The organism is Pseudomonas sp. RA_15y_Pfl2_54, from assembly GCF_963971015.1.
Classification (GTDB): domain Bacteria; phylum Pseudomonadota; class Gammaproteobacteria; order Pseudomonadales; family Pseudomonadaceae; genus Aquipseudomonas; species Aquipseudomonas baetica_A.
On sequence record NZ_CAXAPN010000001.1, the window covers coordinates 1 to 52700 of the forward strand.

69 protein-coding genes and 2 pseudogenes are annotated in these 52700 nt (G+C 58.8%); 49 read left to right on the plus strand and 22 right to left on the minus strand.

The genetic code is table 11. The annotated features are described in order from the left end of the window. The 31 genes and pseudogenes from AACY50_RS00005 to bfr form a co-directional block, all read left to right on the plus strand. Nucleotides 1-155: pseudogene (locus tag AACY50_RS00005) on the plus strand (hypothetical protein); the annotation flags it as partial. 158 nt (nucleotides 156-313) lie between these two features. After that, nucleotides 314-625 carry a 30S ribosomal protein S10 gene (gene rpsJ / locus AACY50_RS00010; RefSeq protein ID WP_003186070.1) on the plus strand — a complete coding sequence of 104 codons (312 nt, stop codon included), beginning with the start codon at nucleotides 314-316 and terminating at the stop codon, nucleotides 623-625. Between the two features lie 80 nt (nucleotides 626-705). Next, a complete protein-coding gene (gene rplC, locus AACY50_RS00015; protein WP_003228738.1) occupies nucleotides 706-1341 on the plus strand; it encodes a 50S ribosomal protein L3 in 636 nt (211 codons plus the stop codon). Nucleotides 1342-1353: 12 nt separating this feature from the next. Further along, nucleotides 1354-1956 carry a 50S ribosomal protein L4 gene (gene rplD, locus AACY50_RS00020; protein WP_003228735.1) on the plus strand — a complete coding sequence of 201 codons (603 nt, stop codon included), beginning with the start codon at nucleotides 1354-1356 and terminating at the stop codon, nucleotides 1954-1956. Continuing rightward, nucleotides 1953-2252 carry a 50S ribosomal protein L23 gene (gene rplW, locus AACY50_RS00025; protein WP_002555488.1) on the plus strand — a complete coding sequence of 100 codons (300 nt, stop codon included), beginning with the start codon at nucleotides 1953-1955 and terminating at the stop codon, nucleotides 2250-2252. Before rplD ends, rplW begins: the two co-directional genes overlap by 4 nt. A 14-nt stretch (nucleotides 2253-2266) precedes the next feature. Further along, complete coding sequence (gene rplB / locus AACY50_RS00030; protein ID WP_042561342.1) at nucleotides 2267-3091, plus strand: 50S ribosomal protein L2; 825 nt, start codon at nucleotides 2267-2269, stop codon at nucleotides 3089-3091. A 16-nt stretch (nucleotides 3092-3107) separates the two neighbouring features. Next, a complete protein-coding gene (gene rpsS, locus AACY50_RS00035) occupies nucleotides 3108-3383 on the plus strand; it encodes a 30S ribosomal protein S19 (RefSeq protein WP_003228731.1) in 276 nt (91 codons plus the stop codon). A gap of 11 nt (nucleotides 3384-3394) precedes the next feature. Continuing rightward, the gene (gene rplV / locus AACY50_RS00040) at nucleotides 3395-3727 is read left to right on the plus strand and encodes a 50S ribosomal protein L22 (protein WP_003103908.1); all 333 of its coding nucleotides are present in this window, start codon (nucleotides 3395-3397) and stop codon (nucleotides 3725-3727) included. A 13-nt stretch (nucleotides 3728-3740) separates the two neighbouring features. Continuing rightward, nucleotides 3741-4427, plus strand: coding sequence for a 30S ribosomal protein S3 (gene rpsC / locus AACY50_RS00045; protein ID WP_003176422.1), 687 nt, complete (start codon nucleotides 3741-3743; stop codon nucleotides 4425-4427). A gap of 12 nt (nucleotides 4428-4439) precedes the next feature. Further along, complete coding sequence (gene rplP, locus AACY50_RS00050) at nucleotides 4440-4853, plus strand: 50S ribosomal protein L16 (RefSeq protein WP_003232424.1); 414 nt, start codon at nucleotides 4440-4442, stop codon at nucleotides 4851-4853. Then, a complete protein-coding gene (gene rpmC / locus AACY50_RS00055; RefSeq protein WP_002555481.1) occupies nucleotides 4853-5044 on the plus strand; it encodes a 50S ribosomal protein L29 in 192 nt (63 codons plus the stop codon). Before rplP ends, rpmC begins: the two co-directional genes overlap by 1 nt. A gap of 2 nt (nucleotides 5045-5046) precedes the next feature. After that, the gene (rpsQ, locus tag AACY50_RS00060) at nucleotides 5047-5313 is read left to right on the plus strand and encodes a 30S ribosomal protein S17 (RefSeq protein WP_003194644.1); all 267 of its coding nucleotides are present in this window, start codon (nucleotides 5047-5049) and stop codon (nucleotides 5311-5313) included. Nucleotides 5314-5336: 23 nt separating this feature from the next. Next, entirely contained in the window at nucleotides 5337-5705 is a 369-nt protein-coding gene (gene rplN, locus AACY50_RS00065) for a 50S ribosomal protein L14 (RefSeq protein WP_002555479.1), read from the plus strand. An 11-nt stretch (nucleotides 5706-5716) separates the two neighbouring features. Then, nucleotides 5717-6031 carry a 50S ribosomal protein L24 gene (rplX, locus tag AACY50_RS00070; protein WP_003186046.1) on the plus strand — a complete coding sequence of 105 codons (315 nt, stop codon included), beginning with the start codon at nucleotides 5717-5719 and terminating at the stop codon, nucleotides 6029-6031. Between the two features lie 20 nt (nucleotides 6032-6051). Next, nucleotides 6052-6591 (plus strand): 50S ribosomal protein L5, encoded by a 540-nt coding sequence (gene rplE / locus AACY50_RS00075; protein ID WP_003210069.1) that lies wholly within the window; start codon nucleotides 6052-6054, stop codon nucleotides 6589-6591. Between the two features lie 13 nt (nucleotides 6592-6604). Next, a complete protein-coding gene (gene rpsN, locus AACY50_RS00080; RefSeq protein ID WP_003228726.1) occupies nucleotides 6605-6910 on the plus strand; it encodes a 30S ribosomal protein S14 in 306 nt (101 codons plus the stop codon). Between the two features lie 209 nt (nucleotides 6911-7119). Continuing rightward, nucleotides 7120-7512 (plus strand): 30S ribosomal protein S8, encoded by a 393-nt coding sequence (gene rpsH / locus AACY50_RS00085; RefSeq protein ID WP_007966178.1) that lies wholly within the window; start codon nucleotides 7120-7122, stop codon nucleotides 7510-7512. 12 nt (nucleotides 7513-7524) lie between these two features. Continuing rightward, the gene (gene rplF / locus AACY50_RS00090; RefSeq protein WP_003176412.1) at nucleotides 7525-8058 is read left to right on the plus strand and encodes a 50S ribosomal protein L6; all 534 of its coding nucleotides are present in this window, start codon (nucleotides 7525-7527) and stop codon (nucleotides 8056-8058) included. Nucleotides 8059-8068: 10 nt separating this feature from the next. Next, complete coding sequence (rplR, locus tag AACY50_RS00095) at nucleotides 8069-8419, plus strand: 50S ribosomal protein L18 (protein ID WP_003186037.1); 351 nt, start codon at nucleotides 8069-8071, stop codon at nucleotides 8417-8419. Between the two features lie 3 nt (nucleotides 8420-8422). Continuing rightward, complete coding sequence (gene rpsE / locus AACY50_RS00100) at nucleotides 8423-8923, plus strand: 30S ribosomal protein S5 (RefSeq protein WP_003176409.1); 501 nt, start codon at nucleotides 8423-8425, stop codon at nucleotides 8921-8923. Between the two features lie 2 nt (nucleotides 8924-8925). Beyond that, on the plus strand, nucleotides 8926-9102 hold the full coding sequence (gene rpmD / locus AACY50_RS00105) for a 50S ribosomal protein L30 (protein ID WP_003176408.1): 177 nt from the start codon (nucleotides 8926-8928) through the stop codon (nucleotides 9100-9102). A 3-nt stretch (nucleotides 9103-9105) separates the two neighbouring features. Continuing rightward, nucleotides 9106-9543: a 50S ribosomal protein L15 gene (rplO, locus tag AACY50_RS00110; RefSeq protein ID WP_042561340.1), complete on the plus strand. Its 438-nt coding sequence runs from the start codon at nucleotides 9106-9108 to the stop codon at nucleotides 9541-9543. Beyond that, nucleotides 9544-10872 (plus strand): preprotein translocase subunit SecY, encoded by a 1329-nt coding sequence (gene secY, locus AACY50_RS00115; protein ID WP_003228718.1) that lies wholly within the window; start codon nucleotides 9544-9546, stop codon nucleotides 10870-10872. Nucleotides 10873-10899: 27 nt separating this feature from the next. Next, entirely contained in the window at nucleotides 10900-11016 is a 117-nt protein-coding gene (rpmJ, locus tag AACY50_RS00120; RefSeq protein ID WP_002555468.1) for a 50S ribosomal protein L36, read from the plus strand. A 130-nt stretch (nucleotides 11017-11146) separates the two neighbouring features. Next, the gene (rpsM, locus tag AACY50_RS00125; protein ID WP_009045849.1) at nucleotides 11147-11503 is read left to right on the plus strand and encodes a 30S ribosomal protein S13; all 357 of its coding nucleotides are present in this window, start codon (nucleotides 11147-11149) and stop codon (nucleotides 11501-11503) included. Nucleotides 11504-11533: 30 nt separating this feature from the next. Beyond that, nucleotides 11534-11923 (plus strand): 30S ribosomal protein S11, encoded by a 390-nt coding sequence (rpsK, locus tag AACY50_RS00130; RefSeq protein ID WP_002555466.1) that lies wholly within the window; start codon nucleotides 11534-11536, stop codon nucleotides 11921-11923. A gap of 18 nt (nucleotides 11924-11941) precedes the next feature. Next, entirely contained in the window at nucleotides 11942-12562 is a 621-nt protein-coding gene (rpsD, locus tag AACY50_RS00135) for a 30S ribosomal protein S4 (protein WP_003176404.1), read from the plus strand. Nucleotides 12563-12584: 22 nt separating this feature from the next. Beyond that, nucleotides 12585-13586: a DNA-directed RNA polymerase subunit alpha gene (locus tag AACY50_RS00140; protein WP_003186012.1), complete on the plus strand. Its 1002-nt coding sequence runs from the start codon at nucleotides 12585-12587 to the stop codon at nucleotides 13584-13586. A gap of 42 nt (nucleotides 13587-13628) precedes the next feature. Beyond that, nucleotides 13629-14015, plus strand: coding sequence for a 50S ribosomal protein L17 (rplQ, locus tag AACY50_RS00145; RefSeq protein ID WP_003176402.1), 387 nt, complete (start codon nucleotides 13629-13631; stop codon nucleotides 14013-14015). A gap of 239 nt (nucleotides 14016-14254) precedes the next feature. Continuing rightward, the gene (locus AACY50_RS00150) at nucleotides 14255-15709 is read left to right on the plus strand and encodes a catalase (RefSeq protein WP_339495768.1); all 1455 of its coding nucleotides are present in this window, start codon (nucleotides 14255-14257) and stop codon (nucleotides 15707-15709) included. 149 nt (nucleotides 15710-15858) lie between these two features. Next, nucleotides 15859-16323, plus strand: coding sequence for a bacterioferritin (bfr, locus tag AACY50_RS00155; protein ID WP_339431279.1), 465 nt, complete (start codon nucleotides 15859-15861; stop codon nucleotides 16321-16323). A 62-nt stretch (nucleotides 16324-16385) separates the two neighbouring features. On the opposite strand, the gene uvrA is transcribed toward bfr, so the two are convergent. Next, complete coding sequence (gene uvrA, locus AACY50_RS00160; RefSeq protein WP_339495769.1) at nucleotides 16386-19220, minus strand: excinuclease ABC subunit UvrA; 2835 nt, start codon at nucleotides 19218-19220, stop codon at nucleotides 16386-16388. A 191-nt stretch (nucleotides 19221-19411) separates the two neighbouring features. Between uvrA and AACY50_RS00165 the strand changes: the two genes are divergently transcribed. Next, complete coding sequence (locus AACY50_RS00165) at nucleotides 19412-20809, plus strand: MFS transporter (RefSeq protein WP_339431281.1); 1398 nt, start codon at nucleotides 19412-19414, stop codon at nucleotides 20807-20809. A 9-nt stretch (nucleotides 20810-20818) separates the two neighbouring features. Beyond that, nucleotides 20819-21343: a single-stranded DNA-binding protein gene (locus tag AACY50_RS00170; RefSeq protein WP_007917224.1), complete on the plus strand. Its 525-nt coding sequence runs from the start codon at nucleotides 20819-20821 to the stop codon at nucleotides 21341-21343. Nucleotides 21344-21418: 75 nt separating this feature from the next. On the opposite strand, the gene AACY50_RS00175 is transcribed toward AACY50_RS00170, so the two are convergent. The 7 genes from AACY50_RS00175 to AACY50_RS00205 form a co-directional block, all read right to left on the minus strand. Then, nucleotides 21419-22576, minus strand: coding sequence for a glutathionylspermidine synthase family protein (locus AACY50_RS00175; protein WP_339538022.1), 1158 nt, complete (start codon nucleotides 22574-22576; stop codon nucleotides 21419-21421). A gap of 2 nt (nucleotides 22577-22578) precedes the next feature. Next, nucleotides 22579-23262, minus strand: coding sequence for a DUF1190 domain-containing protein (locus tag AACY50_RS00180; protein WP_339431283.1), 684 nt, complete (start codon nucleotides 23260-23262; stop codon nucleotides 22579-22581). A 17-nt stretch (nucleotides 23263-23279) separates the two neighbouring features. Continuing rightward, nucleotides 23280-23705 (minus strand): DUF350 domain-containing protein, encoded by a 426-nt coding sequence (locus AACY50_RS00185; protein ID WP_339464766.1) that lies wholly within the window; start codon nucleotides 23703-23705, stop codon nucleotides 23280-23282. A gap of 15 nt (nucleotides 23706-23720) precedes the next feature. Beyond that, a complete protein-coding gene (locus AACY50_RS00190; RefSeq protein WP_339431285.1) occupies nucleotides 23721-24371 on the minus strand; it encodes a DUF2491 family protein in 651 nt (216 codons plus the stop codon). A gap of 149 nt (nucleotides 24372-24520) precedes the next feature. Beyond that, the gene (locus AACY50_RS00195) at nucleotides 24521-25219 is read right to left on the minus strand and encodes a PspA/IM30 family protein (RefSeq protein WP_339431286.1); all 699 of its coding nucleotides are present in this window, start codon (nucleotides 25217-25219) and stop codon (nucleotides 24521-24523) included. A 17-nt stretch (nucleotides 25220-25236) separates the two neighbouring features. Next, nucleotides 25237-25818 (minus strand): YjfI family protein, encoded by a 582-nt coding sequence (locus tag AACY50_RS00200; RefSeq protein WP_238547068.1) that lies wholly within the window; start codon nucleotides 25816-25818, stop codon nucleotides 25237-25239. A 238-nt stretch (nucleotides 25819-26056) separates the two neighbouring features. Continuing rightward, nucleotides 26057-26605 carry a cysteine hydrolase family protein gene (locus AACY50_RS00205; RefSeq protein WP_339431288.1) on the minus strand — a complete coding sequence of 183 codons (549 nt, stop codon included), beginning with the start codon at nucleotides 26603-26605 and terminating at the stop codon, nucleotides 26057-26059. A 101-nt stretch (nucleotides 26606-26706) separates the two neighbouring features. On the opposite strand from AACY50_RS00205, the gene AACY50_RS00210 reads away from it, so the two are divergent. Further along, nucleotides 26707-27708 carry a GlxA family transcriptional regulator gene (locus AACY50_RS00210; RefSeq protein WP_339464764.1) on the plus strand — a complete coding sequence of 334 codons (1002 nt, stop codon included), beginning with the start codon at nucleotides 26707-26709 and terminating at the stop codon, nucleotides 27706-27708. A 42-nt stretch (nucleotides 27709-27750) separates the two neighbouring features. Here the strand turns inward: AACY50_RS00210 and AACY50_RS00215 are convergent, their stop codons facing one another. The 4 genes and pseudogenes from AACY50_RS00215 to AACY50_RS28615 form a co-directional block, all read right to left on the minus strand. Further along, a complete protein-coding gene (locus AACY50_RS00215) occupies nucleotides 27751-28737 on the minus strand; it encodes a lysylphosphatidylglycerol synthase domain-containing protein (protein WP_339495771.1) in 987 nt (328 codons plus the stop codon). Continuing rightward, nucleotides 28734-30008, minus strand: coding sequence for a cardiolipin synthase ClsB (gene clsB, locus AACY50_RS00220; RefSeq protein WP_339431291.1), 1275 nt, complete (start codon nucleotides 30006-30008; stop codon nucleotides 28734-28736). The genes AACY50_RS00215 and clsB overlap by 4 nt, the downstream gene beginning before the upstream one ends. After that, a complete protein-coding gene (locus tag AACY50_RS00225; RefSeq protein WP_339431292.1) occupies nucleotides 30005-30802 on the minus strand; it encodes an endonuclease/exonuclease/phosphatase family protein in 798 nt (265 codons plus the stop codon). Before AACY50_RS00225 ends, clsB begins: the two co-directional genes overlap by 4 nt. 2 nt (nucleotides 30803-30804) lie before the next feature. Continuing rightward, nucleotides 30805-30900, minus strand: a pseudogene (locus AACY50_RS28615) (DUF72 domain-containing protein); the annotation flags it as partial. A gap of 324 nt (nucleotides 30901-31224) precedes the next feature. Between AACY50_RS28615 and AACY50_RS00230 the strand changes: the two are divergent. Beyond that, the gene (locus tag AACY50_RS00230; protein WP_339538023.1) at nucleotides 31225-32109 is read left to right on the plus strand and encodes a sugar nucleotide-binding protein; all 885 of its coding nucleotides are present in this window, start codon (nucleotides 31225-31227) and stop codon (nucleotides 32107-32109) included. Then, nucleotides 32102-33031: an NAD-dependent epimerase/dehydratase family protein gene (locus tag AACY50_RS00235; protein WP_339431294.1), complete on the plus strand. Its 930-nt coding sequence runs from the start codon at nucleotides 32102-32104 to the stop codon at nucleotides 33029-33031. The genes AACY50_RS00230 and AACY50_RS00235 overlap by 8 nt, the downstream gene beginning before the upstream one ends. A gap of 180 nt (nucleotides 33032-33211) precedes the next feature. On the opposite strand, the gene AACY50_RS00240 is transcribed toward AACY50_RS00235, so the two are convergent. The 5 genes from AACY50_RS00240 to AACY50_RS00260 all read right to left on the minus strand — a co-directional run bounded on the left by AACY50_RS00240 (nucleotide 33212) and on the right by AACY50_RS00260 (nucleotide 37262). Next, nucleotides 33212-33910 (minus strand): OmpW/AlkL family protein, encoded by a 699-nt coding sequence (locus AACY50_RS00240; protein ID WP_221730257.1) that lies wholly within the window; start codon nucleotides 33908-33910, stop codon nucleotides 33212-33214. A 191-nt stretch (nucleotides 33911-34101) separates the two neighbouring features. After that, nucleotides 34102-34620, minus strand: coding sequence for a DUF3299 domain-containing protein (locus tag AACY50_RS00245; protein ID WP_339538024.1), 519 nt, complete (start codon nucleotides 34618-34620; stop codon nucleotides 34102-34104). Nucleotides 34621-34631: 11 nt separating this feature from the next. Continuing rightward, on the minus strand, nucleotides 34632-35897 hold the full coding sequence (locus tag AACY50_RS00250) for an ABC transporter permease (protein WP_339431296.1): 1266 nt from the start codon (nucleotides 35895-35897) through the stop codon (nucleotides 34632-34634). Between the two features lies 1 nt (nucleotide 35898). Beyond that, on the minus strand, nucleotides 35899-36609 hold the full coding sequence (locus AACY50_RS00255; protein ID WP_339538025.1) for an ABC transporter ATP-binding protein: 711 nt from the start codon (nucleotides 36607-36609) through the stop codon (nucleotides 35899-35901). Nucleotides 36610-36662: 53 nt separating this feature from the next. After that, nucleotides 36663-37262 (minus strand): DUF2796 domain-containing protein, encoded by a 600-nt coding sequence (locus AACY50_RS00260; RefSeq protein ID WP_339538026.1) that lies wholly within the window; start codon nucleotides 37260-37262, stop codon nucleotides 36663-36665. A gap of 135 nt (nucleotides 37263-37397) precedes the next feature. On the opposite strand from AACY50_RS00260, the gene AACY50_RS00265 reads away from it, so the two are divergent. After that, nucleotides 37398-37754 (plus strand): hypothetical protein, encoded by a 357-nt coding sequence (locus AACY50_RS00265; protein ID WP_339464760.1) that lies wholly within the window; start codon nucleotides 37398-37400, stop codon nucleotides 37752-37754. A 4-nt stretch (nucleotides 37755-37758) separates the two neighbouring features. Here the strand turns inward: AACY50_RS00265 and trxA are convergent, their stop codons facing one another. The 3 genes from trxA to AACY50_RS00280 all read right to left on the minus strand — a co-directional run bounded on the left by trxA (nucleotide 37759) and on the right by AACY50_RS00280 (nucleotide 39834). After that, complete coding sequence (trxA, locus tag AACY50_RS00270; protein ID WP_339538027.1) at nucleotides 37759-38631, minus strand: thioredoxin; 873 nt, start codon at nucleotides 38629-38631, stop codon at nucleotides 37759-37761. A gap of 85 nt (nucleotides 38632-38716) precedes the next feature. Beyond that, entirely contained in the window at nucleotides 38717-39373 is a 657-nt protein-coding gene (locus tag AACY50_RS00275; protein ID WP_339431300.1) for a class I SAM-dependent methyltransferase, read from the minus strand. Then, nucleotides 39370-39834: a YbaY family lipoprotein gene (locus AACY50_RS00280; protein ID WP_339431301.1), complete on the minus strand. Its 465-nt coding sequence runs from the start codon at nucleotides 39832-39834 to the stop codon at nucleotides 39370-39372. The genes AACY50_RS00275 and AACY50_RS00280 overlap by 4 nt, the downstream gene beginning before the upstream one ends. Before the next feature lie 128 nt (nucleotides 39835-39962). On the opposite strand from AACY50_RS00280, the gene nrdR reads away from it, so the two are divergent. From nrdR to AACY50_RS00340, 12 genes are all read left to right on the plus strand, one after another. Continuing rightward, on the plus strand, nucleotides 39963-40427 hold the full coding sequence (gene nrdR, locus AACY50_RS00285) for a transcriptional regulator NrdR (protein WP_007910946.1): 465 nt from the start codon (nucleotides 39963-39965) through the stop codon (nucleotides 40425-40427). Further along, the gene (ribD, locus tag AACY50_RS00290; RefSeq protein WP_339431302.1) at nucleotides 40424-41557 is read left to right on the plus strand and encodes a bifunctional diaminohydroxyphosphoribosylaminopyrimidine deaminase/5-amino-6-(5-phosphoribosylamino)uracil reductase RibD; all 1134 of its coding nucleotides are present in this window, start codon (nucleotides 40424-40426) and stop codon (nucleotides 41555-41557) included. The genes nrdR and ribD overlap by 4 nt, the downstream gene beginning before the upstream one ends. Before the next feature lie 47 nt (nucleotides 41558-41604). Next, nucleotides 41605-42270: a riboflavin synthase gene (locus AACY50_RS00295; RefSeq protein WP_339431303.1), complete on the plus strand. Its 666-nt coding sequence runs from the start codon at nucleotides 41605-41607 to the stop codon at nucleotides 42268-42270. A gap of 16 nt (nucleotides 42271-42286) precedes the next feature. Continuing rightward, nucleotides 42287-43378, plus strand: a complete 1092-nt coding sequence (gene ribBA, locus AACY50_RS00300; protein WP_095188502.1) for a bifunctional 3,4-dihydroxy-2-butanone-4-phosphate synthase/GTP cyclohydrolase II — start codon at nucleotides 42287-42289, stop codon at nucleotides 43376-43378. A gap of 91 nt (nucleotides 43379-43469) precedes the next feature. After that, entirely contained in the window at nucleotides 43470-43946 is a 477-nt protein-coding gene (gene ribH, locus AACY50_RS00305) for a 6,7-dimethyl-8-ribityllumazine synthase (RefSeq protein WP_003228649.1), read from the plus strand. After that, a complete protein-coding gene (nusB, locus tag AACY50_RS00310; protein WP_339431304.1) occupies nucleotides 43943-44443 on the plus strand; it encodes a transcription antitermination factor NusB in 501 nt (166 codons plus the stop codon). The genes ribH and nusB overlap by 4 nt, the downstream gene beginning before the upstream one ends. Before the next feature lie 18 nt (nucleotides 44444-44461). Then, entirely contained in the window at nucleotides 44462-45427 is a 966-nt protein-coding gene (gene thiL, locus AACY50_RS00315) for a thiamine-phosphate kinase (RefSeq protein ID WP_339464754.1), read from the plus strand. After that, entirely contained in the window at nucleotides 45424-45927 is a 504-nt protein-coding gene (locus AACY50_RS00320) for a phosphatidylglycerophosphatase A family protein (protein WP_221730243.1), read from the plus strand. The genes thiL and AACY50_RS00320 overlap by 4 nt, the downstream gene beginning before the upstream one ends. Nucleotides 45928-45963: 36 nt before the next feature. Further along, nucleotides 45964-46701 carry a substrate-binding periplasmic protein gene (locus tag AACY50_RS00325; RefSeq protein ID WP_339431306.1) on the plus strand — a complete coding sequence of 246 codons (738 nt, stop codon included), beginning with the start codon at nucleotides 45964-45966 and terminating at the stop codon, nucleotides 46699-46701. 162 nt (nucleotides 46702-46863) lie between these two features. Continuing rightward, nucleotides 46864-47481 (plus strand): GTP cyclohydrolase II, encoded by a 618-nt coding sequence (ribA, locus tag AACY50_RS00330; RefSeq protein ID WP_339431307.1) that lies wholly within the window; start codon nucleotides 46864-46866, stop codon nucleotides 47479-47481. Continuing rightward, a complete protein-coding gene (locus AACY50_RS00335; RefSeq protein ID WP_339431308.1) occupies nucleotides 47478-47897 on the plus strand; it encodes an MFS transporter in 420 nt (139 codons plus the stop codon). Before ribA ends, AACY50_RS00335 begins: the two co-directional genes overlap by 4 nt. Then, the gene (locus tag AACY50_RS00340) at nucleotides 47897-48697 is read left to right on the plus strand and encodes a cobalamin-binding protein (protein ID WP_339431309.1); all 801 of its coding nucleotides are present in this window, start codon (nucleotides 47897-47899) and stop codon (nucleotides 48695-48697) included. The genes AACY50_RS00335 and AACY50_RS00340 overlap by 1 nt, the downstream gene beginning before the upstream one ends. A 62-nt stretch (nucleotides 48698-48759) precedes the next feature. Here AACY50_RS00340 and AACY50_RS00345 read toward each other — a convergent pair whose 3' ends face one another. Further along, a complete protein-coding gene (locus AACY50_RS00345) occupies nucleotides 48760-50643 on the minus strand; it encodes a TonB-dependent receptor domain-containing protein (RefSeq protein WP_339464752.1) in 1884 nt (627 codons plus the stop codon). A 139-nt stretch (nucleotides 50644-50782) separates the two neighbouring features. Then, on the minus strand, nucleotides 50783-52681 hold the full coding sequence (gene dxs / locus AACY50_RS00350) for a 1-deoxy-D-xylulose-5-phosphate synthase (RefSeq protein ID WP_339538028.1): 1899 nt from the start codon (nucleotides 52679-52681) through the stop codon (nucleotides 50783-50785). Between the last annotated feature and the right edge of the window lie 19 nt (nucleotides 52682-52700).

A 52700-nucleotide genomic window follows, 5' to 3' on the forward strand; every position in this document is an offset into this window, starting at 1 on the left:
TGCCAGAAGGCGTTGAAATGGTAATGCCAGGTGACAACATTCAGATGACTGTTACCCTGATCAAAACCATCGCGATGGAAGACGGTCTGCGTTTCGCTATCCGTGAAGGCGGTCGTACCGTCGGCGCTGGCGTCGTAGCCAAAATCATCGAGTAAGTCTCTTTTGTAGAGTCAGCTTGATGGATTGAAAAAGCCCCCGCTCAGCGGGGGCTTTTTTATTGGGTTGACACCTATCTGGGGCGTCTATAGAATTGCGCCTCCTTTTAACGGGCGTATTGCGCCCGGTGGGAATAGCAGCCGGAGTCTGAAATCCAATGCAAAATCAGCAAATCCGTATCAGGTTGAAGGCTTTTGACCATCGCCTGATCGACCAATCAACCCAGGAAATCGTGGAAACCGCGAAACGTACTGGTGCTCAAGTGCGTGGTCCAATTCCACTGCCTACCCGTAAAGAGCGGTTTACCGTTCTGGTTTCCCCGCACGTCAACAAAGACGCGCGTGACCAGTACGAAATCCGCACTCATAAGCGCGTTCTGGACATCGTCCAGCCAACGGATAAAACCGTTGATGCTCTTATGAAGCTTGATCTTGCGGCCGGTGTGGAAGTGCAGATCAGCCTCGGCTAAGACTCGGTCTTAGTCGTGTAACGCTCTGAAATGGGCGGCCATAGCGGGTGAAAGCCCCGTACACTCATGAGGTTTACAACATGACTATTGGTGTAGTCGGTCGTAAATGCGGTATGACCCGTATTTTCACCGAAGAAGGTGTCTCCATTCCGGTCACGGTCATTGAGATCGAGCCGAATCGCGTCACCCAGTTCAAAACTGAAGAGACCGATGGCTATCGTGCAGTGCAAGTCACTGTCGGCGAGCGTCGTGCTTCGCGTGTAACAGCAGCTCAGGCTGGCCACTTCGCTAAAGCGAACGTTGCCGCTGGTCGCACTACCATGGAATTCCGTCTTGAAGAAGGCGAGTACCAGGCTGGCGATCTGATCAACGCTGAAATCTTTGCCGCTGGTCAACTGGTTGATGTAACCGGTCAGTCCAAGGGTAAAGGCTTCCAGGGTACGATCAAGCGTTGGAATTTCCGCGGGCAAGATAACACCCACGGTAACTCCGTATCCCACCGCGTCCCAGGCTCTATCGGCCAGTGCCAGACTCCTGGTCGTGTATTCAAGGGCAAAAAAATGTCCGGTCATATGGGCGCTGAGCGCGTGACCGTGCAGTCCCTGGAAGTAGTGCGCGTGGACGCTGAACGCAATCTGTTGTTGGTCAAGGGCGCTGTTCCTGGCGCTACTGGCGGCAACCTGGTTGTACGTCCAGCAGCCAAGGCTCGCGGTTAAGGGGAAGCTGACATGCAATTAAATGTAAATGACGCTCAAGCGATCGAAGTTTCCGAACTGACATTTGGCGGCGAGTTCAACGAGACGCTGGTTCACCAAGCAGTCGTGGCCTACATGGCCGGCGGCCGTCAGGGTAGCAAGCAGCAAAAGACCCGTTCCGACGTTCGTGGTGGCGGTAAGCGCCCATGGCGTCAGAAAGGTACTGGCCGTGCTCGTGCCGGTACTATCCGTAGCCCAATCTGGCGTGGCGGCGGTACCACTTTTGCAGCTCGTCCACAGGATCACTCCCAGAAGCTGAACAAGAAGATGTATCGCGCAGCAATGCGTTCCATCCTTGCTGAGCTGGTGCGTACGGATCGTCTGGTCGTGGTTCAGGATTTCGCTGTTGAAACTCCGAAAACCAAAGATCTGCTGGGCAAGCTGAACAACATGAGCCTGACCGATGTTCTCATCGTGTCGGACGCTGTTGATCAGAACCTGTACCTGGCTGCTCGTAACCTGCCGCACGTAGATGTACGTGACGTTCAAGGTTCCGATCCAGTTAGTCTGATCGCATACGACAAGGTGTTGATCACCGTGTCGGCCGTGAAGAAATTCGAGGAGCTGCTGGGATGAACCAGGAACGCGTATTTAAAGTTCTGCTTGGCCCGCACGTTTCCGAGAAGGCTACGGTTCTGGCTGACAAGAAAGGCCAGTTCGTTTTCAAGGTTGCGACTGACGCAACCAAGCTGGAAATCAAGAAGGCCGTCGAAAGCCTGTTCAGCGTGAAAGTTGAGCGTGTTACTACCCTGAATGTTTTGGGTAAGAGCAAGCGCACAGCTCGCGGTCTGGGCAAGCGCAATGACTGGAAGAAGGCAGTTATCTCCCTTCAGCCAGGCCAAGATCTCGATTTCAGCAGCAGTGCTGAGTAAGGAAGGGGTGCATCATGGCAATCGTTAAATGCAAACCGACTTCCCCTGGCCGCCGTTTTGTGGTCAAGGTGGTCAACCAGGAGCTGCATAAAGGCGCTCCTCACGCACCGCTGCTCGAGAAAAAATCGAAGACTGGTGGTCGTAACAACAATGGCCGTATTACCACGCGTCACATCGGTGGTGGTCATAAGCAGCATTATCGTATGGTCGATTTCCGTCGCAACGACAAAGATGGCATTCCAGCCACTGTTGAGCGTATCGAATACGATCCAAACCGTACTGCTCACATTGCTCTTATGTTGTACGCAGACGGTGAACGCCGTTACATCATCGCCCCTAAAGGCGTGAGCGCTGGCGACCAGCTGATTTCGGGTGCTTTGGCTCCGATCAAGCCAGGCAACCAGTTGCAACTGCGCAGCATTCCAGTTGGTAGCACCGTACACGGCATCGAACTGAAGCCAGGTAAAGGCGCACAGATCGCTCGTTCTGCTGGTGCTTCGGCTCAGCTGATCGCTCGTGAAGGTGTGTACGTTACCCTGCGTCTTCGCTCCGGTGAAATGCGTAAAGTTCTGGCTGAATGCCGTGCGACCCTGGGCGAAGTCTCGAACTCCGAGCACAGCCTGCGTTCGCTGGGTAAAGCTGGTGCCAAACGCTGGCGTGGCGTTCGCCCAACCGTTCGTGGTGTTGCCATGAACCCGGTTGACCACCCACATGGTGGTGGTGAAGGTCGTACCTCTGGTGGTCGTCATCCGGTATCGCCATGGGGCTTCCCGACGAAGGGCGCGAAGACTCGTGGTAATAAGCGTACCGACAAAATGATCGTCCGTCGTCGCAAGTAAATAGAGGGATACGACAGTGCCACGTTCTCTGAAAAAAGGTCCTTTTATTGATCTTCACCTACTGAAGAAGATCGAAGTGGCGGCGGAGAAGAACGATCGCAAACCAATTAAGACTTGGTCGCGTCGTTCTATGATCCTGCCACAAATGGTCGGTCTGACCATCGCAGTACACAACGGTCGTCAACACGTCCCGGTTCTCGTTAACGAAGACATGGTCGGCCACAAACTGGGCGAGTTTGCCGGTACCCGCACTTATCGTGGGCACGTAGCAGACAAGAAAGCCAAGCGTTAAGGGGTTAGGAAATGGAAGTAGCCGCTAAGTTGTCGGGCGCTCGAATCTCCGCCCAGAAAGCCCGCTTGGTCGCCGACCAGATCCGCGGGAAGAAGGTGGGCGAAGCGCTCAACTTGTTGGCTTTCAGCAGTAAGAAAGCCGCCGAGATCATGAAGAAAGTGCTGGAGTCGGCCGTAGCCAACGCCGAGCATAACGAAGGCGCAGACGTTGATGACCTGAAGGTCAGCACCGTTTTCGTCAACGAAGGGCGTTCGCTGAAGCGCATCATGCCGCGTGCCAAAGGCCGTGCTGATCGCATCGTCAAGCGGTCTTGCCATATCACTGTCAAGGTTGCTGACAAGTAACGGAGTCGAAGAGATGGGTCAGAAAGTACATCCCATTGGCATTCGCCTGGGAATCGTCAAGGAGCACACCTCCGTCTGGTACGCAGACGGTCGGACTTATGCGGACTATTTGTTCGCTGATCTGAAGGTGCGTGAGTATCTCCAAGACAAACTAAAAAGCGCGTCCGTAAGCCGTATCGATATCCATCGTCCGGCGCAAACTGCACGTATCACCATCCACACCGCTCGCCCAGGTATCGTTATCGGGAAGAAAGGTGAAGATGTTGAGAAACTGCGTCAGGACCTGACCAAGCAAATGGGTGTGCCTGTGCACATCAATATCGAAGAGATCCGTAAGCCGGAGCTCGACGGTATGCTGGTTGCGCAGAGCGTAGCTCAGCAGCTGGAGCGTCGCGTAATGTTCCGTCGCGCTATGAAGCGCGCTGTACAGAACGCCATGCGCATTGGTGCCAAAGGCATCAAAATCCAAGTGAGCGGTCGTCTCGGCGGTGCTGAAATCGCACGTACTGAATGGTATCGCGAAGGTCGTGTGCCGTTGCACACCCTGCGTGCCGACATCGACTATGCCAACTACGAAGCTCACACCACATACGGTGTGATCGGTGTAAAGGTTTGGATCTTCAAAGGCGAAGTAATTGGTGGTCGCCAAGAAGAGCTGAAACCACAAGCACCAGCGCCTCGTAAAAAAGCTGCTAAGTAAGGGGTACGCCAAATGTTGCAACCTAAGCGTACGAAGTTCCGCAAGCAGATGACAGGCCACAACCGTGGTCTGGCTCAGCGCGGTAGCAAAGTCAGCTTCGGCGAGTTCGCGCTGAAGTCTGTAGCTCGTGGTCGTCTCACCGCTCGTCAGATCGAGTCAGCGCGTCGTGCTCTGACCCGTCACGTTAAACGTGGCGGCAAGATCTGGATCCGTGTATTCCCGGATAAGCCTATTTCCAAAAAGCCTCTCGAAGTTCGGATGGGTAAAGGTAAGGGTAACGTCGAATACTGGGTAGCCCAGATTCAGCCAGGCAAAGTCCTGTATGAAATCGAGGGTGTAACTGAAGAGCTGGCGCGTGAGGCTTTTGCCTTGGCTGCTGCAAAGCTGCCGCTCGCCACCGCCTTTGTTAAACGGACGGTGATGTGATGAAAGCGAATGAACTTCGTGAAAAATCCGCACAGCAGCTGAACGAGCAACTGCTCGGCTTGCTGCGCGACCAGTTCAATCTGCGTATGCAGAAAGCAACTGGCCAGTTGGGGCAGTCTCATCTGCTCTCGCAAGTTAAGCGTGACATCGCTCGCGTGAAGACTGTGCTCAACCAGCAGGCAGGTAAGTGATCATGGCTGAAGCCGAAAAAACTGTCCGTACGCTGACTGGCCGTGTTGTCAGCGACAAGATGGACAAAACCATCACCGTTCTGATCGAGCGTCGCGTTAAGCACCCGATCTACGGTAAATACGTTAAGCGTTCGACTAAGCTGCACGCGCACGACGAAACCAATCAGTGCCACATCGGCGACAAAGTCACTATTCGTGAAACTCGTCCGATGGCCAAGACCAAGTCTTGGGCATTGGTTGATGTTCTCGAACGCGCTGTGGAAGTCTAAGGACTAGGGGTCGGAGAAATTATATGATTCAGACTCAATCCATGCTCGATGTGGCCGATAACAGCGGCGCTCGCCGTGTTATGTGCATCAAGGTGCTGGGTGGCTCCCATCGTCGTTACGCTGGTATCGGTGACATCATCAAAGTTACCGTGAAGGAAGCAATTCCTCGCGGTAAAGTGAAAAAAGGCCAAGTGATGACTGCTGTTGTAGTCCGCACTCGTCACGGCGTACGTCGTGCTGATGGCTCCATTATCCGCTTTGATGGCAACGCTGCTGTTCTTCTGAACAACAAGCAAGAGCCGATCGGCACCCGTATCTTTGGGCCAGTGACCCGTGAACTTCGTACTGAGAAGTTCATGAAGATCGTCTCGCTCGCCCCAGAAGTGCTGTAAGGAGATCCGACATGCAAAAGATTCGTCGTGACGACGAGATCATCGTGATCGCCGGCAAAGACAAAGGTAAGCGCGGTAAGGTGCTGAAGGTTCTTGCTGACAACCGTCTGGTTGTTGGTGGTCTGAACCTGGTCAAGCGTCATACCAAGCCTAACCCGATGTCGGGCGTACAAGGCGGTATCGTCGAGAAAGAAGCGCCACTGCACGCTTCTAACGTAGCCATCTTCAATGGCGAAACCAACAAGGCTGACCGCGTTGGTTTCAAAGTTGAAGACGGTAAGAAAATTCGTGTCTTCAAGTCGACCCAAAAAGCGGTTGATGCTTGAACACTGCTAGGTAGAAGACCATGGCACGACTAAAAGAGATTTACCGGAAGGAAATCGCTCCGAAACTTAAGGAAGAACTTAAGCTTTCGAACGTGATGGAAGTTCCGCGCGTTACCAAAATCACCCTGAACATGGGTCTGGGCGAAGCGATCGGCGACAAAAAAGTCATCGAGCATGCTGTTGCTGACCTGGAAAAGATCACCGGCCAAAAAGTCGTTGTGACCTACGCTCGTAAATCCATCGCTGGCTTTAAAGTCCGTGAAGGATGGCCGATCGGCGTCAAGGTGACTCTACGCCGTGAGCGTATGTACGAGTTCCTGGATCGTCTGCTGTCGATCTCCCTGCCTCGGGTTCGCGACTTCCGCGGCCTGAATGCCAAGTCCTTTGATGGTCGTGGTAACTACAGCATGGGTGTGAAAGAGCAGATCATTTTCCCGGAAATCGACTACGACAAGATCGATGCTCTCCGCGGTCTGGACATTACCCTGACCACCACTGCCAAGAACGATGATGAAGGCCGCGCTCTGCTGCGTGCTTTCAAATTCCCGTTCCGCAACTGATTGGAGTAGGAAAATGGCCAAGAAGAGCATGAAAAACCGTGAGCTGAAGCGTCAGCTCACTGTTGCCAAGTACGCCACCAAGCGTGCAGCGCTGAAAGCTATCATCGTTGATCTGAACGCAAGTCCAGAAGCGCGTTGGGAGGCTACCGTAGCTCTGCAGAAGCAACCACGTGATGCAAGCGCTTCGCGCATGCGTAACCGTTGCCGCCTGACTGGTCGTCCGCACGGCGTTTACCGCAAGTTCGGCCTTGGCCGTAACAAGCTGCGTGAAGCTGCAATGCGTGGTGACGTTCCAGGTCTGGTTAAAGCCAGCTGGTAATCGCTGTCAAAGCCTTGATGGTCGGTTTCGCAAGAACCTGACCATCGGTGGCCTTGAATTTGAATCAAGCCCCTTTTGGGGCTTGATTCATTTCTGGGGTGTGTCTAGAATGACCGGCTCGCCTGAGCCCGTGTTTTTCATGCCCGGAAGTTCTCGGCGACAAGTAGTAGCCGCAAGGCTAATTTTTCTGTTTTAGGAGCGTCTAGCCCATGAGTATGCAGGACCCGTTAGCGGACATGCTAACTCGAATCCGTAATGCCCAGATGGCTGAAAAGTCTGTCGTAAGCATGCCGTCTTCCACGTTGAAGGTGGCTGTAGCAAAAGTCCTGAAGGACGAAGGTTACATCGCGGATTTTCAGATCACCACCGACGCTAAGCCGTCGTTGTCCATCTCGCTGAAGTACTTCGAAGGCCGTCCGGTTATCGAAGAAGTGAAGCGCGTTAGTCGTCCAGGCCTGCGTCAGTACAAGTCCGTTGAAGATCTGCCGAAAGTTCGTGGCGGTCTTGGCGTGTCTATCGTCTCCACCAACAAAGGTGTGATGACGGATCGTGCTGCGCGCGCTGCCGGTGTCGGCGGCGAAGTTCTTTGCACTGTGTTCTAAGGGGGGATAAGCATGTCTCGCGTCGCTAAGAACCCCGTTAAGCTGCCAGCCGGTGTCGAAGTAAAATTCGCAGGCCAACAGCTTTCGGTGAAGGGTGCCAAGGGTACTCTTGAACTGAACATCCATTCGTCTGTTGAAATTGTTGAAGAAGCTGGTGAGCTGCGTTTTGCTGCTCGCAATGGCGATCAACAAACTCGCGCAATGGCCGGTACCACGCGTGCGTTGGTAAACAACATGGTCCAAGGCGTAAGCCAAGGCTTCGAGCGTAAGCTCCAGCTGGTCGGTGTTGGTTACAAAGCGCAAGCAAAAGGCACGGTTTTGAACCTTGCCCTTGGCTTCTCGCACCCAGTGGATTACGAACTGCCGGAAGGCATCACCGCTGAGACTCCTAGCCAGACCGATATCCTGATCAAGGGCATCGATAAGCAGCTGGTGGGTCAAGTGGCCGCTGAGATCCGCGACTTCCGTCCACCAGAGCCGTACAAAGGCAAAGGTGTGCGCTACGCGGACGAAGTCGTCCGTCGTAAAGAAGCCAAGAAGAAGTAGGGCATAGCAAATGACCGACAAAAAAGTTACTCGACTGCGTCGCGCTCGCAAAGCACGCCTGAAAATGCACGAACTCGAAGTCGTGCGTCTCTGCGTGTTCCGCTCGTCGCAGCACATCTACGCCCAGGTCATCTCGGCCGACGGCAACAAAGTCCTGGCAAGTGCCTCGACTTTGGATAAAGAACTGCGTGATGGCGCCACTGGCAACATCGACGCGGCCACAAAGGTTGGCCAGCTGGTCGCTACGCGTGCTAAGGCCGCTGGCGTCTCGCAAGTGGCTTTCGACCGCTCTGGCTTCAAGTACCATGGCCGCGTTAAAGCGCTGGCTGATGCTGCTCGTGAAGCTGGGCTGGAGTTCTAAGTTATGTCAAATAACGACCAAAAGCGCGACGAAGGCTACATTGAGAAGCTGGTTCAAGTTAACCGCGTAGCCAAAACCGTTAAAGGCGGCCGTATCTTCACTTTCACCGCGTTGACCGTGGTTGGTGATGGTAAAGGGCGTGTTGGCTTCGGCCGTGGCAAGTCGCGTGAAGTGCCTGCTGCGATCCAGAAGGCAATGGAAGCTGCTCGCCGCAACATGATCCAGGTTGACCTGAACGGCACCACTCTGCAGTACGCAATGAAGTCCGCTCATGGCGCTTCGAAGGTGTACATGCAGCCTGCTTCTGAAGGTACCGGTATCATCGCTGGCGGCGCTATGCGTGCTGTCCTCGAAGTTGCTGGTGTTCAGAACGTTCTGGCCAAGTGCTACGGCTCGACTAACCCTGTAAACGTGGTTCACGCCACTTTCAAGGGTTTGAAAGCCATGCAATCTCCTGAGTCCATCGCTGCCAAGCGTGGTCTGACTGTCAAGGAGATCTTCTGATCATGGCTACCGTTAAAGTAACGCTGATCAAAAGCATGACCGGCCGAATCCCTAACCACAAACTGTGTGTTAAGGGTCTGGGTCTGCGTCGCATCGGTCACACTGTAGAAGTTCAGGATACTCCCGAGAATCGCGGGATGATCAACAAGGCTTACTACATGCTGCGTGTCGAGGGTTAATCGATGAAACTCAATGATCTGAGTCCAGCGCCGGGTTCCCGTCGCGAAAAGCATCGTCCGGGCCGTGGTATCGGTAGTGGTTTGGGTAAGACTGGTGGCCGTGGTCACAAAGGTCAAACCTCCCGCTCCGGTGGCACCATTGCTCCAGGCTTTGAAGGCGGTCAACAGCCGCTGCATCGTCGTCTGCCGAAGTTCGGTTTCGTTTCCCTGAAAGCCATGGATCGCGCAGAAGTGCGTTTGTCCGAGCTGGCTAAAGTGGAAGGCGACATCGTCACCGTGCAGTCCCTGAAAGATGCCAACGTGATCAACGTCAACGTACAGCGTGTAAAAATCATGCTGTCCGGTGAAGTGACTCGCGCTGTCACTATCGGCAAGGGAATCGGCGCCACCAAAGGTGCGCGTTCGGCTATCGAAGCAGCTGGCGGCAAGTTCGAGGAATAAATGGCTAAGCAAGGTGCTCTCTCTGCGCTCGGCAAAGGCGGTATGTCTGAACTTTGGGCTCGTCTGCGTTTTCTGTTCCTGGCGATTATCGTCTACCGAATAGGCGCACACATCCCGGTTCCAGGTATCAACCCGGACCGACTCGCAGACCTGTTTCGACAGAATGAGGGGACCATTCTTAGCTTGTTCAACATGTTCTCCGGCGGCGCGCTGGAACGGATGAGCATCTTTGCATTGGGGATCATGCCGTACATTTCGGCATCGATCATCATGCAACTGATGACAGCCGTCAGTCCGCAGTTGGAGCAGTTGAAGAAGGAAGGTGAAGCTGGCCGTCGCAAGATCAGCCAGTACACCCGCTACGGCACCGTCGTCCTCGCTCTCGTTCAGGCCATTGGCATGTCCATTGGTCTGGCGGGGCAGGGCGTTGCGTTCACTGGTGACTTTGGCTTCCATTTCGTCGCGGTATCCACTTTTGTGGCTGGTGCGATGTTCATGATGTGGCTGGGTGAGCAGATTACTGAGCGTGGTGTAGGTAACGGTATCTCGATGTTGATTTTTTCGGGTATCGTCGCCGGTCTTCCGAGAGCGATCGGGCAGTCTTTCGAGTCTGCGCGTCAGGGTGATATCAATATTTTTGCCTTGGTTGCCATCGGTTTGCTGGCAGTAGCGATTATCGGTTTTGTGGTGTTCATTGAGCGTGGTCAGCGTCGTATTGCTGTTCATTACGCCAAGCGTCAGCAGGGTCGTAAGGTTTTTGCTGCGCAGACAAGCCACTTGCCGCTGAAGGTGAACATGGCCGGTGTTATTCCGGCTATTTTCGCGAGCAGCATTTTGCTGTTTCCGGCTTCGTTGGGTGCCTGGTTTGGTCAGTCTGAAGGTATGGGCTGGTTGCAGGACATCTCGCAGTCGATCGCTCCTGGTCAGCCGTTGAATATTCTGCTGTTTAGTGCAGGGATTATTTTCTTCTGCTTCTTCTATACGGCGTTGATGTTCAATCCGAAAGACGTAGCGGAAAACCTGAAGAAGTCCGGTGCCTTTATTCCGGGTATCCGTCCAGGTGAGCAGTCTGCGCGCTATATTGATGGCGTTCTGACCCGCTTGACCATGTTCGGTGCTCTTTACATGACGGCCGTGTGCTTGTTGCCCCAGTTCCTGGTGGTTGCAGCAAACGTTCCGTTCTACCTTGGCGGGACCTCGTTGCTGATCGTGGTCGTGGTTGTGATGGACTTCATGTCTCAAGTACAATCGCACCTCGTTTCGCACCAGTACGAATCCCTGATGAAGAAAGCCAACCTGAAGGGTTACGGCAGCGGCATGTTGCGCTGAGTACCCATAAGGTTCGAGGAGTTGGTGATGAAAGTTCGTGCATCGGTGAAAAAGCTGTGCCGTAACTGCAAGATTATTCGCCGCGAAGGTGTTGTTCGAGTAATTTGCAGCGCGGAACCGCGTCACAAACAGCGCCAAGGCTGAGTGTGATTGTGCTTCAAGCCCGGTAGCTAGTGCGCTACCGGGTTGATTATTTGTTATTACAGCGATATTATCTCGCGCCCTATTTCTTGGCTTCCGGGGCGTAGGTAGCTGTCAATTGGAGTCCCACTGAATGGCCCGTATTGCAGGCGTTAACATTCCAGATAACAAGCATACTGTTATCTCGCTGACCTACATCTATGGTGTCGGTCGCACTACTGCACAGAAGATCTGTGCAGAGACTGGGGTAAACCCAGCAGCAAAGATCAAAGATCTGAGCGACGAGCAAATTGAACAGCTGCGTGGCGAAGTGGCGAAGTTCACCACTGAAGGTGACCTGCGTCGCGAAATCAACATGAAAATCAAGCGCTTGATGGACCTCGGTTGCTATCGCGGTCTGCGTCATCGTCGCGGTCTTCCAGTGCGCGGTCAGCGTACCAAGACCAACGCGCGTACCCGTAAAGGTCCGCGTAAGCCGATCCGCAAGTAATCGCCCCAGCGAATCGACAGGAATTTAATCATGGCAAAACCTGCTGCTCGTCCTCGTAAAAAAGTTAAAAAGACAGTGGTTGATGGCATCGCCCACATCCATGCATCTTTTAACAACACCATCGTGACCATTACCGACCGTCAAGGTAACGCTCTTTCCTGGGCTACCTCCGGTGGTTCGGGTTTCCGCGGTTCCCGCAAGTCCACCCCGTTTGCTGCTCAAGTGGCTGCTGAACGTGCTGGTCAAGCTGCGCTGGAATATGGCCTGAAAAATCTTGACGTTAACGTCAAGGGTCCAGGTCCAGGTCGTGAATCCGCAGTCCGCGCTTTGAACGGCTGTGGCTACAAGATCGCCAGCATCACCGACGTGACGCCAATCCCGCACAACGGGTGCCGTCCGCCGAAGAAGCGCCGCGTGTAATCCAGGAGATTGTAAAGAATGGCTCGTTACATTGGTCCAAAATGCAAACTCGCTCGTCGCGAAGGCACCGATCTCTTCCTGAAGAGCGGCGTGCGCGCGATCGAATCGAAGTGCAACATTGAAGCAGCACCTGGTATCCACGGCCAACGCCGCGGTCGCCAGTCCGACTACGGCACCCAACTGCGTGAAAAGCAGAAGGTCCGTCGTATTTACGGCGTTCTCGAGCGTCAGTTCAGCGGCTACTACAAAGAAGCTGCTGGCAAGAAAGGTGCAACTGGTGAAAACCTGCTGCAACTGCTCGAATGCCGTCTGGACAACGTTGTATACCGTATGGGCTTTGGTTCGACTCGTGCCGAATCCCGTCAGCTGGTATCGCACAAGTCGATCAGCGTTAACGGTCAGACCGTAAACGTTCCGTCGTATCAGGTTCGTGCTGGTGACGTGGTTGCAGTTCGCGAGAAAGCAAAAAACCAACTTCGCATTGTCCAAGCTCTCGATCTGTGTGCCCAACGTGGCCGCGTAGAATGGGTAGAAGTAGACACTGAGAAGAAGTCGGGCGTTTTCAAGAACGTTCCTGCTCGCAGTGATCTGTCCGCCGACATCAACGAAAGCCTGATTGTCGAGCTCTACTCCAAGTAAGGGCTAGAAAATAGGTGCATCCATGCAGATTTCGGTAAATGAGTTCCTGACACCCCGCCATATTGATGTGCAGGTTGTCAGTCCAACCCGCGCCAAGATCACTCTCGAGCCTCTCGAGCGTGGTTTTGGCCACACCCTGGGCAACGCGCTGCGACGCATCCTGTTGTCCTCAATGCCCGGCTGCGCAGTAGTCGAGGCCGAGATTGACGGTGTGCTCCACGAGTACAGCGCCATCGAAGGTGTACAGGAAGACGTAATTGAAATCCTGTTGAACCTTAAAGGTCTGGCCATCAAGCTGCACGGTCGTGACGAAGTTACGCTGACCTTGTCGAAGAAGGGTTCGGGGGTGGTTACCGCTGCCGATATTCAGCTGGATCATGATGTCGAGATCGTTAATCCCGATCACGTAATCGCTAACCTGGCGTCTAACGGCGCCCTGAACATGAAGCTCACCGTAGCTCGTGGTCGTGGTTATGAACCAGCCGACTCGCGTCAGAGCGATGAAGACGAAAGCCGCAGCATCGGTCGCTTGCAGCTTGATTCTTCGTTCAGCCCGGTTCGCCGTATCGCATACGTGGTGGAAAACGCCCGTGTCGAGCAGCGTACCAACCTGGACAAGCTGGTTATTGATCTGGAAACCAACGGTACCCTGGATCCTGAAGAGGCTATCCGCCGCGCTGCAACCATTCTGCAACAGCAGTTGGCTGCGTTCGTCGACCTCAAAGGTGACAGTGAGCCAGTGGTTGTCGAGCAGGAAGACGAGATCGATCCGATCCTGCTTCGCCCGGTTGACGATCTGGAACTGACTGTACGTTCGGCTAACTGCCTTAAGGCGGAAAACATCTACTACATCGGTGACCTGATTCAGCGTACCGAAGTAGAGCTGTTGAAGACTCCGAACCTGGGCAAGAAATCCTTGACTGAAATCAAGGACGTTCTGGCCTCCCGCGGTCTGTCCCTCGGCATGCGCCTCGACAACTGGCCGCCTGCAAGTCTTAAGAAGGACGACAAGGCGACTGCCTGATCGTCGTAATCACCGAACGTTGTGTTTGGTAAGGAATGAACCATGCGTCATCGTAAAAGTGGTCGTCACCTGAGCCGCACCAGCTCGCACCGCAAGGCCATGTTTCAAAACATGGCGGTGTCGCTGTTCGAGCACGAGCTGATCAAAACTACTCTGCCAAAAGCCAAAGAACTGCGTCGCGTTGCTGAGCCGCTGATCACTCTGGCCAAGACAGACAGCCTGGCTAACCGCCGTCTGGCTTTCGACCGTACTCGTTCGAAAGCTATCGTTGGTAAGCTCTTCAACGACCTGGGCAAGCGTTATGCTACCCGTGAGGGTGGCTACCTGCGCATCCTCAAGTGCGGTTTCCGCGCTGGCGACAACGCGCCTATGGCGTACGTCGAGTTGGTTGATCGTGCTACTGCTGGCGAAGCTGTATCCGCCGAGTAAGACGTCAGTCTGAAACAAAGAACCGGGCCTAGTGCCCGGTTTTTTGTGCCTCTAAGAAAAGCGCTTTACGTACAAGCATCTCCCTCTGTTCTGTTGTCACTATGTGTTGGGAAGTTTAATTAGTAATTTTCTATCGATGTGTGCAGGTTAATGAATTTGTAGGTGTCACATTGTTGATTGATACTCCCGTCCAAGCCGATTAGCCGGCAGCTCCAAGACTGACAGAGGAAGAAGACCGTATGAGCCAGACCAAAACGCTTACGACCGCCAGTGGCGCGCCTGTCGCTGATAACCAGAATTCTCGCTCCGCCGGCCCGCGAGGCCCGCTGCTGCTCGACGATTTTCATCTGATCGAGAAGCTTGCCCACTTTAATCGTGAAAACATTCCTGAGCGCCGGGTGCACGCTAAGGGCTCGGGTGCTTACGGTACGTTTACCGTAACCCGCGATATCACCGATTACACCAGCGCTAAGCTGTTCGAGTCCGTAGGGAAGCAAACCCCGACCTTCCTGCGTTTTTCAACGGTAGGTGGCGAGCGCGGTTCTGCCGACACCGAGCGAGATCCGCGTGGCTTTGCGCTGAAGTTCTACACCGAGGAAGGTAACTGGGACATTGTCGGCAACAACACGCCAGTCTTCTTCATTCGCGACCCGCTGAAATTCCCTGACTTCATCCACACCCAAAAGCGCCTGCCACAAAGTAATCTGAAGAGTGCGCAGATGATGTGGGACTTCTGGTCGCATTCGCCGGAAGCGTTACACCAAGTCACCATTCTTTTTTCTGACCGCGGGATCCCGGACGGGTACCGTCACATGCACGGCTTTGGTAGTCACACTTACAGTCTGATCAGCGCTCAAGGCGAGCGTCACTGGGTGAAGTGGCACTACAAGACCCAGCAAGGCATCAAAAACCTTGCGCCGGCTGATGCCGCTCGTCTGGCTGGCACTGACCCGGATTACGCGCAGCGTGATCTGTTTGAAGCAATTGAGCGCGGTGACTTCCCGAAATGGCGCGTGTGCATTCAGATCATGACCGAGGCTCAGGCAGCGGCGCACTATGAGAACCCGTTTGACGTGACCAAGACCTGGTCGCAGAAAGAGTTCCCGCTGATCGAAGTAGGTGAGCTGGAGCTGAACCGCAATCCGCTGAACTACTTCGCTGAAGTCGAGCAGGCCGCGTTCGGCCCGAGCAACATGGTGCCTGGCGTCGGTTTGTCGCCGGATCGTATGCTGCAAGGTCGTGTATTCGCTTACGCTGATGCTCACCGCTACCGTGTTGGTACCAATCACCAGCAATTGCCTGTGAATGCGCCACGCAGTGCGGTGAACACATACCAGCGCGACGGTTCGATGGCTTTCGGCAGCAACGGTGGCGCAGCGCCAAATTACGAGCCGAACAGTTACGTAGAGTCGCCCAAACAAGCGCCGCGTTATGCAGAGCCGGCGCTGGCCTTGAGCGGTGCGGCTGACCGCTACGATCATCGCGAGGACAGTGATTACTACAGTCAGGCGGGGGCACTGTTCCGCTTGATGAATGACGAACAGAAAGCGCTGCTGGTCAGTAACATTGCAGGAGCGATGGCCGGTGTGACGCCTGATGTTGTGGATCGCCAGTTGCAGCATTTCTACAAAGCTGATCCGGCGTATGGCGAAGCAATTGCAAAGCTGCTCAACGTACAGCTTAACGAAGTCTAAACGAGAAGCAGAACCGCCCTCATTAGGGCGGTTTTTGCGTTATTTAGCCTGCTTTTCTCAGATTATCTTCGCTTTTATTGCGCATGGAGGGTGACCTGACAGTCAGGTTGGTTCAAACTACAGCCTTTCAAGCAGGGAGATGTAGGGCGATGCAAGGCCACCCAGACGTTATCGATTACCTCAACACGTTGCTGACCGGCGAACTAGCCGCGCGTGATCAGTATTTTGTCCACTCGCGGATGTATGAGGACTGGGGATTCACCAAGCTCTACGAACGAATCAACCACGAGATGGAAGAAGAAGCAGGCCATGCTGACGCGTTGATGCGCCGGATCCTGATGCTTGAAGGTACGCCACGCATGCGTCCGGATGATCTGGATGTCGGCACCACCGTCCCGGAGATGCTCGAAGCCGATCTGCGCCTTGAGTACAAAGTCCGTGCGGCATTGTGCAAAGGCATCGAGCTCTGCGAACAGCACAACGACTACGTCAGCCGTGAGATATTGCGCGTTCAGCTCCACGATACCGAAGAAGATCACACCTACTGGCTGGAAAAGCAGTTGGGCCTGATCAAGCTGATCGGTCTCCAGAACTACCTGCAATCCCACACCTGACATGTAATACAAAAAAGCCCCTGTCACTGACGAAGTGACAGGGGCTTTTTCATGCTCGGTGTCTAGGCCCGATCACGGATCAGCAGTGGCTTGAGGTAATGGCCGGTGTGAGATTGCTTCATCTCGGCCACTTCCTCGGGCGTGCCGGTGGCAATGATCTGGCCACCCTTGGAACCACCCTCAGGCCCGAGATCGACCAGCCAGTCGGCAGTCTTGATCACGTCAAGGTTGTGCTCGATCACCACCACGGTGTTGCCGTGGTCGCGCAGGCGATGCAGGACGTCGAGCAATTGCTGGATATCCGCGAAGTGCAGGCCCGTGGTCGGCTCGTCGAGGATGTACAGCGTCTTGCCGGTATCGCGTTTGGACAACTCACGGGACAGTTTGACCCGCTGCGCCTCACCACCGGACAAGGTCGTAGCCGACTGCCCCAGCTTGATGTACGACAGCCCCACATCCATCAAGGTTTGCAGCTTGCGCGCGAGTGCCGGTACCGCGTCGAAGAACACTCGAGCCTCTTCGATGGTCATCTCGAGAGTTTCGTGGATGTTCTTGCCCTTGTATTTGATCTCAAGGGTTTCGCGGTTGTAGCGTTTGCTCTTGCACACGTCGCACGGAACATAGATATCCGGCAGGAAGTGCATTTCAACCTTGATCAGGCCATCACCCTGGCACGCCTCGCAGCGACCGCCCTTGACGTTGAACGAGAAACGCCCCGGGCCATAGCCTCGGGAACGCGACTCGGGCACGCCGGCGAACAGTTCCCGGATCGGGGTGAACAGCCCGGTATAAGTTGCCGGGTTGGACCGTGGTGTGCGCCCAATCGGGCTCTGATCAATGTCGACCACTTTGTCCAGATGTTCCAGGCCCTTGATGCTGTCGTGCGCGGCTGCTTCCAGAGTGGTCGCACCGTTGAGTGCGGTAGCGCTCAGCGGGAACAGGGTGTTGTTGATCAGGGTCGATTTGCCCGAGCCGGAAACACCCGTCACGCAAGTCAGCAGGCCGATCGGAATTTCCAGATCGACGTTGCGCAGGTTGTTGCCCCGTGCACCCTTGAGCGCCAGAACCTGTTTCTTGTTGCGCGGTGTACGCTTGGCCGGCACCTCGATCTTCACCCGGCCCGACAGGTATTTGCCGGTCAGGGAATCGGGGTGCGCCATGACTTCGGCTGGCGTACCTTCGGCAACGATCTGTCCGCCATGCACACCGGCACCGGGGCCGATATCCACGACATAGTCAGCCAGGCGAATCGCGTCTTCGTCGTGCTCGACCACAATCACTGTGTTGCCGATGTCGCGCAGGTGTTTGAGTGTGCCGAGCAGCCGGTCGTTATCACGCTGGTGCAAGCCGATGGAAGGCTCATCGAGGATATACAGAACGCCCACCAGGCCGGCACCGATCTGGCTGGCCAGCCGGATCCGCTGTGCTTCGCCGCCGGACAACGTGTCGGCACTGCGATCCAGCGACAGATAGTCCAGGCCCACGTTGACCAGAAACTGCAGGCGCTCGCGGATTTCCTTGAGAATCTTGTCCGCGATTTCGCCACGACGGCCAGTCATTTTCAGTTCGCCGAAGTATTCACATGCATCGCCAATCGGCAGATTGGTCACTGCCGGCAGCGTTTTTTCGCCGACCCAGACATGCCGAGCCTCACGACGCAGACGGGTGCCACGGCAGTCCGGGCAAGACTGAGTGCTGAGGAACTTGGCCAGCTCTTCACGCACGCTCGCCGATTCGGTTTCGCGGTAGCGACGCTCGAGGTTCGGCACGATGCCTTCGAACGGGTGCGAACGTTTGACGATATCGCCACGGTCGTTCAGGTATTTGAAGTCGACGTTCTGCGAGCCGCTGCCGTGCAGGATGAATTTCTGCTGATCGGCTGGCAGTTCGTTGAAGGGCACTTCGAGGCTGAACCCGTAATGCGAAGCCAATGAGCCCAGCATCTGGAAGTAGTAGACGTTGCGCCTGTCCCAGCCGCGAATGGCCCCTTCGGCCAGGGTCAGATCACCATTGACCAGTCGCTTGATGTCGAAGAATTGCTTCACGCCCAGGCCATCGCAAGTCGGGCAGGCGCCGGCCGGGTTGTTGAAGGAAAACAGTTTTGGTTCGAGCTCGCTGATCGCGTGGCCGCAGATCGGGCAGGCGAAACGCGCGGAGAAGATCATCTCTTCGCCCGGCTCATCGTCCATCGGCGCCACGAGGGCAATGCCGTCCGCCAGTTTGAGTGCGGTCTCGAACGATTCGGCCAAACGCTGCTGCAGATCGGCGCGAACCTTGAAACGGTCGACAATCACGTCGATCGAATGCTTCTTCTGTTTATCCAGTTTCGGCAGCTCGTCGAGCTCGCAGATCCGGCCATTGACCCGGGCACGGACGAAGCCCTGAGCGCGCAGCTCTTCAAACACCGACAAGTGTTCGCCTTTGCGCTCGCGGATCACCGGGGCCAGCAGCATCAATTTGCTGCCTTCCGGCTGGGCCAGTACCAGGTCGACCATCTGGCTGACGGTCTGTGCTTCCAGTGGAATGTCGTGGTCGGGGCAGCGGGGCGTACCGACGCGTGCATACAGCAGGCGCAGATAGTCGTAGATTTCGGTGATGGTGCCGACCGTGGAGCGGGGGTTGTGCGAGGTCGATTTCTGTTCGATGGAAATCGCAGGCGACAGGCCTTCGATGGTGTCGACGTCGGGTTTTTCCATCATCGACAGGAACTGCCGGGCGTAAGCCGACAGGGATTCGACATAGCGGCGCTGACCTTCGGCGTAGAGTGTGTCGAAGGCCAGGGACGACTTGCCGGATCCGGACAGGCCGGTGATGACGATCAGCTTGTCCCGTGGCAGGGTCAGGTCGATGTTCTTCAGGTTGTGGGTACGGGCCCCACGTATCAGGATCTTGTCCAAAGTGGCCTCGCTCGGCGGGCGTCGAAAACGTAGGAGTATACGGGCAAATACTGGATGGATGCACACTATCAAGCGCAGCGTTTTTTGCCTTGCATGAAGAGAGTTTCATGTAGGCGTGTCATAGCGTCGCGATATACCCCGTCTTCCGATGGGACTGGTAGAATCGCCGCCGGTTCACACGAGGTTTTTCCATGCACGATCCCCACAGCGAACGCATGAGTGGCAGCGAGACCCGCGCGGCGAGCGGTCTGGCCCTGGTGTTCGCCTTCCGTATGCTTGGCATGTTCATGGTGTTGCCAGTACTGGCGACCTACGGCATGGATCTGGCAGGCGCGACCCCGGCCCTGATCGGGCTGGCAATTGGTGCTTACGGCCTGACCCAGGCGATTTTTCAGATTCCGTTCGGGATCATTTCCGACCGCATTGGCCGCCGGCCGGTCATTTACCTGGGGCTGATCGTCTTCGCCCTCGGCAGTGTGCTGGCGTCCCAGGCCGATTCGATCTGGGGCGTGATCGCCGGGCGGATCCTGCAGGGCGCCGGCGCGATCTCCGCCGCGGTCATGGCCTTGCTCTCCGACCTGACCCGTGAACAGCACCGCACCAAAGCGATGGCGATGATCGGCATGACCATCGGTTTGTCCTTCGCTGTGGCGATGGTGGTCGGGCCGCTGCTGACCCGGGTTTTCGGTTTGTCCGGACTGTTCCTCGCTACAGGCGGCATGGCACTGATCGGGATCCTGATCATCATGTTCATGGTGCCGCGCTCAACCGGGCCGTTGCAGCATCGTGAGTCCGGCGTGGCGCGTCAGGCGCTGCTGCCGACGCTCAAGCATCCCGATCTGCTGCGCCTCGATCTTGGCATCTTTGTATTGCACGCGATGCTCATGTCGAGCTTCGTCGCGCTGCCCTTGGCCCTGGTGGAAAAAGCCGGGTTGCCCAAGGAGCAGCATTGGTGGGTTTACCTGACCGCGCTGCTGATTTCTTTCTTCGCCATGATCCCGTTCATCATCTATGGCGAGAAGAAACGCAAAATGAAACGAATCTTGCTCGGCGCCGTCATGACGCTGATGCTGACTGAGCTATTCTTCTGGAAGTTCGGTGACAGCCTGCGGGCTCTGGTGATCGGCACGGTGGTGTTCTTCACCGCGTTCAATCTGCTGGAGGCTTCTCTGCCGTCGCTGATCAGCAAGGTTTCACCGGCAGGTGGCAAGGGCACGGCCATGGGCGTGTATTCCACCAGTCAGTTCCTCGGTTCGGCACTCGGCGGGATACTCGGCGGCTGGCTGTTTCAGCATGGCGGTCTGTCGGTTGTGTTCCTCGGATGTGCGGGGCTGGCTGCCATCTGGCTGGCCTTTGCTGTTACCATGCGCGAACCTCCCTACGTGACGAGCCTGCGCTTGCCGTTGTCGCCCGAGGCGATCCGCGAAGCGGGTCTGGTCGAGCGCCTCAAGGCCCTCGTGGGGGTAACCGATGCAGTGATAGTTGCGGATGAAGCGGCTGTTTACATCAAACTGGACAAAGAATTAGTGGATCGCGACACCCTCGAACGCCTGGTGAACAACCCGGCCGGGGCTGCTTGCGAAGCCTAGGAGAACGTTATGGCCCGTGGGGTTAACAAAGTCATATTGGTCGGCACTTGCGGCCAGGATCCCGAAGTTCGCTACCTGCCTAACGGTAACGCCGTGACCAACCTGAGTCTGGCAACCAGCGAACAGTGGACCGACAAGCAAACCGGTCAGAAGGTCGAGAAGACCGAGTGGCACCGTGTTTCGATGTTCGGCAAGGTGGCCGAGATCGCCGGTGAGTACCTGCGCAAAGGTTCGCAGGTCTACATCGAAGGCAAGCTGCAGACCCGCGAGTGGGAAAAAGACGGTATCAAGCGTTACACCACCGAAATCGTGGTCGACATGCAAGGCACCATGCAACTGCTCGGCGGCCGTCCACAACAGGGCGACCAACAAGGCGGCGGCAACAACTATCAGCAGTCCGCTCCAACGCCACGTCAGCAGGCTCCACGCCCGCAGCAGTCGGCGCCACAGCAGCGTTCGGCCCCGGCTCCACAGCAGGCCGCACCGCAACCGGCTCCGGATTTCGACAGCTTCGATGACGATATTCCGTTCTGATTCTTGGCTGCATACGATCTAAATAAAAAGGCCCGTCGTTCAACGCGACAGGCCTTTTTTGTGGGCGGTGGTTTGTCAGTCAAGAATCAAATGCGGCAGAAACCGGCTTGAATCCTTGGTGATCAGACTGTTGTCCTCACGCACGCCAATACCCGCCGCCTGATCGCCAATCACCCAGGAGCCGATCAGCGTGTAGCTGTTACCGAACTTCGGCAGTGGTGCGAACTCCTGAAGGATAAATGGCGCATCGGTGTAGGGCCCATCTTCTTTGACGATCAGACCTTGCGCGGTTTGCAGTTCGATGTTTGCACCTTCCCGGGAGAAGTACGGTTTGCGCACCCAGCCTTTGGGCACGGCACTGGCCGGGTTCGGATCGAGGTGCGCTGCGAGCAGATTCGGATGGCCTTTGTGCAACTCCCACAACAGCGGCAGTGCGCCTTTGTTCGACAGGATCGCTTTCCACGCAGGCTCGAAAAACTGCGTATCGCACTCGGCAATCGCCGCGCCGAACGGTTCATGGAAGATGAATTCCCAGGCGTGCAGCTTGAACAGGTGCGGGATCCAGCGATCTTGCAGGTCGACAAAGCGGCCCTCGGCCGTCAGGCCAATGTCTTCGATGTCGATGTGCCGGGATTCGATGCCGACCTTTTCCGCGATCAGTCGCAGGTAATCGGTGGTGCCTTTATCCTCGACCGAGTCTTTCATTGAGGCAAAGTAGAAAGGTCGCTTGAGCTGCAACTCGGCAAAGGCTTGATGCAGCTTGGTGTCGATGCTGTTGAACTGGTCGGCATGGCTGGGCAGCGTGCCGCGCTCAATGCATTGCTCCAGCCAACCCCACTGGAACGCCGCCGCCTCGTAAAGGCTGGTTGGCGTGTCGTAGTTGAGTTCCAGCAGTTTCGCCGGGCCGTTGCCGCTGTAGGAAAAGTCCATGCGCCCGTACAGATGCGGATGTCCTTCCAGCCAGGACGTTCGGATCATGTCGTAGTACGTAGGCGGGATGCTCAGGCGATCCAGCAGTTCTTCGCTGTGTACCACGCGGTCGACCAGGTCCATGCACATCTCGTGCAGTTCGGTGGTCGGGTCCTCGAGATCGTTTTCGATTTGCGTGAGCGTGAACTGGTAATACGCGCTTTCGTCCCAGTAGGGCTCGTCGTCGATGGTGTGGAACATAAAGCCGAGGCTCTCGGCCGTTTGTTTCCAGTCGGGGCGCTCGGCGCAGTGGACCTTTTTCATCGTCAGCTGCTCGAGCGGCCGGAACTGCTGCCCCAACCACCCCAACCGCTGCGGGCGCTGGACTGGCTGCCAAAACCGCCACGGGAGGTGGAGGAGGCGACGTTCACCGGTTTGCTTTTGCTGCTTTCGTAGGTCGGTTGGCTACGGGGCGCAGACTCGATTCTTTTGGACTGCGTCGAGGTGTTGTAGGGCTGGCGCGTATCGCGGTCGCGATAGACCGTGCGATTCGAGTTGTTGCTCATCGCGTTGCCGATCAGCCATCCGCTCAGCCATCCGCCGCCACTCGAGGTGTGGGAAGTGTTTTGCACATTCTGGGCAGCCGTCGTGTCACCGGCCGGCATCTGCGCATCGGCGATGGCGTCGAGATTTTGTGGGGTTTCACCGTTCTGCGGCACTTTGAAACCGCCGAGTTTCGGCACGAAGCGGCCGTCGGAGTTTTTCTGGCACCAGTCGGCAGCAAAGTCCGCGTCGCACTTGGCCTTGTCGTCGTACGCCGGAGCGATACGCCGGTGTTCGGTGAGCGCCGCGACGTAGGCGTTGGAGCAGACGTCGGCTGCCACTTCGGCATCGACGCACTGCTCAACGCTCTGGAAATTGCGCGCCTGATCCACCGCTGCCGCTTCGCCGGAAATGGCCATGGCCACCGACGCGGCGAGGGACAACTGAACGTACTTGCTTCGTTTCATCTAAGGCTTCCTGCCGATCAGTTGGACGGTGTCATGCACGCAGCGTTGAGCATACCGACGCTGATCGCTACCGCTGCGACGTAGATGCCGGAAGCGATTTCACCGTTGGCGATGCGCTGGGAAGTGCCTTTGAGCACCAGGCCAGTGGCGAGAAACGCCAGCAGTTGCACTGCTGCGGCAATCACGGCCCAGAGCACGAAGTCGAGGACGTTGACCGAATAGGCGATCACGTTGCTGGCAGGAATGGCGAAACCGATGATTGCACCGGACAGCGCAATGGCGGCGGCCGTGTTGCCGGAGCGGATCAGCTCGAATTCCTTGTGCGGGGTGATGCGCGTGTAGACGAATTGAAACAGCATGAACAGCAACACGGCGCCGATCAGGTAAACGATGAAACCGGTCAGAGCGGTCTTGTTCAGCGAGACAGCCAGCACTTCCAGCATGAAAAGCGTCCTTATTTAAATGGTGCTCAGGTCAGTCGTGTACAGCGAAATGCCGAGCGAGGTGCTCAGGCTGACGGTGCCTTCTTCGTCTTGTTCGACGGAGAACAACAACAGCTCGCGACGATCGGTCAGGCCGGTCTCGCGGGCGTAAAGCATGGCGTGGTGTTCGATGGTGTAGCTCTCGTCCGGGTTGACCACCTGCTCGGTCAGCGGCACCAGTTCGGTCTGGCCTTGTTCGGTGCCCCACTCGCGGGTGAATTCGACACCTTCGTGGGTGTAGGTCGGCAAACCGATCAGGCTGTTGGGGCCGGCCAGTCGCTGCAGTTCGGCGTCACTGTTGACTGTCACGTAACTGAGGTAGTTGAACAGGATGACCGATTCGATCTGATCATCGCCGGTGACGTGGATCTGTACCCAGAAATCCTCGTCGTTCATGTAATAGCGGTGCAGTTTATTGGACTGGCCGAGGTCGACCCAGCCTGCGCTCCAGATCGCCTGATCGAAGGGGACTCGTACCGAAGTCGAACCGTCGAGCAGCAGGGCCAGCGTCGAATCGAATCTGACGCCCTTGCCTTGGGCCATCCCGAGTGGGCCACTGGCGACGGTGGGTGTTGGCGCAGCGGTCTGCCAGTTGCTGGTGCCCAGCAAATCTTTAAACCATCCCATGGGTACGTTCCTTGAAGCGGGTGGAGGTGTTCGTCGTAAAAAGCGCCGCTAGTGTACCGGGCCGAGCGACGAACGAGCAGCGTCATTTGCTCAGCACAAACCCTCTGGGAGCGGGGTTGTTCGCCCCCACAGGGTTTTTTATCGCGGTGTTACTGAGCGGATTTCTGCTTAAGGCGTTCAAGAATCGCATTGGCGCTGCCTTCATTCGGCGTGATGCCGGCGTCGCGCAGTTTACGATCCAGGTCGTTGCCGGTTGAAGCGTCTGCCAGTTCATCGGCCGCACTCAGTTCGGCAGCGCGTTGCTGCTGCTTGGCTTGCAGGCGGTTCAGGGTGCCGACCGCGGTTTCCAGTTTGCCGTTGGCGCCGCCGCTGGCGATCGATGCACTGACCTGGGCTTTCTGCACGCTGTCACGGGCCTTGGCCATGTCCACTTGTTGGCGCAGGCTCTTGATCCGGGCTTCGGCCTTGTTGATGTCCTTGCGCATGTTGTCGGCATAGTTGCCAAACTCGTCGCTTTGGGCTTTTTCGGCGGTCAGGTCGTTGGTCAGGGTCGAAATCGCTTCGGCCACTTCCATCGCCAGGTCTTCGCGACCGGCGTTCAGAGCCGAAACAGCCTTGGCTTCCAGATCCTTGATCTTGGCGTCGTACTCGCTCACGCGGTCGGCGGCCAGCTTGTGCTTGGCCATGATGGTGATCAATTCGCGACGGGCGTTCGACAGCGCGGTATCCGCATCGCGGATTTCCTGGTCGAGGATGCGCAGGGCCTGTTGGTCGACGATCGCTTCGCCGACTTCATTGGCGCCGCCGCGCAGTGCGGTGAACAACTTGCTCCAGATGGACTGAGTCATTGGATATTCCCTGTTGATTACTTGAAGAAGTGTTCGAAGGCTTCGCTGGCGCGCTGCACGTTATCGACCAGGGTTTTCACCTCGGTCACCACGTTGGTCAGGCTCGAGTCGGCGCTGAGGGCGCCAAACATGTTGTAGACGGTCTGCCCGTTCGGCATCGACTCGATACCGATCGACGACAGCGGGAACATTTCCCGGCTGCGCAGTACGGCGTCGTTGAAGGCGCGCACGTCGGTGATCGAATCGATGTCCACCAGCACGGTGTCGACGATGATCTGTGCGCCGGCCAGGGCGATGTGAATCGGCAGACCGCCGAATTCGTTCATTTCCAGCTTGATGCTGGGTTCGGAGCTCTGGATCAGAGACAGCGTGATCTCTTGCGAAGCGACCTCGTCCAGGGCCTTGAGGGCGTTGAAGAGGCTGTCGATATTCCAGTTGTTGCCTGCGCTCATGTAATTCTCCGACATGAAAGAGCCAGCCAGAATCGGTTGGCGTAGCTGTTGCTCCATTTGTTTGAGCAAGCTTCGGTTTTCCGGAAGCACCCAAGTTTCGTGTTTCACATAACCGGCAGCCGCCAGGCCCGCACGCATCTGCTTCATATAAAAGCTGGATGGTTTTTTCGCGGACGGTTTTGAGCGCACTCCCTTTGGGTCTGATGCGGTAGCGGGGGAGCGGCTTTTCATGGCATTGATTCCGTTATGAACATCTCACGCGTGGGCCACACTACAACCAATTCAAAGTGCCATCAATGGCTCACGCGTGAGATTTTTCCGGCGCTCGCAAAAACGCCCGCAACGGGGCGGGCGCAGTTTATTTTGCAAAGTGTTTCCGGCAGCGTCAGCGCAGGAGGAACTCGTCGGTGGACACCACGCTGGCGTAAGCGAAGCCCAGGGCTGACATGAAGGCCGCGTGGACGTGGTCTGCCGGTACGGTCATGCCGTTGAACTCCAGATCGCGGCTGGCGCAGGCGTCGTGAATCACCGTGACGTCATAGCCCAGATCCGCCGCCGCACGGGTGATGCCGTCGATGCACACGTGGCTCATGCTGCCGACCACCACCAGTTCCTTGATGCCTTGTTCGTCGAGAATCGATTGCAACTCGGTTTCGCGGAACGCGTTGACGAAGTGTTTGAGTACCACGGGTTCGTCGGCACGATTGAGCACTTTGGGGTGCAGTTTGGCGCCGTCCGAGCCGGGGGTGAAAAACGCGGCGTCCGATGAGGTGAACTCATGTCGAATGAACACCACCGAATCGCCGGCTTCGCGGAAGGCTGCGATCAGTCGCGCGGCGTTGTCGGCAGCGGCGTCGGCACCGGTGAGCGGCCATTTGCCTTGGGGGAAGTAGTCATTCTGGATATCGACTACGATGAGCGCTTGCTTGGCCATGGGTGTGTCCTCGATGGATTGGCTGGAAGTGCCTTCAGTATTGGCGCTGCCGAGCGACTCGAGGATTGGCCGCACCGACAATAGACAGGGGAAAACTGACAATGGGTGCACAAAGGGCTGCCGTGGCCGGGTTGGGCGTGCTGATTTATCCCGGCGCACAAATGGCGGCCGTGCACGGTTTGACTGATCTGTTCGCGGTGGCGAACGGGATTGCCGCCGAGCATGAGGCTGCACAACTGCCGTTACTGCGGGTCAGTCATTGGCAGGTTGAAGGCGATCAGGCGCCGAAGCGGGTTTTCGACAGTTGTACGGGGGGCGAAAGCGAATTGCTGGCGGTACTGATTCCACCCTCGATCGGTGGTTTCTGCGAAGCTCAGGCATCAACCGGGTTGCTGCACTGGCTGCGTGAACAACACGCCCGTGGCGCAACGCTTGGCGGCGTCTGCGCAGGCTCTTTTCTGCTGGCGGAGAGCGGTCTGCTCGACGGCCGCAGCGCCACCAGTCACTGGACCTCGGCCAAGGTCTTCGCCGAACGCTATCCGAACATCAGACTCAACGCCGATGCACCGATTGTCGATGACGGCGACCTGATCACCACGGCCGGGCTGATGGCTTGGTCGGAGTTGGGGCTGCGTCTGGTCGACAGGCTGTTGGGCCCGAGCATCGCTACCGCTACTGCGCGGTTTCTGGTGATCGAACACAGCGACAGCGCCAGTGAGTGCGGCAGTCATTTTGCGCCGATCCTCAGTCATGGCGATGCGCCGATTCTCAAGGTTCAGCATTGGCTGCAAAGCACTGGCGCGACGGATGTTTCGCTGACGGCAATGGCCGAACGCGCGGGGTTGGAGGAGCGCACATTCCTGCGCCGCTTCCGCGCCGCGACCGGGTTGAAACCGACCGAATACTGTCAGCATTTACGCGTCGGCAAGGCACGCGAGATGCTTGAATTCACCAACGGTACGATTGATCACATTGCGTGGAAGGTGGGGTATCAAGACCCAGGAGCGTTTCGGGCGACCTTCAAGAAAGTTACCGGGCTGGCGCCCAGTGATTATCGCGCGCGGTTTGGTGTCACTGCGCCAGTGAAAACACCGAGTACCTGATTGGGGGCTGCTCGTGACGAAGCCGGCAGCCTCAAAACAACATCAGGAAGGCGTCTTTTCGATCTGCAGCGCTTTGGCCTTGGCCTCCACCACCAGATACATCACGAGCGTAATCAACAACGGCAACAGAAAATAAATCGCCCGATAGGCCAGTAACCCCGCCACCAGACTGCCCCGCGACGCTTCGTGTTGCAGCAGTGCAACGAACACTGCTTCCAGTACGCCCAACCCCGCCGGAATGTGAGTAATGACCCCGGCAATCGCACTGATCAACAGCACGCCGAGCACCAGCGGATAGTCGAGCTTGCTCGGCAGCAAGGTGAAGATCACCGCCGCCATCAACGACCAGTTCAGCGCGCCCAGCAGCAGTTGCAGCAAGGCCATGCGCAGCGACGGCAGGTTGATTTCCACGCCGCGAATCGACCACTCGCGGCGCTTGGAGAACTGGCACGCGGCCAGATACCCGGCACTGATCAATAGCAACACCACACCGATACCCTGCAGCGCTGTGGTGCTGACTTTCCAGCCCGGCGGCATGCTCACCAGTCCACTGCTGAACACCACGCCTGCGATGGTCATGTAGCCGAACCAGTTGGTCGCCAGGCTCAGCCCGAGGATTTTGGCAATGTTGCTGTTGCTCACGCCCAGACGCGAGTACAGCCGGTAACGCATGGCTATGCCGCCAACCCAGGCACTCAGATTCAGGTTGAACGCATAGCTGATGATCCCCACCGGCAGGATCTGTTTCCAGGTCAGGTCCTGGCGAATGTAGGTGCGGCCGATCAGGTCGAAACTGGCGTACGTCAGAAAGCTCAGCAGCGTCAGGCCGGCGGCAATGATCAGCGTGCGCAGCTTGAAATCGGCGAGAGTTTCCAACACGTCGGCCCACTCGATACGGCGGGCGAAAAGCGTCAGCAATACCATCAGCGCGAGGAAAAACAGCACGGTCAACGGACGTTTCCACTTGCTCCAGCGTGAGTGCGCGGCGGGCGCTGAATTGCCGCTCGATTGCGCTTGGGTATGACTCATGAGCGGTCACCTCGAAACGGCTTGAGCCTGGGTTTGTGTGCCGGTAGCCAACCGGCCATTGCCGGAAAATGCCGCAGAAAGTGGAACACCAGAAAGCCCACGGTCATGTGCCAGATTCGTCCGCGTGGAACCATGGCCGGATCTACCGTCTGGCAATGGTTGAGGCTCAGGTTTTCGAGGCGCTCGAACAGGTCACGGTTAAAGGCGCGATCGCGGATCACGACGTTGGCTTCCAGGTTCAGCGACAGGCTGAGCGGGTCAAGATTGCTTGAGCCGACCGTGCTCCAGTCCTCATCCACCAGCGCGACTTTGCCGTGCAGCGGGCGCTGACAATACTCGTGGATTTTCACCCCGGCCTTGAGCAGATAGTCATAGGTCATGCGCGCCGCGATTTTGGCCACCAGCACATCCGGTTCACCTTGCAGAATCAGCCGAACATCGACGCCGCGCCGCGCTGCATTGCGAATTTCCTTCAGCAAGCGGTAGCCGGGAAAGAAGTAAGCGTTGGCGATCACCACTCGCCGCTGAGCACTGCGCACGGCCTGTAAATACACGTCTTCGATGTCGGTGTGGTGCTGGTTGTTGTCGCGAAACACCAGGCGCACCTGACCATCGTGATCGGTGAAGGCCATTTCTGTCCGGCGCTGCCGGCGGCGTTGCCACCAGAATCTGGCACGTCCGGGTCGCCCGCTTTGCAACAGTGCGAAATGGTGAATGTCCGCCACGGCCGGGCCCTGAATCTGCACCGAATAATCCTGCTTGGCCTCGGGGCCGAAGTCGGCCAGGTGATCGCCGGAAAAGTTGATCCCGCCAATAAATGCAACCGTGCCGTCGACCACCACAATCTTGCGATGCAGGCGCCGAAACCAGTTGGTGCGAATGCCCAGATGTTTGGGGGCCGGATCGAACATCTGCAGATAGACGCCGGCCTCACTCAGTGCGGTGAGATAGCCGGTGGTCAACTCGCCACAACCGAAGCCGTCGAGGCTGACGGTCGTGCGCACGCCACGGCGGGCGGCGTCGATCAGGATTTGCTGCAACTCCTTGCCGACCTTGTCCTCGAAAACGATGAAGGTCTCCAGCAGGATCTCACTCTTGGCTGCACGCATCGCGTCGAACACGCGCGGGAAATACGCCTCGCCGTTTTCCAGCAGTTCGATGCGGTTGTTGCTCTGCCAGCGGTATTCGACATCGACGTGCCCGGGTTCGCGTATCGGCGGGGTGATGTTCACCGATTCCGCGGCGGACTTCTCCAGTGGTGCGCTGTTCATAGTTCGATCTCCACCGATAACGGTGCATGGTCGGAAAGGTGGGACCAGGGCCGGTTCGCCAGCACTTTTGGCTGACGGGTCTTGAGGTTGCGCACGTAGATGCGGTCCAGTCGCAGGGTCGGCAGACGCGCGGGAAAGCTGCGCGCCGGTTTGCCGTGATGTTCGGCGAACACTTCCCGCAAGCCGCAAGGCTTGAGCAATGCGTCGGCACGCTGGCGCCAGTCATTGAAGTCACCGGCGACGATTACTGGAGCATCGTCTGGCAGTTCGGCAAGGCGCTGCATCAGCAAGCCAAGCTGAGCGTTGCGGTGGCTTTCGCGCAGGCCCAGATGCACGCAGATCGCATGTACCTCGGTGCCATCGCCGGGCAGGCGCAGCACGCAATGCAACAAGCCACGGCTTTCGTGGCCGCTGATCGAGACGTCGAGGTTGTCATGGCGGATGATCTGGAATTTCGACAACACAGCGTTGCCGTGATCGCCCTCCGGATACACCGCATTGCGCCCATAAGCGAACTGCGGCCAGAGGCTGTCGGCGAGGAATTCGTACTGCGGCATCGTCGGCCAGTTGTTATAGCGCTTGGGATGGAGTTCGTGGGTGCCGTGGACTTCCTGCAGGAACACCACGTCGGCGGCCACACTGCGCACCGCTTCACGCAACTCCGGCAGGATGAATCGCCGATTGAGTGCGGTGAAACCCTTGTGCGTGTTAACCGTCAGCACAGTGAAGCTGCGTACCGATGGCACGACGACCGATCCTTCATCGGTGAAACCGACCGGTTCCGGAATGCTCATGGCAGCCCCCGCGAGGCGAATGCCAGCCCATGAGGGGCGAAATCCCCGCGCCACGGGGCGTAGCGCCAGTCGAAAATGCCGATATGAATCGATGCCATGCCGCCCTCCCGTCGAAAGTCCCCGTACAGCCTCAGTGTGTTGATGACTGCGGGCGGTTCGGGAAAGTTTCGATGGCTTTACGGACGGTGCATTTTCGAGAAACCCCGTACACCCCGCTCCCACAAAAGGAGTGTGCGCCGCAGCACCGGTGGCGGCCAGCGATGGGGCAGTTGCTCGTACACAAATTCCGGCCATCGACACTTTACGGGTGACGGTTGCGCACTAAACCCGCAAAATGCAACGATTCCGGCAATTATCGACGACGGGGCCACAAGCAACGTCGCCAAAGCCATCGTTCCAATCAGACTGGGCCTGCTGACTCTATGCGAATGCGCCTTATGTTACTGGGCGGCGGAAATGCCCTTGGGCAGGCGCTGATTCGCCTCGGTGCGGAAGAAGACATCGGTTTCCTCGCCCCCCGCCCGCCCGAAGACGGCTGGGATGCCGCGAGCCTGACGCAACTGCTCGACGACACCCGTCCCGATGCGTTGATCAACCTCGCCTACTATTTCGACTGGTTCCAGGCCGAGATCGTCAGCGAAAGCCGCATGGCCGGGCAGGAGCGCGCTATCGAGCGTCTGGCCGAACTGTGCCGGCACCACAATATCGTCCTCGTGCAGCCGTCCAGTTATCGCGTGTTCGACGGCTCACGTGCCACGGCCTACAGCGAAAAAGACGAACCAGTGCCGCTGGGTTTGCGTGGTCAGGCCTTGTGGCGCATCGAGCAAAGTGTGCGTGCAGCGTGTCCGCAGCATGTGTTGTTGCGTTTTGGCTGGCTGCTCGATGACAGCCCTGATGGCACCCTCGGGCGTTTTCTTGCCCGTGCCGAGCAACCGGAAGAGTTGCTCCTGGCCGATGATCGTCGCGGCAATCCGACGCCAGTCGATGACGCCGCACGGGTGATCATTTCGGTGCTCAAGCAACTCGATTGCGCCGCGCCGCTGTGGGGCACTTATCACTACGCCGGCCACGAGGCGACCACACCGCTGGCGCTGGGCCAGGCGATTCTGACCGAGGCCCGCAGCCTGCACGCGCTGGCCATCGAAGCACCGACCGCTCAGGCTCACGCCGCGCGGCCGGACGCCGCCGAGGAACCGCAACACGCGGTCCTGGCCTGCAAGAAAATTCTGCACACATTCGGGATCAAGCCGCGCGCCTGGCGTGCAGCGCTCCCGGGCTTACTGGATAGGTTTTACCGACATGGCTGAAGGGACTGTTTTAATCACCGGCGGCGCGGGTTTCATTGGCTCGCACCTGACCGACGCATTGCTTGCTCAAGGCCATTCGGTGCGAATTCTCGATGACTTGTCGACCGGCAAACGCAGCAATCTGCCGCTGGACAACCCCAGGGTCGAGTTGATTGTCGGTGATGTGGCTGACGCAGTGCTGGTCACCCAAGCGATGCAGGGTTGCAGCGCCGTAGCGCACCTGGCGGCCGTGGCCTCGGTGCAAGCGTCGGTGGATGACCCGGTGAAGACTCACCAGAGCAATTTCATCGGCACGCTGAACGTTTGCGAAGCGATGCGCCTGGCCGGGGTCAAACGTGTGTTGTACGCCTCCAGCGCTGCGGTGTACGGCAACAATGGCGAGGGCGAATCAATTGATGAAGACACGCCAAAAGCGCCGCTGACGCCCTACGCGTCGGACAAACTGGCTGGCGAGCATTATTTTGATTTCTACCGCCGTCAGCACGCTTTGGAACCGGTGGTTTTCCGCTTCTTCAACATCTTCGGCCCACGCCAGGATCCGTCCTCACCGTATTCCGGGGTCATCAGCATCTTCAGCGAACGTGCGCAGAAAGGCTTGCCGATCACCGTGTTCGGCGATGGCGAGCAGACGCGGGACTTTCTGTATGTCGAGGATCTGGTTGACCTGTTGGTGCAGGCGATCCAGAGGCCTGAAGTGGAAGTCGGTGCGGTGAATGTCGGCTGGAATCAGGCGATGAGCCTCAAGCAGATGCTTGCGGAACTGGAAACCGTCGTCGGTGAATTGCCAGCGGTCAGCTTCGGCCCGGCCCGCTCCGGTGATATCCGCCATTCGCGGGCGAATAACACCCGGTTGCTTGAGCGTTTCAAGTTGCCCCGGCAGACGCCGATGAGCGTTGGTCTGGCGCGGTTGCTCGGCAAGTAAGTTTGTTTCAGACATGAAAAAGGCGCCCTGTGACAGGCGCCTTTTTCACGGCCGGAATTTGTCGCTATCCCTGTGGCAAGGGGATTTTCCCCCGGTCAACCGCAAAGCAGTTGCCGTCAGTTTGAAGTCTGCTCACCACCAAGCCTCATTCACCACCACGTGAACGTTCGGTCAATCGACTTAGAACTTATAGCCCAAACCCACCATGTAGATGAACGGATCAACATCCACATTCACCCGTGCGCGAGTACCGGGCGCCACGGCGTTGTTCTCGACGGTGGCGCGGGTATCGATGTCGATGTAGCGCACTTGGGCGTTGAGCATGATTTTGTCGGTCAGCATGTAGTCCGCGCCGACCTGCCAGGCCAGGCCCCAGGAGTTTTTCGCCTTGAAGTTGCTGAAGCCGTTGGCGCTGGCTTCGCTGCCGACGTGCTCGTCGTAGATCCAGGTGTAGTTGATGCCGCCGCCCACGTACGGTTGGAACGGCGATTTCGAATCCAGCGGGTAGTAGACGACGCTGAGGGTCGGTGGCAGGTGTTTCAGTGTGCCGAGCTTGCCGTTGGCTGCTGCCAGGCCGGTGCCTTTGAGCTTCACGTCATGTTCGAACGGCGTGGCCGCGAGCAACTCAATGCCGACGTGGTTGGTGAGCATGTAAGCGAAGTTCAGGCCCAGTTGAGTGTCGCTGCTCATGGTCGCCTTGCCGCCCAGATTGGTGCCGCTCAACGGCCCCTGATCGACCTTGACGCTGGAGCTGTCGGCCTTCGGGTTGACGGTGATCGCACCGGCACGAATCAGGATGTCACCGGCATCGTGGGCGTGGGCGAGCGGGGCTGCGAGCGCGAGGGCAAACAGCGAAGCGCTGAGCAAGGACTTGTTCATGGGGGCTCCGAAAGGACGTTAAAAATGTTTGATGTCCTATGGTACGAAGCCAACTGATACGGTCTTTTGACTCAGCTCAATGAAACAGTGAAGGGGCTGATTTGTGTGGAACCTTGCATCAACACAAATCCCCTGTGGGAGCGGGCTTGCTCGCGAAGGCGTCCGCTCAAACAACACGAAACTAGCGGGACTCACTCCGGCAGCTCATACACATAAATCTTGTCCGCCTCCATCTGGTACCCCGCATCCGCCAGCTCGCTGCTCGAGGCTTTGACCTGCAACGGCCCCTCGACCCAATACGGCTGATACAGCTCATCGAGCTTCACGCCCAACTCACTTTTCACATGCACGATCTGGTTCGACGGCGGTGGCGGAACATGGATGCAGGCACCGAAGTAGGGGACCAGCAAAAAGTCCGTGGTGCGTCCTTCTTCATTCACTTCCAGCGGCACGATATACCCCGGCAGACGAATCTTCTGCCCGTCAAGTGACTGCACCACCGGGGCGTCGGGCAAATCCTGCTTGGCCGCTGGCGCCGACTCGGCGGACAACGCATCGCTCATCTTCGACAGGTCATGCAGCGGCGTCATGTTGGGCACTTCCGGCGCGGCGTCCGGCGGGATCATCTCCGACCAGGTCAGGTCTTTGGGCACCGCCGCCCACACGGGCAGGGCGACCAGTAACAGCAGCGCGAGCATGGCGCGGGGCATGGTGAACATCCTCATAAACGGATCGACAGGCCATCGGCCAAGGATTGGCGATACGCGCGCCAGGCCGGCACGCTGCCCATCAGCAGCGCGGCCGCCAGAATGCCACCGAGCAGTGTCCATTCATACTCGCTCGGCCACGCCAGCGGCAGATACAAACCGTAATTGGCCTGCACGTAACCCTGCGCGGCGGCGATGCCGATGTACAGCAACCCCAGCCCAGCAATCACCCCGGCAAACGCCAGCGCAAACGCCTCCAGCACCAGCAGGCTTGCGATGTGCCATGGCCGCGCACCGACCGAACGCAGAATCGCCATCTCGCGACGGCGCTCGTTGAGGCTGGTGAGAATCGCTGTGAGCATGCCGATCAACCCGGTCAGCACCACGAACAGCGAGACCACGAACAGTGCTTTTTCAGCGGTGCTCATCAGGCTCCACAACTCCTGCAACGCCACGCCGGGCAGGATCGCCAACATCGGTTCACCACGGAATTCGTTTATCTCGCGTTGCAGCGCAAAGGTGGAGATCTTGCTGTTGAGGCCGAGCATGAACGCGGTGATCGCTTGCGGCGTCAGGTCCATGTTGCGCGCCTGATCGGCCGTGATCCGCCCATTGCCCCGCGCCGGCACGCCGTTGTGCCAGTCGATGTGGATGGCCTCCATGCCGCCAAGGCTGATGTGCAACGTACGATCCACCGGGGTGCCGGTGCGTTTGAGAATGCCGACCACGGTGAACGGTTTGTCGTCGTGTTTGACCAGACTGATTGCCGCCACGCCGTGGGCCAGCACCAGTTTGTCGCCGAGTTTGTAGTGCAGGGCATCGGCCACTTCCGCACCGAGTACCACTTCGAACGGATCGGTGGCGAAGGCGCGCCCCTTCGCGAGTTCCAGGTGTTGCCGGCGACCGTACTGGTAATGCTCGAAATACGCTTGGGTGGTGCCCATTACCCGATAACCGCGATGGGAGTCGCCGAGGGACATGGGGATCGCCCATTTCACTTTCGGGTTATTGGCGAAGTGTTCGAAGCTGTCCCAACGGATGTTGTTGGTGGCGTTGCCGATGCGGAACACCGAGTACAACAACAGATTCACCGAACCGGAGCGGGCGCCGACGATCAGGTCGGTGCCGCTGATGGTGCTGGCGAAACTGGCTTTGGCCTCGGTGCGCACGCGCTCGACGGCAAGCAGCAAGCAGACCGACAGGGCGATGGCGAACGCGGTCAGCAAAGCGGTAAAGCGGCGGTTGGCCAGGCTGGCCATGGCCAGACGAAACAGATACATCTCAGACCTCGGCAGACGTGGCGGCGCGATTGAGTTCGGCCAGGGACAGGTGACGGTCGAACAGCGGGGCCAGACTCTGGTCGTGACTGACAAACAGCAGACTCGAACCGGCCTCGCGGCATTCGGCGAACAGCAAGCGGATAAAGTTTTCCCGAGCGTCGTAATCCAGCGCCGAAGTCGGTTCGTCAGCGATCACCAATTCTGGCTGACCGATCAAGGCGCGGGCGGCGGCGACTCGTTGTTGCTGGCCGATCGACAGCGAATCGGCACGACGGCTGAGGATGCGCTCGTCCTTCAGGCCCAGGTGGGCGAGCAGGGTGGCGGCGGCTTGATCGACGCTGCCATGGCGCTGTTTGGCCCGTTCGGCGCGCAGTCTGGAAAAGTGGCAGGGTAGCTCGACGTTCTCGCGCACCGAGAGAAATGGCAGCAAGTTGAACTGCTGGAAGATGTAGCCGGTGTGATCGACGCGGAACGTATCGCGGGCACCGGCGGAGAGTGCGGTCAGCTCCTGGCCGAGCAGGCGAATGCTGCCGCGATCGGGTTTCTGTACCCCGCCGAGCAAGCCAAGCAGGGTGGTCTTGCCGCTGCCGCTGGGGCCTTTGAGGAACAGGGTTTCGCCCGGTTCCAGACGAAACGCCGGGATGTCCAGCAGCGGCGGGTGGCCGGGCCAACTGAAGCCCAGGTCGGACAGTTCGATGAGTGCTTGGGTCATGGCGCCAGTTTCATGGAGTGAACACATACCCCCTTGTGGGAGTTTCGCAGTAATCAGAACTTCAGGGAGGCAGCCTTGGCCGTTACTTCAGTGCCTTGCTGGCCGCTGGCGCTGATCAGTTGTACCTGAATTTTCTGGGTCGCCGGGAAGGTGTTGAAGATGTTCGCCAGATCCAGCGTCTTCAACGCGCCCGGGGCTGTGCAGTTGAACTGATAGTGAGCATGGATTTCGCTGTGGTCGTGGTGATGTTCGTGGCCGCCCTTGTCGGCTTCATCGTCGTCATGATCGTCGGCCTGCGGCTTGTCGCCGAACAGCGGGCTTTCCAGTTCCTGGCTGACCACTTTGCAACCGGCAGCGGCAGGCAGGCTGAACAGCACCAGCGGTTTTTCGAGTTGCGCGCGGGCGGCGGCGACCTTGGTCTTGTCGGCCTCTGTGGAGGCGACGTGTTCGAAGCCGACCAGATTCATCGCCGGGCTTTCCAGTTCCAGCTCCAGTGTTTGCCCGTCGAGCGCAGCATTCAGGCGACCGACACCATGTTCATGCGCACCGAGGCTGCCGTGCTCATGGTCGTGATCGTGATCATGTTCATCAGCCGCATGGGCGATGGCCAACGGCAACAGGGCAAACGGCAAAGCGAGCAGCAGACGACGCATGACGGTCTCCGGGAAGTAAAGTGAAGAGTTTGTTATGTAATCTTATAACGAAAGTGCGCAGAGTTTGCCCGTGCGCTTGGCGTTACACAAGTCCCGTGGGAGCATGCGTGTCAGAAAAGTGCGGGAGCGAACTCAATGTTGCGGATACGCGGAACCGTCGGCGCGGTGCCGGTGGATTTGACAGTGGAACTCGATGACAGCGACTGGGCGCGGCTCGGTTCGGCCATGAGCGGGCAGTTACCGACTGAGCAACCGCAGAGCGCAGCAGCGCCAGCGGCCAAACCGATGAATCAAGACGATGCCTTGTGGCAGGTCGCGCAGGATTTGTTGCGCAAGGCCGGGCAACTCAGTGGTCCGGATCTGCTCGATCAGTTGCAAGGACTGACCGGCAGTGCCACGGCGGGCAAGCGCCTGCTGGTGCGCTTGCGGCACAGTTCACAGGTAAAAGTGGCGAGCGGCGGGGATACGCCGCTCTACAGCTGGGTCGAGTGAGCGCTTAGTACAGCGCAGCAAACATTTTGCGTCGGTAGGCGGTCACCAGCGGGTGATCGTTACCCAACAACTCGAACACCTGCAGCAAGGTCTTGTGCGGCAAGCCTTCGCCATAGTTGCGGTTGCGGATGAACAGCTTGAGCATCGCCTCCAGCGCCGCTTCGTATTGCTGGCGAGCGAGTTGCTGGATCGCCAGTTGATACACCGCCTCATCGTCCTGCGGATCTTTCGCCAGCCGTGCTTTCAGGTCGGCGGCATCGGGCAGGTCGCGGGCAAGTCCGAAGAACTTGATCTGTGCCTTGGCCCCGGCCAGCGCGGCTTTGTGCTCATCGCCCTTGACCGCGTCGAGCACCGTTTGCGCTTCGCTCAGTTCACCGCGTTCGGTCAGGCAGCGGGCGTACAGGATCAAGGCCTTGGCGTTGGTATTGTCGTCATTGAGCATGACCACCAGCGCCGCTTCGGCATCGGCAAAGCGGCCGTCATCGAACAGTGCCTGAGCCTGTTCGAACGGATCGGCTGCGGCAGGTGGCGGCATCTGCACATGGGGTTCGAGCAAGGCGCGTACGGCGGATTCCGGTTGGGCACCGGCAAAACCGTCGACCGGTTGACCGTCCTTGAACAGCACCACGGTCGGCAGGCTGCGAATACCGAAGCGGTCGACGATGTCCTGCTCGATATCGCAATTGACCTTGGCCAGCAGCAGCTCGCCCTGATAACTCTCGGCAATGCCTTGCAGCATCGGCATCAGCGCCTTGCACGGCGCACACCATTCGGCCCAGAAATCCACCAGCACGGGTTTATTGAAGGAAGCCTCGATCACCGACTGGTCGAAGTCGGCAGTCGTGGCGTCGAAGATGTACGGCGTTGGATGACTCATGGGGGATCTCGTAAAAGCGTGGATGGGGCAACTATACGGCTTGGCGGGGTGTGGCCGGAAGCGGGGCGGCGTTCCGACGAAGCCTTTAGTCACGCCGCGCGTGGTACAGGCTGACATGTCTGAATTCTTCAGGCTCTGCCAGATCCGGCAAGGTCATGGCCTCAAGCATTTCAATGCGCTCGTACAACGGATGGCGAAAGTCCCGAACCCGCGAATCCGCCACCAGCGCTTCGCGGCCCCGGCTGAGAAACGCATCGAGCAACGGCAGATTCGCCCGGTCGTACAACACATCCGCCACCAGAATCAGATCAAAGCGATCCGCCTCGGCAAAGAAATCCGTCGAATAACCCATCTGCACGTCATTGAGATCGGCATTCGCCCTGCACGCGGCAATCGCCAGCGGATCGAGATCGCAGGCCACCACCTCCAGCGCCCCGGCCTTCACCGCCGCAATCGCGGCAATACCGGAACCGGCGCCGAAATCCAGCACGCGTTTGCCGCGTACCCATTCGGGGAACTCGGCCAGATAACGCGCCACCGCCAGGCCGCTGGCCCAGCAAAAACTCCAGTACGGCGGCTCGTGCAGAATCCGTTGGGTTTCTTCCTGGCTGAATTCGCGCGCCATGTTGTCGCCGTCGATCAGCCACAACTGCAAATCGGTGTCCGGCAACGCACAGGCTTTCAGTCTGGCGTCGCCGAGCAGTTCACCCAGCGCCTGTTGCAGGTCGAACGGTGCATTCATGGTGCTTTGACAAATTGCAGTTGGCCCAGTGCCTGAGTGGTCGGCTGGGTAATGGTTTGTGACGGCAGATGCAAAATCAACTGACCGGACTGGCTGGCGCGGCCACGCAATTCAACCCGCGCCCCGGCCGGGAAAGCCTCGGGGTTGAAGCGCACATGGAACGGCAGAATCTGGTTGTTGCCGATCAGGCTGGAACTGGCGAGCAATTGCTGCGGGCGATCCTTCTCATCGATCACCAGCAGCGCCAGTTCGACTTCGGCACCGGCCGGTACGCCTTGCAGGGTGCCGCTCAGTTCCCGTTGATAAGCCGGCAACGGGCCTAGGTCGGCCGCTTCTTTGGCTTTTTTCTGCGCCTGTTGTGGCGCGGGGCCCGGCGTTGGGGGCTGAGGCTTGGGGGCGTCGCTGCCGCAGGCCACCAGCAGGCTGAAAAGACTGAGCAAAACGAGCGGACGTAACGGCATTGGCAGCTCCGGAAAAATGAAATCCATGGATCAAACGATCATGCCCGTCTGTATACCGCAAACCCTATGGCTTGTCTTGCCACGGGGATGCGCTACCATGGCCCTCCCTTTTTTTGTTGCCAGCCACCATGCACTGTCCCTTCTGCGGTGCCAACGACACCAAGGTCATCGACTCGCGTCTGGTCGCCGAGGGCGAACAGGTGCGCCGCCGGCGTGAATGCCTGGCCTGCGGCGAACGTTTCACGACGTTCGAGACGGCCGAACTGGTGTTGCCGCGCCTGATCAAAACCGATGGCAGCCGCCAACCGTTCGACGAAGAAAAACTCCGCGCCGGCATGCAGCGCGCCCTGGAGAAACGTCCGGTGAGCGTCGAGCGCCTCGAATCCTCTCTGGTCCACATCAAGCACAAACTGCGCGCCACCGGCGAGCGCGAGGTCAAATCCCTCGTGGTCGGCGAACTGGTGATGGCCGAATTGCAAAAGCTTGATGAAGTCGCCTACATCCGTTTCGCTTCGGTCTACAAACGCTTCCAGGACCTCAACGAGTTCCGCGAAGAGATCGACCGCCTCGCCCGCGAACCGGTGAAAGAATGACCACCGTCGCCGAGCAGGCCATCCTCGACGCCCACTTCATGGCCCGTGCGCTGGAACTGGCGCGCAAAGGTCACTACACCACGCACCCCAACCCCCGGGTTGGCTGTGTGATCGTGCGGGACGGGCAGATTGTCGGCGAAGGCTGGCACGAACGCGCAGGCGAACCTCACGCTGAAGTCCACGCCTTGCGCGCTGCCGGTGAACTGGCCCGGGGCGCTACCGCCTACGTCACGCTGGAGCCGTGCAGTCACCACGGCCGTACACCGCCGTGCGCCGATGCGCTGGTGAATGCCGGCGTTGGCCGGGTGGTCGCGGCGATGCGTGATCCGAACCCGCAAGTGGCCGGTCGTGGTTTGCAGCGTCTGGCCGATGCCGGGATCGTCACCGCAAGCGGCGTACTGGAAGGCCAGGCACGCCAGCTCAATCAAGGTTTTCTGAAGCGCATGGAACTCGGCTTGCCGTTCGTGCGGGTCAAACTGGCCATGAGTCTGGACGGTCGCACGGCGATGGAAAGCGGCGAGAGCCAGTGGATCACCGGCCCGGCGGCACGTTCGGCGGTGCAGCGGTTGCGCGCCCAGGCCAGCGTGGTGCTGACCGGTGCCGACACGGTGCTGGCCGACGGCGCGCGGTTGACCGTGCGTGCTGACGAGCTGGGACTGGATGCCGAGCAAACGGCGCAGGCCATGAGCCGTCCACCGCTGCGGGTGCTGATCGACGGGCGCCTGCGCGTGCCGCTGGATGCACCGTTTTTCAAGGCGGGCCCTGCCTTGGTCGCCACGTGCATGGCGGTCGAAGAGCAATACGCCAACGGCCCGGAATGCCTGATCGTGCCGGGTGATGACGGTCAGGTCGATCTGCATCAACTGCTGGTCGAACTGGCCAACCGTGGCGTCAACGACGTATTGGTCGAGGCCGGCCCGCGTCTGGCCGGTGCTTTTGCCCAGCTCGGTCTGGTCGATGAGTTCGTGATTTTCATCGCCGGCAAGTTCCTTGGTTCTACGGCGCGTCCGCTACTGGACTGGCCGCTGGCCTCTATGAAGGACGCCCCCGAGCTGAAAATCACTGAAATCCGCGCCGTTGGCGATGACTGGCGAGTCACTGCGATCCCTGTGCTTTCGGCGAGCGTATAATTCCCGGCCATCGCGTTTGCGCTGGCTTCGTTCTCAAGGAGAACCCCATGTTTACCGGCATCATCGAATCCATCGGCAGCATCCGTGCACTGACCCCAAAGGGCGGCGATGTACGGGTGCATGTTGAAACCGGCAAGCTCGACCTGAGCGACGTCAAGCTCGGCGACAGCATCGCCGTCAACGGCGTCTGCCTGACCGCCGTTGAGCTGCCGGGCGACGGCTTTGCTGCCGACGTCAGCCGCGAAACCCTCGACTGCACCGCCATGAACGACCTCAAAAGCGGCAGCCCGGTCAATCTGGAAAAAGCCCTGACCCCGACCACTCGCCTCGGCGGGCACCTGGTCAGCGGTCACGTTGACGGTGTCGGCGAAGTCGTTTCGCGCAGCGACAATGCCCGCGCCGTGGAATTTCGTATCCGCGCGCCGAAGGAACTGGCCAAGTACATCGCCCATAAAGGCTCGGTCACCGTCGACGGCACCAGCCTGACCGTGAACGCGGTCGATGGCGCTGAGTTCATGCTGACGATCATTCCGCACACCCTGAGCGAAACCATCATGGCGTCTTACAAGCCAGGTCGCCGGGTGAACCTGGAGGTCGACTTGCTGGCGCGTTATCTGGAACGTCTGCTGTTGGGTGACAAGGCCGCAGAGTCGACGGCCGGCAGCACGATTACCGAAAGCTTTCTGGCCCAAAACGGCTACCTCAAATCCTGACTGAAGGGGGTGCCTTGTGGCGCTCAATAGCATCGAAGAACTGGTTGAAGACATCCGCCAAGGCAAGATGGTCATCCTCATGGATGACGAAGACCGCGAGAATGAAGGCGACCTGATCATGGCCGCCGAATGCTGCAAGGCCGAACACATCAACTTCATGGCCAAGCACGCCCGTGGCCTGATCTGCATGCCGATGAGCCGTGAGCGCTGCGAACTGCTGAAGCTGCCGCTGATGGCGCCGCGCAATGGTTCCGGCTTCGGTACCAAGTTCACCGTGTCGATCGAAGCCGCCGAAGGCGTGACCACCGGCATCTCCGCCGCCGACCGTGCGCGCACCGTGCAAGCGGCTGCCGCCAAAGACGCCAAGGCTGAAGACATCGTCAGCCCGGGCCACATCTTCCCGCTGATGGCTCAGGCCGGTGGCACCCTGGCTCGCGCCGGTCACACTGAAGCCGCTTGCGACCTGGCGCGCATGGCCGGTTTCGAGCCGAGCGGCGTGATCTGTGAAGTGATGAACGACGACGGCACCATGTCCCGTCGTACCGAACTGGAAGCGTTCGCCGCCGAGCACAACATCAAGATCGGCACCATCGCCGACCTGATTCACTACCGGATGATCCACGAACGTACCGTTCAGCGGATTGCCGAGCAGCCACTGGACAGCGAACTGGGCCAATTCAATCTGGTGACCTATCGTGATTCGGTGGAAGGCGACGTGCACATGGCCCTGACGTTGGGCACGGTTTGCGCCGAAGAGCCAACGCTGGTTCGCGTACACAACATGGACCCGCTGCGCGACCTGCTGATGGTCAAGCAGCCGGGCCGCTGGAGCCTGCGCGCGGCCATGGCGGCGGTTGCCGAGGCCGGCAGCGGTGTGGTGCTGTTGCTCGGTCACCCGCTTGACGGTGACGTGCTGCTGGCGCACATCCGTGAGACCGCCGATCAGGCTGTGGTGAAAAAACCGACCACTTACAGCATCGTCGGTGCCGGTTCGCAGATCCTGCGTGACCTCGGTGTTCGCAAAATGCGCTTGATGAGCGCACCGATGAAATTTAATGCGATATCCGGTTTCGATCTGGAAGTTGTAGAATACGTGCCCTCCGAATAATGACCGGTTGTTTCCGGCCCTGTATTCGCGGCAAATAAATCACTGAGGGACGCGTAAAAGACGCGTCCCGGCTCTTTAAGAGATCTGACGAATGACCCTGAAGACCATCGAAGGTACCTTCATCGCCCCTAAAGGCCGCTACGCTTTGGTAGTGGGCCGTTTCAACAGCTTCGTGGTTGAAAGCCTGGTCAGCGGTGCAGTTGATGCCCTGGTTCGCCATGGCGTGAGCGAAAGCGACATCACCATCATCCGCGCACCTGGCGCCTTCGAAATTCCGCTGGTTGCGCAGAAAGTCGCTCAGAAAGGCGAGTTTGCAGCCATCATCGCCCTCGGTGCGGTCATTCGTGGCGGTACTCCGCACTTCGAATACGTGGCGGGCGAGTGCACCAAGGGCCTGGCCCAGGTGTCCATGGAGTTCGGCGTACCGGTTGCTTTCGGCGTCCTGACCGTTGATTCCATCGAGCAAGCCATCGAACGTTCCGGCACCAAGGCCGGTAACAAAGGTGCTGAAGCTGCCCTGTCCGCTCTGGAAATGGTCAGCCTGCTGGCGCAGTTGGAGGCCAAGTGATTAGCGACGAAAGCGATCGTTTCAACCCGCGCGAGCCACGTCCAACGGACGCCGGCAAGCCTTCGAAAAGCGAGAAGCGCCGGGCTGCCCGTCAGTTGGCAACTCAGGCGCTGTACCAGCGCCACATGGCCGGTACCTCGCTGAACGAAATCGAAGCGCAGTTTCGCGTCGATAACGATTTTACCTTTGCCGATGCCAGCTACTTCCACGACATCCTGCACGGTGTTCCGGCCAGCCTGACCGAAATCGACGCCGCGTTGGCGCCGTGCCTGGACCTGACCATCGAGGAACTCGACCCGGTTGAACTGTGCGTACTGCGCCTGTCCGCCTGGGAGCTGCTCAAACGTGTCGACGTGCCGTACCGCGTGGTCATCAACGAAGGGATCGAACTGGCGAAAGTCTACGGTTCGACCGACGGCCACAAATTCGTCAACGGCGTGCTCGACAAGCTGGCCCCACGCCTGCGTGAAGCTGAAGTGAAGGCGTTCAAGCGCTGATTGGCGTTTGAAACGGCTATGGGCGAGTTTGAGCTGATCCGCAATTTCTTCGCCGCCGCGCCCTGTGCGCAGGGCGGCGAAGGCGTTGCACTGGGAATCGGCGACGACTGCGCCTTGCTGGCGGTTGCTCCCGGAGAACAGCTGGCGATTTCCACCGATACGCTGGTGGCCGGCGTGCATTTTGCCGACCCTTGCGATCCGTTTCTGCTCGGTCAGCGCTCGCTGGCCGTCGCGGTCAGCGATCTGGCCGCCATGGGTGCTACGCCCATCGCTTTTACCCTTGCCCTGACTGTACCGACGGTGACCGCCGATTGGCTGCAAGCCTATGCCCGCGGTTTGAACCGCATGGCGCAGGATTGCGGCGTGGCGCTGGTCGGCGGTGATACCACGCGTGGGCCGTTGAGTCTGACGGTGACCGTGTTTGGGCGCGTGCCTGCGGGTCAAGCGTTGACCCGCAACGGCGCGCAACCGGGGGATTTGCTCTGTGTCGGCGGTGAACTGGGTAACGCCGCTGGCGCCTTGCCGTTGGTGCTCGGTCAGCGTGAGGCCCAGGCACATATCGCCCAGCCGCTGCTCGATCATTACTGGTCGCCACAACCGCAACTGGCCCTGGGTCAGGCGTTGCGCGGCAAAGCGACTTCAGCGCTGGATATCTCTGACGGTTTGCTGGCCGATTGCGGCCATATTGCCCTGGCGTCAAAGGTGCGGCTTGAGATTGAACGCGAGCGTGTACCGCTGTCGGATGCATTGGTCGCGTTTCTCGGTCAGCGTGGCGCCGAACGTGCGGCGTTGAGCGGTGGTGATGATTATGTGCTGGCCTTCACGCTACCGTCCGTCGAGTTGCCGACGCTGCTGGCCAATGGCTGGCCGATCCATGTGATCGGTCGCGTGGCGCAGGGCCAGGGTGTGGTGCTGCTCGATCGCGAAGGACAGGACATCACCCCGCAAATCCGGGGCTATCAACATTTTCAGGAGTCACCGTGACAGATCACCCGAAACAGGTACCGGCCGAATTCGTGCCGCCGTCGGTCTGGCGCAATCCTTGGCATTTCCTCGCATTCGGCTTCGGCTCGGGCACCTTGCCCAAGGCGCCGGGCACGTGGGGCTCGCTGGTTGCGCTACCCTTCATCCCGTTGTGGCAGATGTTGCCTGACTGGGGTTACTGGCTGATGCTCGGCATCACCATGCTGTTCGGCTTCTGGCTGTGCGGCAAAGTGGCTGATGATCTGCGGGTGCACGACCACGAAGGCATCGTCTGGGACGAAATGGTCGGGATGTGGATCACCCTGTGGCTGGTGCCGGAAGGCTGGTACTGGTTGCTGGCGGGTTTCCTGATGTTCCGCTTCTTCGACATTCTTAAACCGTGGCCGATTCGCTGGATCGACCGGCATGTCCATGGCGGCGTTGGCATCATGCTCGACGACGTGCTGGCTGGCGTGTTCGCCTGGCTGTCGATGCAAGGGCTGGTTTGGGTTTTCGCCTGATCTGAGGACTTGTCAGGGTTAAGTGAGGGACTAGGGATGGCTCGACGCTGGTGGGCGCTGTTGGTTTTTGCTCTGCTGGGCACTGTGGTCAATGCGCAGGAAGCAACGCATGCGCCAACGGTCATTCATTTGGCCAGTGAAGACTGGGCAGACTACACCGCCGCTGATGGCCATGGCTTGGCCTGGGATGTGCTGCGCAAAGTATTCGAGCCGGCCGGGGTGCAACTGGATATTCGCACTGAGCCCTATACACGCTCAGTGGGGCTGGCCCAGCGCGGCGAAATTGATGCCTGTGTGGGTGCTTATCATGATGAAGCCAGCGACCTGCTCTATCCTCGCTGGAGTTTCGACACCGATCACATCTATGCCCTGGGCCTTGCCAGCAACCCCGCGCCAACCCCCGAAACCCTGGGCAACTACCGCTTGGCCTGGGTTCGTGGCTACGACTATCAGAATTATCTTCCCAACGTGCGCAGCTTCAATGAAGTCATCCGGCGAACCGGAATTTTATCGATGCTGACCCACAATCGCGCCGACTATTACATCGATGCGCTGACGGAAGTCGATTTCGTCGTGAGTCGGGCCAACGATCCAGCGCAGTTTCGCAAAACCCATATTGCAGAGTTGCCCCTGTATCTGTGCTTCGCCAATACGTCACAGGCCCGTACGTTGATGGCGCTGTTCGACAAGCGCATGGAGCATTTGGTGAAGAGCGGTGAGCTGAAACCGATCTTCGAGAAGTGGAAGCAGCCGTATCCGTTCGAGCCGAACTGACCACAGATCTTGCGTCCAGCACTGTCCCCCTGTGGGAGCGGGCCCGCAGTTATCAAGCTTTTTGATCGTTATGCCCGATAATTCAGCCTAAGCGTCTGTAGGAACCTGCTGTTACAATGCCCGCCTGCGAATTTTCAGACTCTTTAGATCAGGAGCACACCGGTGCCTGTCGTCTTTGTCGCCGCTTCCAAGCTGCCAACGCCTTTTGCGCAATTCACCATGCACGGTTTTCTCGATGAAGCCACCGGCCGAGAGCACGTTGTGCTGAGCCTGGGTGATTTTGCCGACGGAGCCCCGGTACTCGGCCGTTTGCACTCTGAATGCCTGACGGGCGACGCCTTGTTCAGCCAGCGTTGCGACTGCGGCTCGCAACTGGAGGGCGCCCTCAAAGCCATCGCTCGCGAAGGCCGTGGCGTGTTGCTCTACCTGCGTCAGGAAGGCCGTGGCATCGGTCTGTTGAACAAGATCCGCGCCTATGAGTTGCAGGACGGCGGCGCTGATACCGTCGAAGCCAACGAACGCCTGGGCTTCGCCGCCGATCAGCGCGACTACGCCATGTGCCTGCCGATGCTCGAGCATCTGGGCGTGAAGTCCCTGCGTCTGATGACCAACAACCCGCGCAAGGTCAAAGCCTTGACCGAAATGGGTATCGTCGTCGCCGAACGCGTGCCGTTGCACACCGGCCACAATCCGCACAACAAACTTTACCTGGCAACCAAGGCCAGCAAGCTCGACCACATGATGGGCAACGAGCATCAGGGCGAGGTAGATCGGGCGTGACCCGAGGTCAGGTTCGTCGTCGTCTGAGCGTCGACTGGTGGAAATACCTGTCGCTGGCGCTGGTACCGCTGTTTTTGCTCAACGCGCTGTTTGGTCAGGGCGAGGGCGTTCTGCCGGTGCTGGCGATGCCGCTGTTCATTGCCGGCGTGGCGTCGATGTTTGTCAGCCTGAAGTTTTTCGGCCGCTATAAGCACGCATTGATCGCCACGCAAAAAGCCCTCGATAGCGCCGATGAACCAGCGGCCTGGATTGCTCTGGCAGCGGTTCGCCGTAACGCGTTCCTTGCGGCAGCGTTGCCGGCGTGGATCGGCGCAGTGGCCGTATTCGTCGGCCTTGAGGCGGTACCCCTGGTGTTGCTGGCGCTGTCCACTGCGGTGCTGTTCTACCTCTACCGTATCCCGCGTCAACTCGGCTGATGCGCCGTCTCTGGCTGGCGGTTCTGCTGCTGGCCGTCAGCGGCCCGGTGCTGGCGAGCCTGCGGGTCGTCAGCCTCGCACCTTCTCTTTCTGAAATCGTCGTTGAGCTGGACTCGGCTGATCTGCTGGTCGGTGTGCTGGATGCCGGCGAGCGTCCGCCTGCGATTGCCAACGTTCCCTCGGTCGGTCGTTACGGCCAACTCGACATGGAGCGTTTGCTCAGCCTCAAGCCTGATTTGTTGCTGCTGTGGCCCGGCAGTGTCGGCCCGGCGCAACGCGACCAACTCAAACATCTGAATATCCCGACTTACGTGGCCGAACCGCACAATCTCGAACAGCTGTCTGCACAGATTGAAGCCATTGCCGCTCGACTGAAGCGACCCGAGCGCGGGGTGACACTGGCGGCGCAGTTGCGCAGCAAACTCGACAATCTGCGCCTGCGCTATCGCCGGGACGCGCCGCTGAAAGTGTTTTACCAAGTCTGGGACAAGCCGTTGTACACCGTCGGTGGCGGGCAGATCATCAGCGCGGCGCTTGAAGTGTGCGGTGCGCGCAACGTGTTCGCCGATCTGAGCCTGCCGGCCCCGCAGGTCAGTATCGAGGCGGTGTTGCAGCGCAATCCCGAGGTGATTGTGGCCGGCGCTCAGGCCCAGCTTGATGCCTGGAAAGCCTGGCCGCAGGTAGTGGCGGTAGCGCGTGGCCAACTGTTGCTGGTCACTGATAAAGGCTTGGAGCGCCCGAGCGGGCAGATGATCGAGGCAACCGCCAGGCTCTGCCACCTAATCGCGCCTGAGCGCTGAGACCGAGGTGAATTCTTCGACTTGCTCGCAAAGAGGCTAGCCAAAGCGGCGCAAATTCTGGATCAGCGGCCCGGCGTCCAGGTCACTCCAAACATCCACGCTCGGCCCTCTTCGCGATAGCCATACTGATTGCCGTCATAACTGTAGTTCGCCCGGCTGTAACCCTTGTCCAGCACGTTATCCACCTTCAACTCCAGCTTGATCTCGCGGTTCAGCGTCCAACTGCTGCGCAATCCGAACAGCGCGTATCCGCCCAATGGCTGCTGATTTTTCAGGTCGTCGTAACTGCTGCTGATCGCCTGCCAACTGGCGCCGAGGCTCAGTCGATCGAACTGCCGATCCAGATCCCAACTCAACGTGCGTCGCGCCCGACGTGCCAAGGTGTGCCCGGTTTCGCGATCACGCGGATCGATGATCGCCACGCCGAGATTGCTCTGCCAGCCGAACAGCTCCTGTTTCAGCGCCGCTTCGAAACCGTTGATTCGGGCTGAGGCCACGTTCTGCGGCCGCGAGTTGCTGCCGAAAATGATCGCGTCCTCAAGGTCGGTACGGTACAGCGAGGCTTCCAGGCGGGTGCTGTCGTTCAACTGGCTGCGCCATTGCAGTTCGTAGCTTTTCGAGGTTTCCGGTTTCAGGTTCGGGTTGCTGAACTCCGGGTAGTACAGGTCATTGAAGGTCGGTGCGCGGAACCCTTCGCTGTAGCTGAGCAGCAAATCGTTGTCCGGGTTCAGCGGCAGGGTGAACGTGCCGCTCCAGGTGTTCTGGCTGCCGAACTGCTGGTTGTCGTCGTGGCGCAGGCCCAGTTCGGTGGAGAAGCTGTCAGCCTGATAACGATGCTGGATGAACGCGGCGCGGTTCCAGCGGCTGTTCTCGTCGAACGCGGTGCTGCTGTTGACGCGGTCTTCGTACCAGTCGCCGCCCAGAATCAGGCTGTTGCGCGTATCCAGGGTCAGGTCGTTCTGCCAGTTCAGCGAGTCGCGGTAGGTGTTGAACACCGTGCGCTCGTCGCTGAGCTTGTCGAGCGTCTTCTCGCGGTTTTCGGTATGGCCGAACTCGACGCGGGTTTTCCAGGTTTCATTGATCCGTGCGTCGAGGTAAGTGCTGACGCTACTGACGTTGAAATCGCTGTACGGCTGTTGTTGCACAGACTCAAACGTGTTCATGTCGAAACGGCCGAACGGGTTGTCGAACTCGCTCTTGCCTCGGTTATCCAGCAGGTTCGCGCCGACTTCGACGTCCTCGGTCAGCGCATGGCTGAGGCTCAGGCTGACGGACTTGTTGCGGTAAGCGTCGTGATCGCCGTCGCTGGGGTAGGACTCGTGTGTGCGGTCAATCCCGGCGGTTTCATCCAGGCTGGCACCCAGATTGAAGCGGGTTTTGTCATCGCCACCGGACAAGCCAAGGCTGCGCTCCCAGATCTGATGGCTGCCGAAACCGACGTGCAGGCGTGGCTGCAAGCCTTGCTCAGTGCCGCGTCGGGTGAAGATCTGAATCACCCCGCCAATCGCATCGCTGCCGTAAATCACTGAACGCGAACCGCGCAGCACTTCGACGCGTTCGATCTGCTCGATGTTCAAGTGCTGCAGGTTGCTGTCGCCGGAAGTGGAACTGCCGATGCGCTGGCCATCGACCAGTACCAGGCTCTGCGCCGACTGCGTGCCGCGGATGTAAATGCCCGGCAGGCTGCCGCGCCCACCGGTTTGCGCCACCTGCACGCCGGGCACGCGCCGCAAAAGATCGGGTACGTCGCTGGGTTGCAGGCGGTCGATGTCTTCACGGGTGAACACCGTGTTGGCGGCGCTGCTGTCGTTGCGCGCTTCGACCTGACGGTTGGCGCTGATCAGCGTGTCCGGCAGTTTCAGGGCCTGATCGCGTTCGAAGGTGTCAGCGAGTGCGCTGGTGGCTGGCAACAGAAGGAAGGGCAGGGCGAGGCGCGAGAGGTTCATCGGTGATCCGTAGGTCTTTCAGGTGTACACAAACCAAATGTGGGAGCGGGCTTGCTTGCGAAAACGCAGTGTCAGTCATCTCAATATTTGACTGATCCGGCGCTTTCGCGAGCAAGCCCGCTCCCACAGGGTATTGCGTTTATTTGTTGAGCAGTGCCAGACGCTCGCGAATCGACGCTTCGATCCCGGCCTCATCCAGCCCGCACTCGGCCAGCATCTGCGCAGGCTTGGCGTGCTCGACGTAAATATCCGGCAAGCCCAGGTGCAGCATCGACTTGAGGATGTTCTCGCGTGCGAGAAATTCGCTGACCGCGCCACCGGCGCCGCCCATGATTGCGTTCTCTTCGATCGTCACCAGCAACTCGTGGTTTGCAGCAATTTCGCGCACCAGTGCTTCATCCAGCGGTTTGACGAAGCGCATGTCGACCACGGTGGCATCGAGCGTCTCGGCGACTTTCAGCGCCTCGGCAAGTTGCACGCCGAACACCAGCAGAGCGACTTTGCTGCCCTGACGACGGACGATGCCTTTACCGATTTCGATCGGCTCGAGATCTTTCTCGATGGTCGCATTCGGGCCCGTGCCGCGAGGGTAACGTACAGCCGCAGGGCCGTTGTAGCGGTGGCCGGTGGTGAGCATTTTGCGCAGTTCGTTTTCATCGCTCGGGGTCATGATGACCATGCCCGGGATGCAGCGCAGGTACGACAGATCGAAGCTGCCAGCGTGTGTCGGGCCGTCTTCACCCACTAAACCTGCGCGGTCGATGGCGAACAGCACGTCGAGATTCTGCACCGCCACATCGTGAACGAGCTGGTCATAACCGCGCTGAAGGAACGTCGAGTAGATCGCCACCACCGGTTTGGCGCCTTCGCAAGCCATGCCGGCAGCGAACGTCACCGCGTGTTGCTCGGCAATGGCCACATCGAAGTAGCGCAGCGGGAAACGCTCGCTGAACGCCACCAGATCCGAACCTTCCTTCATTGCCGGGGTAATCCCGACCAGACGCGGATCCGCTGCTGCCATGTCGCACAGCCATTGGCCAAACACCGCCGAATACTTCGGCCCGCCAGCCTTTTTCGGCGCAGCGGCCGGGGCGTCGACAGGTTCAAGTTTGGTAATTGCGTGATAACCGATCGGGTCGACTTCCGCCGGGGCGAAGCCTTTGCCTTTTTTGGTGACGATGTGCAGGAACTGCGGGCCTTTCAGATCGCGCATGTTGCGCAGCGTCGCGATCAGGGTCGGCAGGTCGTGGCCGTCGATCGGGCCGATGTAGTTCCAGCCCAGCTCTTCGAACAGGGTGCCGGGCACCAGCATGCCTTTGGCGTACTCTTCGGTGCGACGGGCGATTTCCCAGGCACCAGGCAGGCGCGACAGCACTTTCTTGCTGCCTTCACGCATGCTTGCGTAAGTGCGGCTGGACAGGATCTTCGCCAGGTAATTCGACAGACCGCCAACATTGCGCGAGATCGACATGTCGTTGTCGTTGAGGATCACCAGCATGTTGGCGTTCACCTCCGGCGCGTGGTTCAGCGCTTCGAAGGCCATGCCGGCGGTCAACGCGCCGTCGCCAATCACGGCAATCGCCTTGCGATCACTGTTCTGCAGACGGGCGGCAATCGCCATGCCCAGCGCCGCGCTGATCGAGGTGCTGGAGTGGCCGACGCCAAAGGTGTCGTATTCGCTCTCGGCGCGGCGCGGGAAGGCCGCTATGCCGTCCTTCTGGCGCAGGGTGCCCATGCGCTCGCGACGGCCGGTGAGGATTTTGTGCGGATACGCCTGATGACCCACGTCCCACAGCAACCGGTCGTCCGGGGTGTCGAAGACGTAATGCAACGCGATGGTCAGCTCGATCACGCCCAGGCCTGCACCGAAATGCCCACCGGTCTGACCGACCGTGTAGAGCAATTCCAGGCGCAACTCATCAGCCAGGGTTTCCAGCTCGGCTTCGCCTAACCGGCGCAGGCCGTCCGGCGTGTTCGCGCGGTCGAGCAGGGGCGTGGTCGGGCGCTTGCGGGGAATCTCATGAAACGTCGTGGGCATCAGGCGAATCGTTATAGGT

Excerpts from the sequence above, each read along its gene's own strand:
- AACY50_RS00250 (WP_339431296.1), bottom strand. The coding sequence starts at position 35,897 with ATGTATCTGTTTCGTCTGGCCATGGCCAGCCTGGCCAACCGCCGCTTT.
- AACY50_RS00265 (WP_339464760.1), top strand. The coding sequence starts at position 37,398 with ATGTTGCGGATACGCGGAACCGTCGGCGCGGTGCCGGTGGATTTGACA.
- dxs (WP_339538028.1), bottom strand. The coding sequence starts at position 52,681 with ATGCCCACGACGTTTCATGAGATTCCCCGCAAGCGCCCGACCACGCCC.
- clsB (WP_339431291.1), bottom strand. The coding sequence starts at position 30,008 with ATGAACAGCGCACCACTGGAGAAGTCCGCCGCGGAATCGGTGAACATC.
- AACY50_RS00255 (WP_339538025.1), bottom strand. The coding sequence starts at position 36,609 with ATGACCCAAGCACTCATCGAACTGTCCGACCTGGGCTTCAGTTGGCCC.
- secY (WP_003228718.1), top strand. The coding sequence starts at position 9,544 with ATGGCTAAGCAAGGTGCTCTCTCTGCGCTCGGCAAAGGCGGTATGTCT.
- AACY50_RS00210 (WP_339464764.1), top strand. The coding sequence starts at position 26,707 with ATGGGTGCACAAAGGGCTGCCGTGGCCGGGTTGGGCGTGCTGATTTAT.
- AACY50_RS00325 (WP_339431306.1), top strand. The coding sequence starts at position 45,964 with ATGGCTCGACGCTGGTGGGCGCTGTTGGTTTTTGCTCTGCTGGGCACT.
- AACY50_RS00240 (WP_221730257.1), bottom strand. The coding sequence starts at position 33,910 with ATGAACAAGTCCTTGCTCAGCGCTTCGCTGTTTGCCCTCGCGCTCGCA.
- AACY50_RS00340 (WP_339431309.1), top strand. The coding sequence starts at position 47,897 with ATGCGCCGTCTCTGGCTGGCGGTTCTGCTGCTGGCCGTCAGCGGCCCG.
- AACY50_RS00260 (WP_339538026.1), bottom strand. The coding sequence starts at position 37,262 with ATGCGTCGTCTGCTGCTCGCTTTGCCGTTTGCCCTGTTGCCGTTGGCC.
- rplR (WP_003186037.1), top strand. The coding sequence starts at position 8,069 with ATGACCGACAAAAAAGTTACTCGACTGCGTCGCGCTCGCAAAGCACGC.
- rplQ (WP_003176402.1), top strand. The coding sequence starts at position 13,629 with ATGCGTCATCGTAAAAGTGGTCGTCACCTGAGCCGCACCAGCTCGCAC.
- rpmD (WP_003176408.1), top strand. The coding sequence starts at position 8,926 with ATGGCTACCGTTAAAGTAACGCTGATCAAAAGCATGACCGGCCGAATC.
- AACY50_RS00165 (WP_339431281.1), top strand. The coding sequence starts at position 19,412 with ATGCACGATCCCCACAGCGAACGCATGAGTGGCAGCGAGACCCGCGCG.
- AACY50_RS00205 (WP_339431288.1), bottom strand. The coding sequence starts at position 26,605 with ATGGCCAAGCAAGCGCTCATCGTAGTCGATATCCAGAATGACTACTTC.
- AACY50_RS00185 (WP_339464766.1), bottom strand. The coding sequence starts at position 23,705 with ATGCTGGAAGTGCTGGCTGTCTCGCTGAACAAGACCGCTCTGACCGGT.
- AACY50_RS00235 (WP_339431294.1), top strand. The coding sequence starts at position 32,102 with ATGGCTGAAGGGACTGTTTTAATCACCGGCGGCGCGGGTTTCATTGGC.
- AACY50_RS00200 (WP_238547068.1), bottom strand. The coding sequence starts at position 25,818 with ATGAAGCAGATGCGTGCGGGCCTGGCGGCTGCCGGTTATGTGAAACAC.
- rpsM (WP_009045849.1), top strand. The coding sequence starts at position 11,147 with ATGGCCCGTATTGCAGGCGTTAACATTCCAGATAACAAGCATACTGTT.
- AACY50_RS00295 (WP_339431303.1), top strand. The coding sequence starts at position 41,605 with ATGTTTACCGGCATCATCGAATCCATCGGCAGCATCCGTGCACTGACC.
- ribD (WP_339431302.1), top strand. The coding sequence starts at position 40,424 with ATGACCACCGTCGCCGAGCAGGCCATCCTCGACGCCCACTTCATGGCC.
- AACY50_RS00225 (WP_339431292.1), bottom strand. The coding sequence starts at position 30,802 with ATGAGCATTCCGGAACCGGTCGGTTTCACCGATGAAGGATCGGTCGTC.
- rpsK (WP_002555466.1), top strand. The coding sequence starts at position 11,534 with ATGGCAAAACCTGCTGCTCGTCCTCGTAAAAAAGTTAAAAAGACAGTG.
- rplE (WP_003210069.1), top strand. The coding sequence starts at position 6,052 with ATGGCACGACTAAAAGAGATTTACCGGAAGGAAATCGCTCCGAAACTT.
- rpmJ (WP_002555468.1), top strand. The coding sequence starts at position 10,900 with ATGAAAGTTCGTGCATCGGTGAAAAAGCTGTGCCGTAACTGCAAGATT.
- rpsJ (WP_003186070.1), top strand. The coding sequence starts at position 314 with ATGCAAAATCAGCAAATCCGTATCAGGTTGAAGGCTTTTGACCATCGC.
- bfr (WP_339431279.1), top strand. The coding sequence starts at position 15,859 with ATGCAAGGCCACCCAGACGTTATCGATTACCTCAACACGTTGCTGACC.
- rpsH (WP_007966178.1), top strand. The coding sequence starts at position 7,120 with ATGAGTATGCAGGACCCGTTAGCGGACATGCTAACTCGAATCCGTAAT.
- rpsQ (WP_003194644.1), top strand. The coding sequence starts at position 5,047 with ATGGCTGAAGCCGAAAAAACTGTCCGTACGCTGACTGGCCGTGTTGTC.
- nrdR (WP_007910946.1), top strand. The coding sequence starts at position 39,963 with ATGCACTGTCCCTTCTGCGGTGCCAACGACACCAAGGTCATCGACTCG.
- AACY50_RS00175 (WP_339538022.1), bottom strand. The coding sequence starts at position 22,576 with ATGAAAAAGGTCCACTGCGCCGAGCGCCCCGACTGGAAACAAACGGCC.
- AACY50_RS00190 (WP_339431285.1), bottom strand. The coding sequence starts at position 24,371 with ATGGGATGGTTTAAAGATTTGCTGGGCACCAGCAACTGGCAGACCGCT.
- rplN (WP_002555479.1), top strand. The coding sequence starts at position 5,337 with ATGATTCAGACTCAATCCATGCTCGATGTGGCCGATAACAGCGGCGCT.
- rplW (WP_002555488.1), top strand. The coding sequence starts at position 1,953 with ATGAACCAGGAACGCGTATTTAAAGTTCTGCTTGGCCCGCACGTTTCC.
- rpsN (WP_003228726.1), top strand. The coding sequence starts at position 6,605 with ATGGCCAAGAAGAGCATGAAAAACCGTGAGCTGAAGCGTCAGCTCACT.
- trxA (WP_339538027.1), bottom strand. The coding sequence starts at position 38,631 with ATGAGTCATCCAACGCCGTACATCTTCGACGCCACGACTGCCGACTTC.
- AACY50_RS00280 (WP_339431301.1), bottom strand. The coding sequence starts at position 39,834 with ATGCCGTTACGTCCGCTCGTTTTGCTCAGTCTTTTCAGCCTGCTGGTG.
- thiL (WP_339464754.1), top strand. The coding sequence starts at position 44,462 with ATGGGCGAGTTTGAGCTGATCCGCAATTTCTTCGCCGCCGCGCCCTGT.
- rpsE (WP_003176409.1), top strand. The coding sequence starts at position 8,423 with ATGTCAAATAACGACCAAAAGCGCGACGAAGGCTACATTGAGAAGCTG.
- ribH (WP_003228649.1), top strand. The coding sequence starts at position 43,470 with ATGACCCTGAAGACCATCGAAGGTACCTTCATCGCCCCTAAAGGCCGC.
- AACY50_RS00215 (WP_339495771.1), bottom strand. The coding sequence starts at position 28,737 with ATGAGTCATACCCAAGCGCAATCGAGCGGCAATTCAGCGCCCGCCGCG.
- AACY50_RS00140 (WP_003186012.1), top strand. The coding sequence starts at position 12,585 with ATGCAGATTTCGGTAAATGAGTTCCTGACACCCCGCCATATTGATGTG.
- rpsC (WP_003176422.1), top strand. The coding sequence starts at position 3,741 with ATGGGTCAGAAAGTACATCCCATTGGCATTCGCCTGGGAATCGTCAAG.
- rplO (WP_042561340.1), top strand. The coding sequence starts at position 9,106 with ATGAAACTCAATGATCTGAGTCCAGCGCCGGGTTCCCGTCGCGAAAAG.
- AACY50_RS00170 (WP_007917224.1), top strand. The coding sequence starts at position 20,819 with ATGGCCCGTGGGGTTAACAAAGTCATATTGGTCGGCACTTGCGGCCAG.
- rplX (WP_003186046.1), top strand. The coding sequence starts at position 5,717 with ATGCAAAAGATTCGTCGTGACGACGAGATCATCGTGATCGCCGGCAAA.
- AACY50_RS00230 (WP_339538023.1), top strand. The coding sequence starts at position 31,225 with ATGCGAATGCGCCTTATGTTACTGGGCGGCGGAAATGCCCTTGGGCAG.
- rplD (WP_003228735.1), top strand. The coding sequence starts at position 1,354 with ATGCAATTAAATGTAAATGACGCTCAAGCGATCGAAGTTTCCGAACTG.
- rpsD (WP_003176404.1), top strand. The coding sequence starts at position 11,942 with ATGGCTCGTTACATTGGTCCAAAATGCAAACTCGCTCGTCGCGAAGGC.
- rplB (WP_042561342.1), top strand. The coding sequence starts at position 2,267 with ATGGCAATCGTTAAATGCAAACCGACTTCCCCTGGCCGCCGTTTTGTG.
- rplC (WP_003228738.1), top strand. The coding sequence starts at position 706 with ATGACTATTGGTGTAGTCGGTCGTAAATGCGGTATGACCCGTATTTTC.
- rplV (WP_003103908.1), top strand. The coding sequence starts at position 3,395 with ATGGAAGTAGCCGCTAAGTTGTCGGGCGCTCGAATCTCCGCCCAGAAA.
- AACY50_RS00195 (WP_339431286.1), bottom strand. The coding sequence starts at position 25,219 with ATGACTCAGTCCATCTGGAGCAAGTTGTTCACCGCACTGCGCGGCGGC.
- AACY50_RS00345 (WP_339464752.1), bottom strand. The coding sequence starts at position 50,643 with ATGAACCTCTCGCGCCTCGCCCTGCCCTTCCTTCTGTTGCCAGCCACC.
- rplF (WP_003176412.1), top strand. The coding sequence starts at position 7,525 with ATGTCTCGCGTCGCTAAGAACCCCGTTAAGCTGCCAGCCGGTGTCGAA.
- AACY50_RS00180 (WP_339431283.1), bottom strand. The coding sequence starts at position 23,262 with ATGAAACGAAGCAAGTACGTTCAGTTGTCCCTCGCCGCGTCGGTGGCC.
- AACY50_RS00275 (WP_339431300.1), bottom strand. The coding sequence starts at position 39,373 with ATGAATGCACCGTTCGACCTGCAACAGGCGCTGGGTGAACTGCTCGGC.
- AACY50_RS00245 (WP_339538024.1), bottom strand. The coding sequence starts at position 34,620 with ATGCCCCGCGCCATGCTCGCGCTGCTGTTACTGGTCGCCCTGCCCGTG.
- rplP (WP_003232424.1), top strand. The coding sequence starts at position 4,440 with ATGTTGCAACCTAAGCGTACGAAGTTCCGCAAGCAGATGACAGGCCAC.
- rpmC (WP_002555481.1), top strand. The coding sequence starts at position 4,853 with ATGAAAGCGAATGAACTTCGTGAAAAATCCGCACAGCAGCTGAACGAG.
- AACY50_RS00150 (WP_339495768.1), top strand. The coding sequence starts at position 14,255 with ATGAGCCAGACCAAAACGCTTACGACCGCCAGTGGCGCGCCTGTCGCT.